This window comes from Corynebacterium sp. TAE3-ERU2 (genome assembly GCF_019209955.1).
Classification (GTDB): domain Bacteria; phylum Actinomycetota; class Actinomycetes; order Mycobacteriales; family Mycobacteriaceae; genus Corynebacterium; species Corynebacterium megadyptis.
The window spans coordinates 576,716-634,386 of record NZ_JAHUTL010000001.1; the positions used below are offsets into that span (position 1 = coordinate 576,716).

53 protein-coding genes and 1 tRNA gene (2 of these 54 running past the window's edge) are annotated in these 57,671 nt (G+C 63.1%); 15 read left to right on the forward strand and 39 right to left on the reverse strand.

Going from position 1 to position 57,671, the window contains the following annotated elements:
* From KRX12_RS02520 to KRX12_RS02530, 3 genes are all read right to left on the reverse strand, one after another.
* On the reverse strand, window positions 1–5,134 hold the 5' portion of the coding sequence (locus KRX12_RS02520) for a type I polyketide synthase (RefSeq protein ID WP_255550054.1). 3,905 nt of this gene lie to the left of the window's left edge; only the first 5,134 of its 9,039 coding nucleotides appear in the window; its start codon is at window positions 5,132–5,134; the stop codon falls past the left edge of the window.
* 211 nt (window positions 5,135–5,345) lie between these two features.
* Window positions 5,346–6,566, reverse strand: coding sequence for an FtsX-like permease family protein (locus KRX12_RS02525; protein WP_218365583.1), 1,221 nt, complete (start codon window positions 6,564–6,566; stop codon window positions 5,346–5,348).
* Window positions 6,550–7,152 carry an ABC transporter ATP-binding protein gene (locus KRX12_RS02530; protein WP_218365584.1) on the reverse strand — a complete coding sequence of 201 codons (603 nt, stop codon included), beginning with the start codon at window positions 7,150–7,152 and terminating at the stop codon, window positions 6,550–6,552. Before KRX12_RS02530 ends, KRX12_RS02525 begins: the two co-directional genes overlap by 17 nt.
* A 111-nt stretch (window positions 7,153–7,263) precedes the next feature.
* On the opposite strand from KRX12_RS02530, the gene KRX12_RS02535 reads away from it, so the two are divergent.
* From KRX12_RS02535 to KRX12_RS02555, 5 genes are all read left to right on the forward strand, one after another.
* Window positions 7,264–8,355 (forward strand): sensor histidine kinase, encoded by a 1,092-nt coding sequence (locus tag KRX12_RS02535; protein WP_218365585.1) that lies wholly within the window; start codon window positions 7,264–7,266, stop codon window positions 8,353–8,355.
* Window positions 8,356–8,359: 4 nt separating this feature from the next.
* The gene (locus KRX12_RS02540) at window positions 8,360–8,992 is read left to right on the forward strand and encodes a response regulator transcription factor (RefSeq protein ID WP_218365586.1); all 633 of its coding nucleotides are present in this window, start codon (window positions 8,360–8,362) and stop codon (window positions 8,990–8,992) included.
* A gap of 145 nt (window positions 8,993–9,137) precedes the next feature.
* Complete coding sequence (locus KRX12_RS02545; RefSeq protein WP_218365587.1) at window positions 9,138–10,544, forward strand: NAD-dependent succinate-semialdehyde dehydrogenase; 1,407 nt, start codon at window positions 9,138–9,140, stop codon at window positions 10,542–10,544.
* 316 nt (window positions 10,545–10,860) lie between these two features.
* Window positions 10,861–11,082, forward strand: coding sequence for a hypothetical protein (locus KRX12_RS02550; protein WP_218365588.1), 222 nt, complete (start codon window positions 10,861–10,863; stop codon window positions 11,080–11,082).
* Between the two features lie 398 nt (window positions 11,083–11,480).
* On the forward strand, window positions 11,481–11,657 hold the full coding sequence (locus KRX12_RS02555; protein ID WP_192796255.1) for a hypothetical protein: 177 nt from the start codon (window positions 11,481–11,483) through the stop codon (window positions 11,655–11,657).
* Window positions 11,658–12,396: 739 nt separating this feature from the next.
* Here the strand turns inward: KRX12_RS02555 and KRX12_RS02560 are convergent.
* Window positions 12,397–12,478, reverse strand: a tRNA-Leu gene (locus KRX12_RS02560).
* A 209-nt stretch (window positions 12,479–12,687) separates the two neighbouring features.
* Between KRX12_RS02560 and KRX12_RS02565 the strand changes: the two genes are divergently transcribed.
* Window positions 12,688–13,056, forward strand: coding sequence for a hypothetical protein (locus tag KRX12_RS02565; protein ID WP_151529867.1), 369 nt, complete (start codon window positions 12,688–12,690; stop codon window positions 13,054–13,056).
* 2 nt (window positions 13,057–13,058) lie between these two features.
* Complete coding sequence (locus tag KRX12_RS02570) at window positions 13,059–13,424, forward strand: DUF3817 domain-containing protein (protein ID WP_151529767.1); 366 nt, start codon at window positions 13,059–13,061, stop codon at window positions 13,422–13,424.
* A gap of 115 nt (window positions 13,425–13,539) precedes the next feature.
* Here KRX12_RS02570 and rdgB read toward each other — a convergent pair whose 3' ends face one another.
* The 9 genes from rdgB to clpS form a co-directional block, all read right to left on the reverse strand.
* Entirely contained in the window at window positions 13,540–14,226 is a 687-nt protein-coding gene (rdgB, locus tag KRX12_RS02575) for an RdgB/HAM1 family non-canonical purine NTP pyrophosphatase (protein ID WP_218365589.1), read from the reverse strand.
* Between the two features lie 25 nt (window positions 14,227–14,251).
* Window positions 14,252–14,983, reverse strand: a complete 732-nt coding sequence (gene rph / locus KRX12_RS02580; protein WP_151529769.1) for a ribonuclease PH — start codon at window positions 14,981–14,983, stop codon at window positions 14,252–14,254.
* A gap of 50 nt (window positions 14,984–15,033) precedes the next feature.
* A complete protein-coding gene (locus tag KRX12_RS02585; protein WP_218364227.1) occupies window positions 15,034–15,801 on the reverse strand; it encodes an MBL fold metallo-hydrolase in 768 nt (255 codons plus the stop codon).
* A gap of 61 nt (window positions 15,802–15,862) precedes the next feature.
* Window positions 15,863–16,735 (reverse strand): glutamate racemase, encoded by an 873-nt coding sequence (gene murI / locus KRX12_RS02590; protein WP_255549161.1) that lies wholly within the window; start codon window positions 16,733–16,735, stop codon window positions 15,863–15,865.
* Between the two features lie 144 nt (window positions 16,736–16,879).
* A complete protein-coding gene (locus KRX12_RS02595) occupies window positions 16,880–17,035 on the reverse strand; it encodes a hypothetical protein (RefSeq protein ID WP_192796112.1) in 156 nt (51 codons plus the stop codon).
* Window positions 17,036–17,204: 169 nt separating this feature from the next.
* The gene (locus KRX12_RS02600) at window positions 17,205–17,915 is read right to left on the reverse strand and encodes a rhomboid family intramembrane serine protease (protein ID WP_218365590.1); all 711 of its coding nucleotides are present in this window, start codon (window positions 17,913–17,915) and stop codon (window positions 17,205–17,207) included.
* 86 nt (window positions 17,916–18,001) lie between these two features.
* Window positions 18,002–18,940: a P1 family peptidase gene (locus tag KRX12_RS02605; RefSeq protein ID WP_370625519.1), complete on the reverse strand. Its 939-nt coding sequence runs from the start codon at window positions 18,938–18,940 to the stop codon at window positions 18,002–18,004.
* 39 nt (window positions 18,941–18,979) lie between these two features.
* On the reverse strand, window positions 18,980–19,519 hold the full coding sequence (locus tag KRX12_RS02610; RefSeq protein WP_218364231.1) for a DUF2017 domain-containing protein: 540 nt from the start codon (window positions 19,517–19,519) through the stop codon (window positions 18,980–18,982).
* A gap of 70 nt (window positions 19,520–19,589) precedes the next feature.
* The gene (clpS, locus tag KRX12_RS02615; RefSeq protein ID WP_151529773.1) at window positions 19,590–19,898 is read right to left on the reverse strand and encodes an ATP-dependent Clp protease adapter ClpS; all 309 of its coding nucleotides are present in this window, start codon (window positions 19,896–19,898) and stop codon (window positions 19,590–19,592) included.
* 132 nt (window positions 19,899–20,030) lie between these two features.
* On the opposite strand from clpS, the gene KRX12_RS02620 reads away from it, so the two are divergent.
* From KRX12_RS02620 to KRX12_RS02630, 3 genes are all read left to right on the forward strand, one after another.
* Window positions 20,031–21,359: a nicotinate phosphoribosyltransferase gene (locus KRX12_RS02620; RefSeq protein WP_218365591.1), complete on the forward strand. Its 1,329-nt coding sequence runs from the start codon at window positions 20,031–20,033 to the stop codon at window positions 21,357–21,359.
* Between the two features lie 99 nt (window positions 21,360–21,458).
* The gene (locus tag KRX12_RS02625) at window positions 21,459–23,471 is read left to right on the forward strand and encodes an ATP-dependent DNA helicase (protein WP_218365592.1); all 2,013 of its coding nucleotides are present in this window, start codon (window positions 21,459–21,461) and stop codon (window positions 23,469–23,471) included.
* On the forward strand, window positions 23,468–24,868 hold the full coding sequence (locus KRX12_RS02630; RefSeq protein WP_218365593.1) for a class I adenylate-forming enzyme family protein: 1,401 nt from the start codon (window positions 23,468–23,470) through the stop codon (window positions 24,866–24,868). Before KRX12_RS02625 ends, KRX12_RS02630 begins: the two co-directional genes overlap by 4 nt.
* Here KRX12_RS02630 and KRX12_RS02635 read toward each other — a convergent pair.
* The 6 genes from KRX12_RS02635 to nrdF form a co-directional block, all read right to left on the reverse strand.
* Window positions 24,865–25,713 carry a YwiC-like family protein gene (locus KRX12_RS02635; RefSeq protein WP_218365594.1) on the reverse strand — a complete coding sequence of 283 codons (849 nt, stop codon included), beginning with the start codon at window positions 25,711–25,713 and terminating at the stop codon, window positions 24,865–24,867. The two genes, KRX12_RS02630 and KRX12_RS02635, sit on opposite strands and share 4 nt — an antisense overlap.
* A gap of 45 nt (window positions 25,714–25,758) precedes the next feature.
* Complete coding sequence (locus tag KRX12_RS02640) at window positions 25,759–26,916, reverse strand: Yip1 family protein (RefSeq protein WP_218365595.1); 1,158 nt, start codon at window positions 26,914–26,916, stop codon at window positions 25,759–25,761.
* A gap of 35 nt (window positions 26,917–26,951) precedes the next feature.
* Window positions 26,952–27,695 carry a peptidyl-tRNA hydrolase gene (locus tag KRX12_RS02645; RefSeq protein WP_218365596.1) on the reverse strand — a complete coding sequence of 248 codons (744 nt, stop codon included), beginning with the start codon at window positions 27,693–27,695 and terminating at the stop codon, window positions 26,952–26,954.
* A 13-nt stretch (window positions 27,696–27,708) separates the two neighbouring features.
* Complete coding sequence (gene serB, locus KRX12_RS02650; RefSeq protein ID WP_255549162.1) at window positions 27,709–28,920, reverse strand: phosphoserine phosphatase SerB; 1,212 nt, start codon at window positions 28,918–28,920, stop codon at window positions 27,709–27,711.
* A 360-nt stretch (window positions 28,921–29,280) separates the two neighbouring features.
* Complete coding sequence (ctaD, locus tag KRX12_RS02655; protein ID WP_218364241.1) at window positions 29,281–30,975, reverse strand: cytochrome c oxidase subunit I; 1,695 nt, start codon at window positions 30,973–30,975, stop codon at window positions 29,281–29,283.
* A 327-nt stretch (window positions 30,976–31,302) separates the two neighbouring features.
* Window positions 31,303–32,316, reverse strand: a complete 1,014-nt coding sequence (nrdF, locus tag KRX12_RS02660) for a class 1b ribonucleoside-diphosphate reductase subunit beta (RefSeq protein ID WP_218365598.1) — start codon at window positions 32,314–32,316, stop codon at window positions 31,303–31,305.
* Between the two features lie 598 nt (window positions 32,317–32,914).
* Here nrdF and KRX12_RS02665 point away from each other — a divergent pair.
* Window positions 32,915–33,409, forward strand: coding sequence for a ferritin (locus KRX12_RS02665; RefSeq protein ID WP_218364243.1), 495 nt, complete (start codon window positions 32,915–32,917; stop codon window positions 33,407–33,409).
* A 193-nt stretch (window positions 33,410–33,602) separates the two neighbouring features.
* Here KRX12_RS02665 and KRX12_RS02670 read toward each other — a convergent pair whose 3' ends face one another.
* Entirely contained in the window at window positions 33,603–34,160 is a 558-nt protein-coding gene (locus KRX12_RS02670; RefSeq protein ID WP_218364244.1) for a gluconokinase, read from the reverse strand.
* Window positions 34,161–35,552 (reverse strand): GntP family permease, encoded by a 1,392-nt coding sequence (locus tag KRX12_RS02675; protein ID WP_218365599.1) that lies wholly within the window; start codon window positions 35,550–35,552, stop codon window positions 34,161–34,163. It abuts the gene before it with no gap.
* 432 nt (window positions 35,553–35,984) lie between these two features.
* Here KRX12_RS02675 and KRX12_RS02680 point away from each other — a divergent pair, with 432 nt between their 5' ends.
* The gene (locus tag KRX12_RS02680) at window positions 35,985–36,971 is read left to right on the forward strand and encodes a sialidase family protein (RefSeq protein ID WP_218365600.1); all 987 of its coding nucleotides are present in this window, start codon (window positions 35,985–35,987) and stop codon (window positions 36,969–36,971) included.
* Between the two features lie 269 nt (window positions 36,972–37,240).
* Here KRX12_RS02680 and KRX12_RS02685 read toward each other — a convergent pair whose 3' ends face one another.
* From KRX12_RS02685 to purD, 15 genes are all read right to left on the reverse strand, one after another.
* Complete coding sequence (locus KRX12_RS02685) at window positions 37,241–37,528, reverse strand: hypothetical protein (protein WP_218364255.1); 288 nt, start codon at window positions 37,526–37,528, stop codon at window positions 37,241–37,243.
* Window positions 37,529–37,674: 146 nt separating this feature from the next.
* A complete protein-coding gene (locus KRX12_RS02690; RefSeq protein ID WP_218365601.1) occupies window positions 37,675–38,154 on the reverse strand; it encodes a glutathione peroxidase in 480 nt (159 codons plus the stop codon).
* A 9-nt stretch (window positions 38,155–38,163) separates the two neighbouring features.
* Window positions 38,164–38,853: a DUF2334 domain-containing protein gene (locus KRX12_RS02695; protein WP_218365602.1), complete on the reverse strand. Its 690-nt coding sequence runs from the start codon at window positions 38,851–38,853 to the stop codon at window positions 38,164–38,166.
* A 60-nt stretch (window positions 38,854–38,913) separates the two neighbouring features.
* Entirely contained in the window at window positions 38,914–39,531 is a 618-nt protein-coding gene (gene bluB / locus KRX12_RS02700; protein WP_218365603.1) for a 5,6-dimethylbenzimidazole synthase, read from the reverse strand.
* 1 nt (window position 39,532) lies between these two features.
* A complete protein-coding gene (locus tag KRX12_RS02705; RefSeq protein ID WP_218365605.1) occupies window positions 39,533–41,638 on the reverse strand; it encodes a S9 family peptidase in 2,106 nt (701 codons plus the stop codon).
* A 145-nt stretch (window positions 41,639–41,783) separates the two neighbouring features.
* Entirely contained in the window at window positions 41,784–41,918 is a 135-nt protein-coding gene (locus KRX12_RS10860) for a hypothetical protein (protein ID WP_255549107.1), read from the reverse strand.
* A 43-nt stretch (window positions 41,919–41,961) separates the two neighbouring features.
* Entirely contained in the window at window positions 41,962–42,750 is a 789-nt protein-coding gene (locus tag KRX12_RS02710) for an ABC transporter ATP-binding protein (protein WP_370625521.1), read from the reverse strand.
* Window positions 42,747–43,895, reverse strand: coding sequence for an iron ABC transporter permease (locus tag KRX12_RS02715; RefSeq protein ID WP_255550020.1), 1,149 nt, complete (start codon window positions 43,893–43,895; stop codon window positions 42,747–42,749). The genes KRX12_RS02710 and KRX12_RS02715 overlap by 4 nt, the downstream gene beginning before the upstream one ends.
* Before the next feature lie 68 nt (window positions 43,896–43,963).
* Window positions 43,964–45,169, reverse strand: coding sequence for an ABC transporter substrate-binding protein (locus KRX12_RS02720; protein WP_218364262.1), 1,206 nt, complete (start codon window positions 45,167–45,169; stop codon window positions 43,964–43,966).
* Between the two features lie 326 nt (window positions 45,170–45,495).
* Window positions 45,496–46,389, reverse strand: a complete 894-nt coding sequence (locus tag KRX12_RS02725) for a phosphoribosylaminoimidazolesuccinocarboxamide synthase (protein WP_151640927.1) — start codon at window positions 46,387–46,389, stop codon at window positions 45,496–45,498.
* 81 nt (window positions 46,390–46,470) lie between these two features.
* Complete coding sequence (purB, locus tag KRX12_RS02730; RefSeq protein WP_218365607.1) at window positions 46,471–47,898, reverse strand: adenylosuccinate lyase; 1,428 nt, start codon at window positions 47,896–47,898, stop codon at window positions 46,471–46,473.
* 84 nt (window positions 47,899–47,982) lie between these two features.
* Window positions 47,983–48,618: a TrkA family potassium uptake protein gene (locus tag KRX12_RS02735; RefSeq protein WP_151529796.1), complete on the reverse strand. Its 636-nt coding sequence runs from the start codon at window positions 48,616–48,618 to the stop codon at window positions 47,983–47,985.
* Window positions 48,611–49,879 carry a TrkH family potassium uptake protein gene (locus KRX12_RS02740; protein ID WP_218365608.1) on the reverse strand — a complete coding sequence of 423 codons (1,269 nt, stop codon included), beginning with the start codon at window positions 49,877–49,879 and terminating at the stop codon, window positions 48,611–48,613. Before KRX12_RS02740 ends, KRX12_RS02735 begins: the two co-directional genes overlap by 8 nt.
* Window positions 49,880–50,088: 209 nt before the next feature.
* Complete coding sequence (locus KRX12_RS02745; RefSeq protein ID WP_218364269.1) at window positions 50,089–50,742, reverse strand: sugar O-acetyltransferase; 654 nt, start codon at window positions 50,740–50,742, stop codon at window positions 50,089–50,091.
* Between the two features lie 112 nt (window positions 50,743–50,854).
* Window positions 50,855–52,144: a phosphoribosylamine--glycine ligase gene (gene purD, locus KRX12_RS02750; protein WP_218365609.1), complete on the reverse strand. Its 1,290-nt coding sequence runs from the start codon at window positions 52,142–52,144 to the stop codon at window positions 50,855–50,857.
* A gap of 89 nt (window positions 52,145–52,233) precedes the next feature.
* Between purD and KRX12_RS02755 the strand changes: the two genes are divergently transcribed.
* Both KRX12_RS02755 and KRX12_RS02760 read left to right on the forward strand, forming a co-directional pair.
* Window positions 52,234–52,656 (forward strand): HIT family protein, encoded by a 423-nt coding sequence (locus KRX12_RS02755; protein ID WP_218364273.1) that lies wholly within the window; start codon window positions 52,234–52,236, stop codon window positions 52,654–52,656.
* Window positions 52,657–52,668: 12 nt separating this feature from the next.
* Window positions 52,669–52,947 carry a 2Fe-2S iron-sulfur cluster binding domain-containing protein gene (locus KRX12_RS02760; protein ID WP_218365610.1) on the forward strand — a complete coding sequence of 93 codons (279 nt, stop codon included), beginning with the start codon at window positions 52,669–52,671 and terminating at the stop codon, window positions 52,945–52,947.
* On the opposite strand, the gene KRX12_RS02765 is transcribed toward KRX12_RS02760, so the two are convergent.
* From KRX12_RS02765 to KRX12_RS02775, 3 genes are all read right to left on the reverse strand, one after another.
* On the reverse strand, window positions 52,944–54,338 hold the full coding sequence (locus KRX12_RS02765; protein ID WP_218365611.1) for a cell wall metabolism sensor histidine kinase WalK: 1,395 nt from the start codon (window positions 54,336–54,338) through the stop codon (window positions 52,944–52,946). The genes KRX12_RS02760 and KRX12_RS02765 overlap by 4 nt on opposite strands.
* A gap of 6 nt (window positions 54,339–54,344) precedes the next feature.
* Window positions 54,345–55,055, reverse strand: coding sequence for a response regulator transcription factor (locus KRX12_RS02770; RefSeq protein ID WP_218364278.1), 711 nt, complete (start codon window positions 55,053–55,055; stop codon window positions 54,345–54,347).
* A 149-nt stretch (window positions 55,056–55,204) separates the two neighbouring features.
* Window positions 55,205–56,953 carry a pyruvate dehydrogenase gene (locus KRX12_RS02775; RefSeq protein ID WP_218364280.1) on the reverse strand — a complete coding sequence of 583 codons (1,749 nt, stop codon included), beginning with the start codon at window positions 56,951–56,953 and terminating at the stop codon, window positions 55,205–55,207.
* A 382-nt stretch (window positions 56,954–57,335) separates the two neighbouring features.
* Here KRX12_RS02775 and KRX12_RS02780 point away from each other — a divergent pair, with 382 nt between their 5' ends.
* Window positions 57,336–57,671 carry the start of an MFS transporter gene (locus KRX12_RS02780; protein ID WP_218365612.1) on the forward strand. 981 nt of this gene lie beyond the right edge of the window, so only the first 336 of its 1,317 coding nucleotides appear in the window; it begins with the start codon at window positions 57,336–57,338; the stop codon falls past the right edge of the window.

The window sequence follows — 57,671 nt, forward strand, 5'->3', positions numbered from 1 at the left end:
CGGGCTCTGCCACCGGCGGGGTGGCCGGGGCCGCGGGTGCGGGCTCGATATCCTCGGCGCTCTCGGCGGGTGCTTCTTCCTCCTCCGGGGCGGCGAAGGAGAAGCTGTCCTCGGCGAAGACGATGCCGCGATCGCGCTCAATATTGAGCACCTCCAGCCCTTCCCCACCGGGGGTCACGGCTGCGGTCTGGGCCATGATGTTGGCCAGGGTGGGCGCGTTGGCCACACCGATCTCCACGAAGCGCTCGACACCGAGCTCCGCGAGCATGAGGTCCTGGGTTTCGATCCAGCGCACTGGGGAGGCGAACTGCCATGCGAGCAGCTCGATCAGGATGGTGCGTGCCACTGCGGCGGTGTTCTCCGCCACCGCGGCGTCGAAACGCTCGAGCAAGCGGTCCAGGATCGGGGAATCCACGACCTCCCGCATGGACTCCACGAACTCCGCGGTGATCGCGAAGGGGCGTGCCACCAAGTTCGGGATATAGCGTCCCACCAGCACCTCGGGGTCGATCTCTGCGGGCAGCAGGCTGTCGAGGTGATCGCGGAAGTCATCCACTCCGTCGCGCAGGACAGAGGAGTGGAAGGGCACGTCGATGCCGGGGATGAGGATGAGCCCGCGGGCACCGGGGGCGCGCTGCTCGGCGGCAGCGGCGAGGGCCTTGAGACCGGCGCGAGTGCCGGCCACGGCGTATTGTTTGCCCTTGAGGTTGTAATTGGCGATTTCGAGGAACTCGCCGGTGCTGCGCGATACCTCGGCCACGAAGTCGGCCACCTGATCTGCTGCCAGACCGAACTTATTGGGGCGCAGGGCGGCGAGACCATAGTTGGACACGCCTCGCTCATCGCGCTCCACCAGCCGGTGCATCGTCAGCCCGCGGGCGTAGACGATTTCCACCACAGATTCCAAGGACAGCGCCCCGGAGTAGGCGGCCAGGGCGTTGTACTCGCCCACGGAGTGACCCGCGAAGTACGCAGTATCGTCGAGCACTCCTGCTTCGCGCATCTGCGCCACCTGTGCCACACCAAGGGTGGCCATGGCCACCTGGGTGAACTGGGTGAGGAAGAGCACGCCGTCGGGGTGGAAGAAGCGTTCTCCGCCCACCACGACCTCGCGGGGGTTGGTGCGCACGATCTCCAGCACGGAGAAGCCCAGCGCAGCGCGGGTATGGGCGTCGGCGCGATCCCATACCTGCTTGGCCTCGCGGGAGGAAGCATAGGCCTCCATGCCCATGCCCTCGTGCTGGATACCTTGGCCAGGGAAGGCGTAGAAGGTGGTCGGTGCTGCCATCACGGCTACTGCGGTGAGCACAGTCTCGCCATTGACGCTGGCGGTGACCTCGCGCACCTCGCCGCGGCCGGGGCGGTTATCCACACCGGTGCGCTCGACCTTGAAGTCCACGGTCTCACCGGGGGCAATAGGCCGCAGCATGGTGGCGGTGAACTCGGTAATGGTGGCCGGCTCGGTACGCACCGCATCGTCGGCATAGGCGCCGGCGGTGACCAGCTCCGCCACGGCGGAGGTCCACATGCCGTGCACGATCACATCATCCAGCCCTGCCAGATGCGCGGCCGTGCTCGAGACGTGGATCGGGTTGCGATCTCCCGATACAGCGGCGAAGGGCAGCATGGATTCCGGTGCCACCACCTGGGCGCGGGTGCGCGCCGAGTGGGTCACGGGGCTGATCGAGGGCAGCGCCGAGGTATTGGTGCGCGCCGTCGCAGGGCCACGGCGGCCACGAATAGCGAAACGCTCGGTCAATGTGGCGCGCACGCGTCCCTCGGCATCGCTGATGGACACGCGCACCACCACGACACGCCCGATATCGGTATCACTGACTTCATCGGCATGGGCGGTGGCGGTCAGCGGCACCCCAATCAGACCCGCAGTGGAGGCCTGCTCGTCCCGCAGGGTGAGGTGGTGCTCAAGGTGAACCAAAGAGAGCATGCCCTCGACCACGCGCTCACCGGGGCGGCCTGGGATCTCGGCGCCGCGCACAGCAGCGAAGATCGCCGGCCAGCAGGCACCCACCAGCACATCGGGGGCGAGAGAATCGCTACCGCCCACGGTGATCTCGCGCAGCGCCGCGCTGGTGAGGTTGTGATAGTCGGCGGCCTTATCGGCATCGATCGTGAACTCGTGGGTGGCAACACCCTCCACCAGCTCAGCCACGGAGCCACCGGCGGCAATCTCGGTGAGGGTGTCCATCGCCTCTTCCGCAGCGCGCTGGGTGACCACCGGGGCGGCCCCATCGACCTGCGGCAGCTCGAGCTTCACGCGCAGCTCGAGGCCCTCGCAGCGGCGCTCGCCGGCGAGGCTGACGACCAGCTCAGCGCTCGTATCGTCGAGCACCTGCAGGCGGGCACCCGTGCGCGGCTCGCGGGCGGAATCCGCCGAGAGAATCTCCCACTCGGCAGCGGGAGCAAGCGCGTGCAGGATGGAGGAGACATTGCGGCCTGCCCAGTAGGTGGTGGGGCTGGAGAGCAGCGTCGACAAGCGCGAAGGGGTGTCTTCGGTAGCTGCCTCGCGATCGCGGGCGGCCTCGACCACGGCAGCGTCGAAACGGCCGAGCAACTCGGCGATGGGCTCATCCTTGATGGTAATGCCGGCCACGGCCACCGGGCCGGGAATGATGCACACTTCATCGGCGCTATAGCGCGGGTCGTGGGCCTGCCACAGCGAATCGGAACGCCACCAGCGGCGGACGTTCTCGTCGATCACGGGCACGAAATTGACCGGCTTACCCGGGGTGCGCAGCTCGGCGATGAACCACTCCACATCCGCAGGGTGGAGGCGGCGGTCGAGATCATAGGCCGCGGCGGCCTCAGCCACGGCGGCGGCCGGATCATCCTCCAGCTCCAGCGGGGAGAGCTGCGAGAGATGCTCGCCATGATCGGCGGGGTTCAGGCGTGCCTCGGTGCGCTGAAGCATGTGCTGGAAGCGGGTGTGCCAGGTCTTATCCACCCAGCCGGAGCCATCCGGGCCGGACAGTTCGAGATAGCGCTCCAGCCAGGTGCGGTAGCTCATCTCCTCCAGATCGCCGAAGTACTTCTTGCAGGTGGCGTTGATGGCGGTGACGATCTCCTCGCGGCGGGCGGCCACGGCCTCGGCATCGCCGGCGACCTCATCGAGCAGGCGCCCGGCGCGGGCGAAGGAATTATCAATCTCGTGAATATCGGCCCCCAGCTGGGAGCGACCGGAGGCCATTCCCCCCTTGGCGGACCCGGCGGGAACCCAATCATTCGGGCCTGCGGTATCCACCAGAGCCTGCTTCACCTGCGGGGAGGTGCAGGCCTCGCGCGCCGCCATGGCAGCGGTGCCGACGAGCACGCCGTCCACCGGCATCGCGACGCGACCATAGGCCTCGGCCCAGCGGCCGGTGATGTAATCCGCGGCGCGCTCGGGAGTACCAATACCGCCGCCGACAACCAGCACGGTATTGGGCTGGCGGCGGATCTGCTCATAGGTATTCAGCAGCAAGTCATCGAGGGACTCCCAGGAGTGGTGACCGCCGGCAACGCCGCCTTCGACGTGCATGATCACCGGCACCTCGGGAACCTCGCGGGCAATGGCCAAGACCTGCTTGATGTGCTTGACCGCGCCCGGCTTGAAGGCCACCCACGGAATGCCCTCGGCACGCAGCTCGTGGATGAGCTGCACGGCTTCCTCGCGCTCCGGGATACCGGCGGTGATCACCACACCATCAATCGGGGCGCCATGGGCGCGGGCCTTGCGCACCAGCTTTTTACCGCCGATGTGCATGCCCCAGAGGTAGGGGTCAAGGAACATGGAGTTGAACTGGGCATTGACTCCCGGCTCGAGCAGCTCGCCCAAACGGGTGAGGTTCTCATCCAGGATCTCCGGGGTGACCTGGCCACCGCCGGCGAGTTCTGCCCAGTAGCCGGCATTCGCGGCGGCAGCAACAATCTCCGGATCCACCGTGGTGGGGGTCATGCCGGCCAAAAGGATCGGCGAGCGCCCGGTCAGCCGCGTGAAGGTGGTTTCAACACGCCGGCCATCGGCGCTGAGGCGCGGGGCGAAGTCGCTGTAGTCCACAGCCTGCGGAATGGCAGCATGCGGGTCAGAGAGCTGGCCCTGCCCCTCGGCGGTGCCGGCGCGCACCACAGCGATGCCGGTGCCGGCGAGTTGCGGCGCCGAGAGCTTCGCCACGCCCTCGCCTGGGCCGATTTCGAGCAACCAGGACACCCCTGCGTCACGCACCCGGCGCAGCTCGCGGGGCCAGTCCACGCTATCGACCAGCACGGCGCGGGCGCAGCGCTCGGCGAGCTGCTCATCCACCTCGAGGCGACGGGCCCAATCGAGAGTGAGCTGAACGGCATCCTCCATGACGGGGTGGTGGAAGCCGGCGGTCACAGCAATGGGGCTGAACGTGGGGCGCAGGGCGGAGCCACCGCGCTCTTTATTCTCCAGCGCCTGCTGCTCCTTCTCGGCGCGGCGGCTCAGACGCTGCTGCACCAGCTCCAACTCGGCGGGGGTGCCCACAATTACCTGCGCATCGGGGCCGTTGTGCAGCCCCACGACGGCCTCGGTGCCGTGCAGCTCCTCTTCCACGATGGAGCGCTCAACACCACCGATGGCGAGCATCGGGCGACGCTCCCCTTCGCTGATCACACCACTGCGCTGGGCGGTGCGGGTAATCGCCGCACCGATGAGCCGAGCGATCACCAGCAGCTCGCTGGCGCGCTCGGGGGTGCGGGCATATTCCACGCCGAGGTGTCCCTGAGAGTGGCCGATGGACAGCTCGGCGCGCTTCCAGGGCACGTCCTGGGCACCCAGCGCATCGAGAGTGGCGATCTGGGCGAGCACAATACCGGGCACAGACACCGCCGCATTGGCGCTATATCCGTGATCCGATCCGGCAGGAACATCATCGAGCCCCGCCCAACGGAAGGGGGTGAAACCGAGGGGGAGCACTCCGGCGAGTTCTTCGTTGAGTTCGCTGAGGCGCTGCTCGGCATCGGCGACGATCCCGCGCAAGCGGGACTCATCAGCCCCGGCTTCGGTGGCCTCGGCGAGGGGACGCAGCCAGTCAAAACCTTGGCCCGAAAAACTTAAGGCGAAGCGCTCGGTCTCTAGCCGATCACTGAGGGTGCGCGGCGCTGCAGTGGGGGACATGTCCTGCTGAGAGGGGGTGGAGTTAGAAGTGATCATGCTATGTCGTCGGCTCTTCTCAAACGTGGGGGAACAGGGTGCTACGCGGGACACACTGCCTTTTGTGATCAAACAGGTATCTCGTGGGAAAATAACCTACCACGTAATCATGAGGATTTCGTCATCTTTATAGTTCTGGCGTGCCCAGCCACCCCGCAGCGGGTATCCGTCGCAGCTAGACGTAGCCGTCCTCGCTAATACATAGATGTATGACCCGCCGAGCGAGCATGATTTTGAGCAGCGTCGTCACCGCCGCCATGACAAGGAACATGACCAGCCACGCCTGCCACCACAGCCCTGTGAAGGGATCCTCCACACCGAGTAGCCCGTTGAGCCGCACCACCACATAGATAGCCATGAGCGCCACCACCGCGGCGGCAGTAATGGTGTGCGCGAGCGCCTCGCCTATTTGAATAGTCAGCGGGGCCCGCGGCGGCGCCCCAGCTAGTCGGAGGGCGCGCACGTCCGCCGCAATGCGATGGCGCATGAGTAAGGAGATAGCGAGTGCCGCCACCACGCTCGGAATGATCGAGGGGCCAAGCAGCACCACGAACACCTCCCACGAGGACACATGCCAGGACCCACTGGCCAGCATCATCGCCCGCATCCCGGAACCAACGACCACGATCAGCCCGCCAAAGATCACCCACGGCACGATCTGCGGGGCGCTGAAACGGCGGCGATTGCGCACATTCGCCCCCGCGATCCCCATGACTCGCGTCCACTGATCCAGCAGCGGCAGCAGCCACGGCATGACCAAGGACACCGCCACGATCAGCCCCATAGACCAGCCGAGAAAAGCATCCGGCTCCATCGTGGCGACTATGGACGGCGTCAGCACCGCCGCCACCACGAGTGCCGCCACCGGGGTTGTCCACCAGGAGGACCGCACCACTACTGGGCGGAAGATGCGCCGCACGGGCCACAGCACCGCCAGCACCGCTGCCGTCGAACAGATAGCCACCGCGCCGATCGCAGAGGTGCCACTGAACACCAGTGGGTCGAGGCTGAGGCCATCCGCCCGCAGCGCCTCTTCGGTTGGGCCGAGCAGCGGCGGCACCAGCACCAGGCCCACGGCGCTCGAGGCGAGTGCCACGACCACCACCTGGCCGAGCACGAATGCCACGATCATCCAGCCCGGCATGCCCACTAAGCGCCAGCTGCGATACACCTCCCAGTGTTCGTCGATAAGCAACCGCATCTGCATCGACACCACCAGCACGATGGAGCACAAGGACATGGCGAGGATCGTCCCTCCCAGCGGTCCGGCATCTCCCCCACCCGCAGTAATCAGGGTCAGGGCGAGCCCGCAGCTCGCAGCGGAGACCACGAGCGTTAATACCACTGCCAGCCACGACACGCGGTTGGCCCACACATCCTTAAGCCACACGCGCATGGTCTGCCTCCATGTCTATGATCCGGTCCGCGGCTGCGGCGGCGGCATGCGAGTGCGTCACCATCACCACGGTGGCCCCCTTGTGCGCAGCGGCCCGCAAATGCTCCAGCACGGTCGTGGCGGTGGCATCATCCAGCGCCCCCGTGGGCTCATCGGCGAAGATGAACGAGGGCGTGGCCAGCAGCGCCCTCGCTATAGCAACGCGCTGCTGCTGCCCGCCGGAGAGCTCCGCGGGCATCTGGTGCTGGCACCCATCTAGTCCGAGATCGTGAAATACTCGATCCGCCTCCGCGCGGGTGCACGGGCGCCCAGAGAACTTCGCTGTGAGCATCGCATTGGTCCGAGCATCAAGCGATTCCAGCAGGTTATAGTCTTGGAACACGAAGGCCCGTTCCGTGCGCTCCGGCGCGTTCACCGTGCCCGAACTGGGCTTATCCAGCCCCGAGAGTAGATTGAGCAAGGTGGACTTACCGCAGCCCGAAGGCCCCATTATGGCCACGAACTCGCCCGGTTCGATCGTGAGGCTCAGATCGCGAAACACGAGGCGGCGACCATACTTCTTGCTGAGGTTCTCTGCTTTCAACATGCCCTCATCACACCGCGCGCACCAGGTGTGCCACGAGGGAGCTGGCTGCCGAATCTATGGTGGAGCTAGCTCCACTTACTCACACGGCTGCAACGCTTAGGCTTATTACTTATGTCAGTTCTGCGTTCGGTCGGCTGGAATATTCTGCTCGCACTCGCGTGCATTCCGGCGCTGGTCGTTACCCTCGTACTGCTGCCGTGGCTGCCGCTTCTCGCCCGCCCGGTGGATGCCTATGGCCGCTATGGCGCACGGATCTTTGCCCGCCCCATTCGCCAGCGCTCGGTATCGCGCTGGTTCGATTGGCGGCAGGTGCTCCATCTTTTTCTGCAGCTCGTGGTGGCTGTTCTCAGCTTGATGCTGTGGACCATGCTGGGCTCGTTCACCGTTTTCGTTGCGATCGCGCCCTTCATGGTGGATACGCTCGAGTTCAATTCCTGGCAGAGCTCGAATCGCGCGGTGAATGTGGCGCTCTGTTTCTCCATTGCCGCGGTGACGCTGGCGCTGCTGCTCGCGCTGAGCTGGTCCATGACCTGGCTCTCGGTGCGGGCCTCCCAACTCACCCTCGCCCCCTCCGTGCGGGAGGTTGAAGCCTCGCGAGCATTGCTTGCCGACGCTTTCTCGGGCGAACGACGCCGCATCGAAAGGGAACTCCACGATGGCCCCCAGCAGCATCTCACTGCGCTGAAACTTAATCTCGCGGCGGCTCGCCTCGCCGCGGATCCCGAGCCAGCGATCCGCAAGGCCGAAGAAAACGCGGCCCAAGCCTTGGCCGCCCTGCGGGCCACGGTGCGCGGCATTGCCCCGCAGGTGCTCTACGATAACGGCCTCGTGGCCGCGGTCGAAGAGCTTCTCGCTCACGCCGGCATTGACACCACGTTGCACACCGACACAGCCGCCGTGCCGCCGCTGGATGAGACCACGGCTTTGCTGGCCTATCACTGCATCAGCGAGGGGCTGACGAACGCCACCCGGCACGGTCACGCCACCCACGCCGATATCGGCATCGACGCCACGGGCTCTGCACTGCACGTGACAGTCCGCGACAATGGCGACGGGCTGAGCGCGGAGTCTCCCACCGCGAGCGCGGGCACGGGGATCATGGGGCTACGGGAGCGCGCCGCTGTGCTCGATGGCACCGTGACACTACGCACCACGGACACTGGGACGCTGCTGCACCTCACGGTGCCCCTACTAAGGAAGTAGCCACATGCATATTCTTCTCGCCGAGGATTCCACGCTGTTGCGCGCGGGTATCGAACAACTCCTGCACACCCTGGGCCATAGCGTGATCGCCGTCGCGGACGCCGACGCGCTGCGGGACCAGGGCCGTAGAGCGGATATCGACCTCGTGATCACGGATGTACGCATGCCGCCGCTGCTGCGCGACGATGGCCTCAAGGCGGCCTCGGAGCTGCGCCGCGAACGCCCGGGGCTGCCGGTGATTGTGCTGAGCCAATATGTGGCCGCCAGCTACCTCGATCAGCTTATGGACGGCGGCGGCTTCGGCTATCTCCTCAAAGAGCGCGTCTCTGAGGTGGAGGAGTTTGTCCGAGCAATCGAGGACGTGGCTGCGGGGAAGACGGTGGTGGATCAGGAAGTGATCGCCACCTTGCTCAATGCCAAACGCAGCGGCATCACCACCCTCACCCCGCGGGAGAAAGATGTGCTCGCGCTCATGGCGCAGGGCCTGAGTAATCGCGATATGGAAAAGACCCTATTTCTTAGCCCCTCGGCGGTGAGCAAGCATGTGGCCAATGTGTTCATGAAACTCGGTTTCCAGCCCGAAGACGAGAACCGCCGCGTTAAGGCCGTGCTCGCGTGGCTGCGCTATACCGGCTAGCTGCCGCACAACGCCGGTCCCCACCTGCCCGCCACCCTTGTGTGGGGCCAGTTATTGAGTGAGCTTAGGCACTGATAGACCGATATCTCTGTGGTGTGCGTCCAGAGCATTGCAGCTACTAGTGGGCAGGACTATACAGGGCGATATGAGTACTTTCGCATTAGAAAACCCGAACACCGGCCGTTCCGAGCAGGAGTTTGACCGCATCACGGATGCTGAGCGGGATGATATTCTCTCCCGCTCCACCGCCGCCTATAGCTCGTGGCGCACCACCTCCATCGAGGAGCGTGTAGCGGTATTGAACGCCACCGCCGATCTTTATGAGGAGCGCATCGATGAGCTGGCCGATCACATCGGTCGGGAGATGGGCAAGCTGACCCGCTGGGCCAAGGCCGAAATCCAGCTTGTGGCCGATATTTACCGCTGGTACGCCGAGCACGCCCACGAGCTGCTCGCCGACGAGTATCTGCCGGCCTCCGGGGCACAGCAGACTGTGGTGAAAAAGGAGCCGCTCGGCCCGCTGCTCGGCGTCATGCCGTGGAACTTCCCCTACTACCAGGTGGCCCGCTTTGCCGCGCCGAACCTGCTGTTGGGCAACACCATCGTACTCAAGCACGCCTCCATCTGCCCGCTATCCTCCCAAGCCTGCCAAGACCTGCTGGAGGAGGCCGGTTTGCCGAAGGATGCCTATATCAACGTCTATGCCTCCGGCTCACAGATGGATGCCTTCGTGGCGGATAAGCGCATCAAGGGCGTCTCCCTCACCGGTTCGGAGGCTGCCGGTTCCGCCGTGGCCACCACCGCCGGCAAGCACTACAAGAAGTCCGTGTTGGAGCTGGGCGGCAATGATCCCTTCATCGTCCTGGATGAGCAGAACCTGGACTGGGTGCTGGAGCAGTTCGTGAAGATCCGCATGTACAACACCGGCCAGGCCTGCAACGCCCCGAAGCGGCTTATTGTGATGGAGGACTTCTACGATCGCACCGTCGAGTTCCTCGAGAAGAAGATCGCGGCGATGACGGTGGGCTCCTATGATGACGAGAACGCCGATATCGGCCCGCTGTCGTCTATCGGTGCCCGTGATGAGATCGTCGAGCGACTCGAGAAGGCGGCCCGCGACGGCATCGCCACGGTGCGTGTCGGTGGCGGCGCCATTGATCGCGACGGCGCCTTCATGGAGCCCACCCTGCTCACCGATGTCGACCCCAACTCGGAGATCGGCTGCAATGAGATCTTCGGCCCCGTCGCCGTCGTGTACAAGGTGGCCAATGTGGACGAGGCCATTGCCCTGGCCAATAACTCCGACTACGGCCTGTCCTCCTCCGTGTGGGGCACAGACCTCGAGCAGGCCTATGCAGTGGCGCAGCAACTCGAGGACGGCATGACCTTCGTCAACGAATCCTCGGTCACCGCCGCCAACCTGCCCTTCGGCGGGATTAACCGCTCCGGTTATGGCCGCGAGCTGGCCCGCTGGGGCGTAGGCGAGTTTGTGAATGAGCACCTCTACCGCGTCAGCGATCAAAGCGACGCCGGCCTCTCCCCTGCCCTCTAGTTTCTCCTAGAGACGCCAACACCCACCTACTGCTGTAGGTGGGTGATTGTGCGCCTGGGGAGACTTGAACTCCCACTGGTCAAGCTGCTGTAGATATTCTCGGCATTCTCCCCGCTGCCGAATGGGGTGGTGCGGAGTGTATCACTCGACGCGTAGTACCCATCGCGAGAATCAGCTCGCTCTATGGGGCCACCCAATCAGCCGACAGTGCCACTAGACGAACCCTCGGAATAGAAATACCGACGGCGCACCATGCAGCTCTTGCTCAGCGCTGAAGAAATCACTAACCGCACGTGATCGACTTTCCTCTCTCGTAATGACGGTCGACCATGACGTTCCTCGGTTCTTTAACGGTGGGGACAAGGAACTCGACGACGTCTCCACCGGCGTCAACGACGAGCTTCATGGCAATCACAGCAGCCTCAATCTGGGCGTGGTTGACAAAGCTCCCACCTCATTCGCCGCCGGTGCAGCCTTGTCTCGGATTACTCAGAGAGCAGTCGAAACGCCTGAGCTAGTAGCCCAGACCGTCCACTAACTGGGGACTAGTGAACTCAGTGACGGTACGAACAACGAGGCTCATCCGAGTTCATAAGGGAGAAGTGAAGCACAGCTACGCGAGGTCAGGCCGCCCTCGATTAAGCAATCAATGAGGTTGAGGGACCGCGTTCGAGAAAAATTACCCCCAGTGTCCCGCCTGCTCCTTAGAGTGATGAGAGACCGGAGTTGTCAAGCGCTGACACCAGTGCTTTCACCGAGAAGGAAACCACCGAATTCTAGGACTAGCAACCACTACGCCCAGTATGCGAGATGTCGCGTACCCAAGAGCAATATGACCACACCAGCGCAGGGGCGATCGTGGCCTTCGGCCACCTTGAGCCCAGCCCCGCGACAAGTAACTAGCCCCCCTCAAATCCAGGAAGTAGAATATGAATCATGAACATGATCCGAACTACCCTCAACGAAATGGGCAGGATCAACATGCAGCAGAGCCACCGAGTGATCCAAGCAGCCCAGGAAGCACGCCTGCGCTCACAGACCCGCACAGCCAGGGCGTTCAACCACGTGGGTGGCAACATCCAGGAGCAAATCAACCGCCGCTCCCAGGGCTAGAACACATCACTGCATCCGCGCTTGTCGGCTTTGAAGGACCTGTTCCCCCTCCTGCCATCATTGAAGAGTACAACCGAATCGCCCCTGGCTCCGGTACACGAATTCTCGATGACGCGCACGCCGATACCGTCTTGGACCGCAAGATCACCCAAGAAGCGTTCACACACACGAAGCGTGAAGCGTGGGTTCGGATAGCGATGGCCGCACTTGTATTACTCCTGTGTGTCATTGGTATCTTCGCTTGTCTAGCACTCTTCGATCCACCCGAATCCTTGGTCGGGGCATCACTCTTCAGTATTGGTGTCGCTGCACCGGTGATCAAAGAGGTGATTAACGGCTATAAGGCACGTCGGGCGCGGGACGCTGATGGGGGAAGATGAGGATTCATGAGCTGTGTGAGTTCGCCATCACCCTTATGGTGGGGAGTGGAGATCAAGACCGCTCGTTCGCGGAGTGGCGTTCCTATTTAGGCAGTAAAGCGGCGGTCCGTGTCCGACTTCTCGGCTATCTACGATCGTGAAGCCTGCGCGGTAGCATGCGTGGGCCTAGCAGTGCATGAGGTCGCAGCGATGTGTGGGCACTCGTCGCAGGTGCTGCTGTCTACTTATGCTCATGTTTTGCTGGGGGCTGGTGACCGTGCTCGGTCTGCGATTGATTCGGCGGGGTGCGGGATTGTTGCGGGATCGCACCCCGATTCGAGTTGTGAAATTGTTCGTCTACCGAGGTAGATGGTGTGTAGTGCGCCTGGGGAGACTTGAACTCCCACGTCCTAAGACACTGGAACCTAAATCCAGCGCGTCTGCCAATTCCGCCACAGGCGCCCGCGCCGCGTACACGGCGCTGCGGGTATTGTATCCAGCGCCTATGGTGATCGCCAACAACACTGTTGGCACGGGGTTTTCGCCACAGGCTACGCACCGCCCCCACAGCGCGGCGTCGTGAAGCATCTTGGGTATCGTAGAGGGGTGTGAGTACTAATCAGGGTGAGCCAAGCACACCACCACAGCCCCGCAAGCGCGCGTCGGTGGGAATGATTGTGTTCGTCGCCCTCGCGGTGGCCGCCACGCTCGGATTGGCCTATTGGCAGTGGACTCGTTTTCAGTCCGGCTCGGGCACGTTCCAAAACTTGGGATATGCCCTGCAGTGGCCTTTTTTCGGCGCGTTTATCGTCTACGCCTACCGGAGCTACCTCAAATACGAGAATGAATTGCTCGAGGACGACCAGGAGGTCTCCCCCGTTGATCGGCGTATCGCCGAACGCGGCGAGATGACCGAGATCGACGAGGACTTCCTTCCCCAGCGTCCGAGCATGGATGTGACGACCTTCAACGCACTCAACGAGCAGCACCGCCGCCGCTCCAGCTCCCCCTCTACCGACACCAACGAAAGCTCTTCCTAACCATGACTTCTTCTTCTCAGTCCCAGCGCCCCGCCCCCACCCCGCAGCGTCAGGCGCGGGTACGCCAAGCCCTCAAGCTCTTCTCTATCGCCGCCTGGGTCACTGGTGTGTGGCTGTTGATCCTCACCACCCGCATGGTTCTTGAATATCTGGTGGGCATCGACATGCCGGAGTGGACCCGCATTATTGGTCAGCTCCACGGACTGTTCTACATGCTCTATCTCATCGCCACCCTGAACCTCGGCGTGAAGGCCCGCTGGGAGCCATTGCGCTGGATCCTCACCGCCCTCGCCGGCACGATCCCCTTCCTCTCCTTTGTGGCTGAGTCCCGCCGCCGCAAGGAAGTCACCGAGGCCTTCCAGCTCTAGCGCAGCACGCTTGACGACGCCGCCCTCCCCCGCGGCAGCGCACCGCCGCACACACGACCGCCGAGCCTGATCACTGTGATCGGACTCGGCGGTGTGGTGTGTGCCTTAGAGCTGTTTAGCTCGAGGTGTCGTCGTCATTGTCCTCGGAGTCCTCGCTGCTGCGGGCCTCCCACTGGGCCACGAGCGAGGAAATCGCCGGAACCAGGGCCTCGAGGGCCTTGCCGCGGTGCGAGAGCGCATCCTTTTCTGCACCGCTCAGCTCGGCGGAGCTGCGGGGGCGCTCATCGGTGCCATCCACGCGCTCATCCTCTTCGGCCGGCACGAAGAGCGGATCGTAGCCGAAGCCGTTCTCGCCCACGGGGTTGCGCAGCAGGCGGCCAGCCCACTCGCCCTTTTCAATGAACTCCTCACCCTCTGGGGTGACGATGGCGCACACCGACACGAAGCTGGCGTCGCGGCGCCCCAGGGGAACGTCTTTCATCTGCTTCAATAGCAGCTCATTATTGGCGTCATCATCGCCCTCACCGGACCATCGGGCAGAGAGCACGCCCGGCATGCCGTTCATTTCCTTCACGCACAAACCGGAATCATCGGCCAGGGTCACCTCGCCGGTGGCCTTGGCCCCGGCGCGGGCTTTGATCAGCGCGTTATCGGCGAAGGTGCGGCCGTCTTCTACCGGTTCCTCATAGCCAAGCAGGTCCTCGGAGGTCACCAGCTCGCAGTTCTCAATGCCTGCGACATCCAAGACACGGCGCAGCTCGACGAGTTTCTTGGGGTTGTGAGTAGCTACATGCAGCAGCATCGCATCACTCCTTTGATCGTCTCTGCTAGGCCTGAAGGGCGTGCTTTTGGGCGTCGATGAGCTCGCGACAGCCCTTCTCCGCCATGTCCAAAATGGCGGTGACTTCCGCGCGGCTGAAGGTGTTGTGCTCGCCGGTTCCTTGGATCTCTACGAACTCGCCGGACTCGGTCATGATCACGTTCATGTCCACATCGGCGCGGGAATCCTCCTCATAGGGCAGATCGAGGCACACGTGGCCATCGATGATGCCCACCGAGACAGCGGCCACGGGCGGCAGCAGCGGGTCACCGCTGAGCACGCCACGCTCGCGCAGCACCGAGATGGCGTCGGCAAGCGCCACATAGGCACCAGTGATCGCGGCGGTGCGGGTACCGCCATCGGCCTGGAGCACATCGCAGTCGATGGAGATCGTGTTCTCGCCCAGCTGGGACAAATCCACAGCGGCACGCAGGGAGCGACCGACGAGGCGGGAGATCTCGTGGGTGCGGCCCTTGACCTTGCCGCGCATGGACTCGCGCGGCATGCGGTCATGGGTGGCGGCGGGAAGCATGGAATATTCGGCGGTGAGCCAGCCTTCGCCGGAATCCCGCTTGAAACGCGGCACCGATTCCTCGATCGAGGCGGTGCACATCACGCGAGTATTGCCGAACTCCACCAGCACACTGCCAGCGGGATTGGTGGTGAAACCACGGGTGATTCGGACCGGACGCATCTCATCGAGGGCGCGCCCATCTGCGCGCTGAAAGCTAGTAGTCATGGGCTTCAGGGTACACCGCGGGCACGCCTTATCCCCTCAGACGTTGGGGCCTAGCCGGTATAGACCTGCCCGGGGGCGCCGACCATGATGGGGCCGTCGAACTCTTCGGCGGCGGCGCGCACCGCGCCCTCCACATCGCCCCACGGCGGAATGTGGATCAGCACCAGCGTCCCTACACCGGCTTCGCGGGCAAAAAGCCCTGCCTCGCGCCCCGAAATATGCAGCCCCTCCGGTTTGCCTTCCGAGGTATAGCCCCAGGTCGCCTCGCAGAAAAAGACATCCGCGCCGCGGGCGCACTCGAGGGTGGAGTTGGTGAAGCTGGTATCGCCGGAATAGGCGAAAACGGTCCCCGTGGCCTCTTCCTCAATGCGCAGGCTATAGGCCTCGATCGGGTGAATGGCCTCAAACGGGGTAATGGTGATGCCCTCGAGATGCTCTGCCTCGCCCAGCCGCCACGGGGCGTAGGCAAAGGTATCCGACATATCGTCTACCCCATCGGTCTCATCTGCGGAGATGCGCCCCAGCCGCAGCTCGCCATCGCTGGGCCCGAAGCACAGATTGCGCCCTTGGGCAGCCAGCTCGGGGTGGAAACGCCGCCACACGAGCAGCGAGGGAAAATCGAGGCAATGATCCGCGTGCAGGTGAGAAAACACCACATGCGCCTCGGAGGGGTTGATCATCTGCATCAGCTGGGCCAGCACACCGGGGCCGATATCCATGATGATGGACTGTCCGCGTTCGCCCTGAAGGAGATATCCCGACGCCGGCCCGCCGGGGCCGCCCATGCTGCCGGTGCATCCAATGATGGTCAACTTCATACCATCACTCTGCCACTAAACCCGCGGTCATGTGGAAAAAGCCGCGGTGGTGTTTGAAAAGTTACAGACCCTGTATGTGTTGGACCTCAGTCACATGCGGGCCGAGGAAGCGCTGCGCGAGCATGGCGAAAATGGCGGGGTCACCAGTGGATTCAAAGGAGCGCTCCACCGCGTGCTCAGGATCCGCCAGCTTATCGCTGTGGCTGAGTACCCGCAGCACATCCTTCGCGGTTTCCTCCGCGCTGGACACCAGCGTCACCTCATCGCCCATGGCCAGCTGGATCACACCAGAGAGCAAGGGATAGTGGGTGCAGCCCAGCACGAGAGTATCGACGCCCGCGGCCTGTAGCGGTGCGAGATAGCCTTCCGCTACCCCCAAAATCTGGCGCCCCGAGGTGATTCCGCGTTCGACAAAGTTCACGAACTGCGGGCAGGGGGTGGCCGTGACCTCCACCTGGGGCGAGGCGGCGAAAAACTCCTGATAGGCCCCCGAGGTGATGGTTCCCTGGGTGCCAATAACACCAATTTTGTTATTGCGCGTGGTCGAGACGGCGCGCCGGACGGCCGGCAGAATCACGCCCACCACGGGAATGTCGTAGCGTTCGCGGGCATCCCGCACAAAAGCGGAGGTGGCGGTGTTGCAGGCGATCACGATCATCTTGCAGCCGCGGCGCACCAGCTCATCGGCGATCCGCTGCGAGTGATCCCGCACCTTCGACAGCGGTTGCGGGCCATAGGGGGCGTTCTTGGTGTCCCCAATGTAGATAATCGATTCATGAGGCAGCTGATCCACGATGGACCGAGCCACGGTGAGCCCGCCCAAGCCGGAATCGAAGATGCCGATGGGGGCATTATTGCTGGTCTGATCCGCCAGCACCCGCTCGTGGCCGAACTCATCCACCACGGTGCGGAAATTCCACGGATTGTCCACCATTAGCTGCTCTGCGCTGTCTCGTTCCTCACTGGTACCCACAGCACGCAAGCCTAGCGAGGCCGGCGCGGGAAGACTAGCAGCGGGCCTGTGAGCGTGGCCCAGAGCGCGCGCTGCGTTATGCAGCTGGCCACCGAGCGCTCGCCGCTACTGCGGTAGCGCCAGCCAGATGCCCGCACCGATACACACCAGCCCTGCCACGGCCAGTACCCAACCCAGCGGCGACTGTGTGCGGCGTCGCACTCCGGCCACGAGGAGAACCACACCCACCACGATGGCGAGAAGCATTACCCAGAAACCCATCATTCCTCCATATCGGCCGTCTTAACCTTGCCTTACTTACTGTATGCGGCTCCCCCCCCTGTCACAACCCCCTCTCGCCGCCGATCATGCTGCGCGGATCATGCTGTGGGGCGCGCACAGAGTGGCGGGCGAAGACGAGAGAGACGAACTGCCGCGCCTGGCGGTGAGGCTAGTAGCCGAGACTGGAGTTCGGCCGAGCGGCGATCTTCTTCACCGGATCGTCGGAGCTAATCACAGCCCCCGCGAGCACACCGCCCAGCGCCCCGCCGAGGTGTGCCTGCCACGACACCGCGGCTTCTGTGGGGATCACGCCCCAGACAAAACCGGAATAGCTAAAGGCCAGCACCACGCCGAGAATGATCTGCCGCAGGGAACGATTGAATACGCCGCGGACGATGAGATAGCTGAGCCAGCCATAGATCACTCCCGAGGCGCCGATGTGGTTGGTGCCGGGATAGCCCAAAAACCATGCTGCAAGCCCGCCGGTGATGGCCGCTATCACTGTGACTTCCCAGAAGGTGCGCCTGCCAGTGACCCCCACCAAAAAGGCAAAGAGCGCTCCCGTCACCGTATTGCCAATGAGGTGATCCAGGTTGGCGTGGAGAAATGACCAGGTGGCGACATGCCATAGCGTGGAGGTATCGCGGGGATGGATGCCGAACCAGGACAGGTTGAGTATGCCCATCTGCTGCACGACGAACACCGCCCAGATCACGAGCACGTAGCCGAGAGCGATCCGCAGGCCGGTGCCAAAACCACCGCGGGAGCGGCGCTGAGGTGGCTGCGCTGGCTGCCGCGGCGCTGGGCTCCACGTTGGGCCGGGCTGAGCGCCGCTGCCATAGGAGGTCGGGTGCGAGTAGTTCGAATAGCCGTGGGGCATGAGGGGGCGACTCTTTCACTCTCGTGCTGCATCGGATTATGTGTGCTCACGATTGTACGCACGCGCCACGGCGGCACCACGTGGGCTCAGCGCAGAATATCGCGGTACGCGCGCATTCCATGTGTGGACTCGGCGGAGGTCACCGCGTCCACAATCGCCGCTGCCACTACATCGGCGGCCGCGGCGGATAGCCGCGTCAACTGCTCGACATCCACTCCGGTGCGCGGGCCTGTCGCCAGGGCAAAAAGCGTGTCCCCGTCGAGGGGAGAGTGGGCGGGGCGCACGGCGCGGGCGATACCATCGTGGCCGGCCAGCGCCAGCCGTGTGGCCTGTGCTTTGGTGAGCGGCGCATCGGTAGCTACCACCCCGATCGTGGTGTTGAGCTTGCTGGCCGGACCGCGCAGGGTGGCATAGACCTCAGAGTCGACGGCGGGGGCGTCCGGATCCCCATAGAGTCGCCCATGCTTATCGACGACATCTCCCACCGGGTTAGCCACGATGCCCGCCGCCACCACGTACTGCCCCACCCGCGTGGAGGATTGACCGAAGCCACCTTTGAGCCGCCCTGCCGCCGCGGCGGTGCCTGCTCCCACTGTGCCCGAGAGTAACTCGGTGCCGCTGAGTGCCCGGTGGGCTGCTATCCACCCGTCGAGTGGCCGCGGCCGCGCCTGCGCAGAACCGACGAGAAGATCGAAGATGACCGCTGCGGGAACGATCGGCACGCGCGGGCCTGCGCTGTCCTCCCCGAGCACGGGGAAACCGAGCGAACGCTCCTCCAAATAGGCCATCACTCCGTCTGCCGCGGCCAGACCAAAGGCCGAACCCCCGCTCAGGCAGACTGCGTGCACGGCTTCCACGGTGTTATGCGGCGCCAGTAGATCGGTTTCGCGGGTGCCGGGGCCGCCGCCGCGCACGTCCACCGCACCGGTGGCGGACTCGGGGGCCACGATCACCGTGACTCCGGTATCACTATCGCTGTAGTGCGCGGCCCGAAGTCCCGCCACATCACACAATCGGCCGGCCACGGCGCTTGTACTCTCCTTGCAGTGGGTGGATGAACAGTCTTAGTTCATATAGGCGTGGAGCAGGGAGTCTTGGACGAATCCCAACCACTCCACCAGTTGATCGCGTTCTTCTTCCGCGCCCTCGTAGTTCCCCATCTCCGAGGACGCAATGTAGAGGCGCAGATCATTCAACCCCGATAGCCAGGCGTGTACCTCGCTATCGTCCACGGTCACGTTCACGCCACCATCGGGGCCGAGGGCGCTATTAATAACTTGCAGGTTGCGTAGTTTGTCTCGGCAAATATCGTTTTCGTGCAAAGAGCGCAGCAGCGAATTATCGCCCTCAAATTCCTCATCGCCCTCGCGCTCAAAATCCGGCAAAAGACGAGCCAACCCAGGATCCTTCGGCGCTTCTTTGTGCCCGCCTGTCATGCCCACGAGCTCTTCAAGCTCATCCTTCGGCGCGGACTGGGCGCGCTGAATCAGCGCCTCCGACACCGTGGCGGTGAGATTTCCCAGCACTTCACGCTCGAGTGGCTCAAACACGGCGGTGTACTTTGGGCTGCGCATCAGCCCTTTCTTGCGCTTGAAGGATTCCATTTCGGCTTTCTTGTTCTCTTAAATTACGAGGCGAACTCGGTTCTCGGCGGCGCGATGACGACGGTGCGGCTTAGCCTGCCTGCTGCATCGTGGCCCACAGGCCCGCCGTGTGCAGTTTCTTCACATCGGCTTCGACTTTGTCTCGTTCACCGGAGGAGACTACGGCCTTACCTTCGGTGTGGACCTGCATCATTAATTCATTGGCGCGTTTCTTGTCGTAGCCCAATACCGTGTGGAAGATATAGGAGACGTAGCTCATCAGATTCACGGGATCGTCCCAGCAGATGCACAGCCACGGCAAATTCTCGCTGGTGGTGACATCCACATCGATCGCTTCGTCGAGCTCAGGCGTAGCCATCGGCGCCGAGGGGGTACTCATTGCATCCATACTCCATAGGGTAGTCATAAAGCAGCGTCCACGGGACTTCTCTGCCTGAGCAGCTGCTGAGCTGCGGCCAAGGAGACGACGTCGATAAGCGAGAAACGCTGCACGAACGCGTATGGTAAAGGCATGGTAGAACACGAGAACCTGAAAAGTCTGTCCTCGGCGCTGCTCACCGACATGTATGAATTGACCATGCTGGAAGCCGCCATCAAGGACGGCTCGGTGAATCGGCAATGCACGTTTGAAGTTTTCTCTCGCCGCCTGCCCAGCGAGCGCCGCTATGGCGTGGTCGCCGGTACACCCCGGGTGCTGGATGCCGTGACCAATTTCGTGTTTTCCGAAGCGCAGCTCGACAGCCTCGACTTCCTCAGTGCCGAGACTCTCGACTATCTGCGCAACTATCATTTCTCCGGCGAGATCGACGGCTACCACGAGGGATCGCTGTATTTTCCCTACTCGCCTGTGCTCACGGTGCGCGGCACCTTTGGTGAATGCGTGATCCTAGAGACGGTCATTCTCTCCATCCTCAACGCGGACTCCGCGGTGGCCTCTGCCGCCGCGCGCATGGTCACCGCCGCCGATGGCCGACCGATCCTCGAGATGGGCTCCCGCCGCACCCACGAATACGCGGCCGTCACCGCCACCCGCGCCGCGTATCTGGCCGGCTTCTACGCCACCTCAAACCTAGAGGCCTCCCACCGCTACGGGGTGCCCGCCTCCGGCACCGCCGCGCACGCCTGGACGCTGCTGCACGTGGACGAGAACGGCCAGCCGGATGAAGAGGCGGCCTTCCGCTCGCAAGTGGCCGCCCAAGGCGTCGGCACCACCCTGCTAGTGGATACCTTCGACATCACTAAGGGCGTAGAAACCGCCCTCGCCGTGGCCGGGCCGCAGCTCGGCGGAGTGCGCATTGATTCCGGCGATCTCGGCATGCTCACCAGGCGGGTGCGGGACCAGCTCGATGCTGCCGGCGCCAGCGACACCAAGATCGTGGTGTCCTCCGATTTGGATGAATTCGCCATCGCCGGCCTGCGCGGCGATCCCGTGGACGTTTTCGGCGTGGGCACCTCGGTGGTCACCGGCTCCGGCGCCCCCACCGCAGGTCTGGTGTACAAACTCGTAGAAGTCGACGGCCACCCGGTATCCAAGCGTTCCTCCAATAAGCGCTCCCACGGCGGCACCAAGCGTGCCATCCGTACCCGGCGCGCCACCGGCACCGCCGTGGAGGAGATCATCTACCCCTTCGACCACGACACTCCCGCCACCGGACGCCTCGAGCACGTGGAGCTGACACAGCCGCTGATGCGCGGCGGCGCCATCGTGGATGGCCTGCCTACGCTGAAGCAGTCCCGGGAACATCTGGCCCGAGAAATCGAGTCGCTGCCGTGGGAGGGTCTGGCGCTCTCGCGGGGAGAACCCGCGGTGAATACCCGCTTCTACGGCTTCGAGAACTAGGCGCGCACCACCGGCCGCGCCGGACCACTGCGGGCGCGGCGGGGTTCTCGGGTGAGCTGACTCTCCACCCCGCATGGGGCGCTCATTACTATGAGCGTTATGAGTTCCCCCGACAGCACCGCCTCGCCCACGGACGATGTCAGTGGCCTGCTCAGCACCGCCGTCGAGCACCTCGGCGGGGCACGCCGCGAGGGACAGGAAAAGATGGCCCACGCGGTCAGTTCTGCTCTCTTTCGCCAGCGGCATCTAGCCGTCCAAGCCGGCACCGGCACCGGCAAATCCTTGGCCTATCTGGTGCCGGCCTTTCGCTATGCACACGAGACCGATACCACCGTCATCGTCTCCACCGCCACGATCGCCCTGCAGCGGCAGCTCGTGGGCCGCGATCTGCCGGCGCTCGTCGAGGGCCTGCGCCCCCAGCTGCAGCGGGATCCCACCTTCGCCATCCTGAAAGGCCGCAATAATTACCTCTGTCTGAACAAGCTCAATGCCGAGGACCCCTCCCTGCCGATGGGCGAGGCCGAGGAGCAGCCCACCGAGCTCTCGGAGCTCGGCCAGCAGGTGCGCCGCATCACCGAGTGGGCGAATGAGACCGAGACCGGTGACCGCGATGATCTCGACATCGGGGTTAGCGACCGAGTGTGGAATCTGATGAGTGTGAGCTCAAAAGACTGCATGGGCGCGGCCACCTGCCCCTTCGGCGAGGATTGCTTTGCCGAGCAGGCCCGCCACCACGCCTCCGATGTGGATGTGGTGGTGACCAACCACGCCCTCTTAGCCATTGATGCGCTCTCCGATGTGGATATCCTCCCCGAGCATGATGCGGTGATCATCGACGAGGCTCACGAACTCGATGGGCGTATCACCGCGGTCTCCACGAACTCGTTGTCCTCGACCGCCCTGAAGCTCACCGCCACCCGCGCCGCCAAGGTGGGGGTGGATGGCAAGGAAGAGAAACTCACCGAGCTCGCCGAAGAATGGGACCGCACCCTGGAGGCCGAGGACGCAGGGCGCTGGTTAGAGATCAGCGAGGAGGCGTCGGGAATGCTGCTGAGCGTGCGCAAGCAGTGCCGCAGCATGCTCTCCTCTCTCGACGGCGGCGAGCTGGGGGAAGATCAGGAGGCTGCGGCCGAGCGTCGTTCGCTGGGCAATCACGTGAGCGAGCTGGTGCATGCCATCGACCGCATCATGGAGGTCTTTGACACCGATAATCCCGCCCAGCAGCAGGATGTGGTGTGGCTCGATCGCCCCTATGCCTCCTCCCCGGAGGCCGCCGGGTTCTCCTCCAGCTCCCGGCGCGATTCGCTGAACGTGGCCCCGCTCTCGGTGGCGCCGCTGCTGGCGCAGAAGCTATTTGCCACCTCCACGGTTGTGCTCACCTCCGCCACCTTGGCGCTGGGCGGCAACTTCAATGCGATGGCAGCCTCCTGGGGGCTGAAGCAGGGAAGCTGGGACAGCCTAGATGCGGGCACTCCCTTCGATACCCGCTCCTCGGGCATTCTCTACTGCGCCACCCATCTGCCCGCCCCGGGCCGCGACGGCCTATCGCCGCAGACGCTCGAGGAGATGCGCGAGCTCATCATGGCTGCCGGCGGCCGCACCCTGGGGTTGTTCTCCTCGCGGCGGGCCGCCCGTGAAGCGGCCGAGAAGCTGCGCCCGGTGCTGCCCTTCGACATTTTGCTGCAGGGCGATGACTCCATTGGGGCCCTGGTATCCGAGTTCGCCAAACACGAAAACACGTGTCTTTTTGGCACTCTCACCCTGTGGCAGGGTGTCGATGTGCCGGGGCGGTCGCTCTCGCTGGTGATGATTGATCGGCTTCCTTTCCCCCGCCCCGATGATCCGCTCTTGCAGGCCCGTAAGGAGGCCGCCGACGCCGAACACCGCAATGGCTTTATGGAGGTCGCGGCCACCCACGCCGCCCTTTTGCTCGCCCAGGGCGCGGGCCGGCTTCTGCGTTCGGTCACCGACCGCGGTGTGGTGGCCGTGCTGGATCAACGCCTTGTGACCAAACGCTATGGCTCTTTCCTGCGGCGTTCGCTGCCGCCGATGTGGGAAACCGCCGATCCGACGGTGGTGCGCGGGGCGCTGCAGAGGCTGGTGCGTTCATGAATCTTGCAGCATTGCTTTTCGACGCCACCCTCCCCTCTCATACCGCCGTGGTGGATCCCGACCGCAGTATCAGCTACCCGCAACTGCGCGCGGATATTCTCGACCTTGCCGGCGCGCTGCATAGCAGCGGTATCCGGGCGGGGGATGTGGTGGGCATCCAGCTGCCGAATGGGATCGACTTTGCCCGGAGCTTCTTCGCCGTTCTCGCCGCCGGGGCTGTAGCTACCCCTCTGGGCACCCATCTCTCGGAGAAGGATACCGCCGCCCAGCTGCGGGAGGCGGGGGCACAGCTGGCGCTACGCAGCGGCGCTGATATCACCGCTGTACTGGAGCAGCCACACACAGCCCTGGCCGATTTCGCCGCCGCACGCGAGCAGGATCTCGCCTGCCTGCCGTTTTCCTCGGGCACGACGGGGGCGCCGAAGGCCGTGGAGCTCACTCACGGCAACCTGTGCGCTAATGTGCTGCAATTCGCTGAGCGGGTGGGCATCACCGCGGGCGAGACCTGCTTGTCGATGCTGCCGCTGAGCCATATCTATGGGCTCACGGCGCTACTCACCGTGCCGCTGTACTGCCGTGCCCGCGTGGTCACCGCCCCTTTTTCCGCAACGGAATTCCTGCGCAACCACGAGCGCTGGCAGGTGAACACCACCTTCATCGCCCCTCCCCTAGCGCGACTATTCGCACAACACCCCTTAGTAGACGAGATTGATTTCTCCCACTGCACCCAGATGATCAGTGGCGCGGCCTCATTGCCGTCCACCATGGCGCGCGCCGCCATGCAGCGCACGGGAGTGCCGATCCGCCAAGGCTATGGCCTCACCGAGGCCTCGCCGGTGACGCACCTTAGCGTGGCGGAATCGCCGTTGAACTCTATCGGCCCGCCGCTGCGCAATACTCAGCAGCGCATCGTTGATCCGCTGAGCCTGCAGGAGCGTGGCCCCGGCGAGGTCGGCGAGCTATGGGTTGCCGGGCCGCAGGTGATGCGCGGCTATTCCGGGGCGGGCCCCGATTCTTATGGGGCGCTCGTCGATGGCTGGCTGCGCACCGGAGATATGGCCTATGCCAATGATCGCGGTGAGGTGTTCATCGTGGACCGCTGGAAAGACATCATTAAATCCCATGGCTTCCAGGTCTCGCCGGTGAAACTCGAGGAGATCGTCCTTAGCTGCCCTGGGGTCCTCGACTGCGCCGTGGTCTCCGGTGTCGGAGACGATGGCGAGGAGATGCCCGTGGCCTGTGTGGTGGCCGATGATTCAGGCGTGGAGGCAGCAGCGCTCATGCGCTTTGTGGCCGAGCGCGTCGCCCCTTTTGAACGGATCCGGCAGGTGCGCTTCGTGGAATCCATTCCCCGCTCGGCGGCGGGCAAGACGCTGCGGCGGGTACTGCGCTCTTAAACTGGCAGCAGTATCGCCACGGTGACGAGGAGTGTCCACAGGCTTTCCCAGCGGCCCACCTTCTTGGCGCTCAGAGGGGCCTCGCCCTCGGCGATGCGGCGGTTGTTGATTGTGGGCAGCACGGCTGCTCGCACCACCAGCAGGCAGAACACGATAGCCGTGAACCACGATGCCTCACCGGCGAAGAACAATCCCACCGCCACCACAGCAGCGGCAACATGCATGCCCAGCGAGATCGCCAGCATGCGGCGGCTGCCGCGATCGCGGATCAGCGTTTTCACCAGGGGCACCGTGCCAGCGAAATACAGGGCCAGCAATAGGGTGGTGATCCACACACCGCGGTCGAGCTGATCGGTGATGGCGCACGCCACGGCAACCAAGAGGCTCGAGGCCACCACCGTCGACAGCCCCGAGGCCAAGGAGCGGCCGCGTTTATTCCATGCCTCCCACACGGCGATAGCCACGAGCGGGCCGAAGAGCAGCGCGAAGGCAATGAGTTGGGGCTGGAACACCAGCACTATCAGGGACGCGAGCGCTGAAATCGCCCCATAGACATACATGGGAGTGGCGTATTGCGCGCGTCGATCACCGCGGGTGGCGGTGCGGACCTTGAGAAAGAGGCCGGCGGCGAAGAAACAAAAGTATCCGCTCAACCATGCGATGGCGAGCGGAATATGCAAGGGATGCACCCCCGCGAGGAACACACCAATGAGGAAGGGAAGAATCACCATCACCCAAGCGCCGTGCTGATCTGGCACCCAGGCTCGATTGCGCTTGGGCCGTGGTGTGCGGCGCCGCGGTGCGGCGTCCGCGCGGGCGGAGGACTGTGATGATGAAGTATTCACAGGCCTTAGTGTAGGCGACGCTGTGCTAAGCCCACACTGTGATATTTATCCCTGCGGCCGGGGATCCTCCCCGTCGTTGGGGTCTTTGAAGCGCATCTCACGCTTCTCCGGCGGCTCTGGCCACTCCGAGGTTCCCTCCGGGTGCTGGTACTCAGATCCCGAGTGCGCCCCCGGCTGCGCGGTGGGCTCGGGCGAGCTATAGCCCTGCCAGCTGCTCGGCCCCGAGCCAGTAGCGCCGTCGTTGTACTGGGAGTAATCCTCCTGCGGCTGCTGGTAGCCCTGCTGGGGATACTGCTGCGGGTACTGCTGGTAGCCGCCCTGCGGATAGTCCTGCTGCGGATAGCCATCCTGGCCGGGCTGGCCATAGGTCGGATAGGCCCCGCCATTGTGCTGGTAGTAGCCCTGCGGCTGCGTCGCGTTGGTGGCGACGCCAGCATAGGGGGAGCTGGGATCAGCGAACAGCCCCGCCGGGCCGCGCGACTGCTCGTAGAGCACGGTCATGAATACGGCAATAAACGGACTGGTGACCACGGTGGCCACAAGCAACCAGTTGCCGACCATGCTCACGAGAATCACGAGCAGCAGTGCCAAGAGCACCACGCCGACGTTTTTGCTCACAACATCCTTGGAGCGTTTGATCGCGCCCCAGACACCCAGCTCGGGTTCACGCAGATACGCGATCTGGGAGAAGCACAACAACACGCCCACGACGATGCCCGGAATGAAAAGCAAGACCAGACCAATCAGGGTGAACAGTCCTACGAGAAGGCCGATGCCGAGGAAGCCCAGGAAACGATCAACCCGGAAGAACTCCTTAAAGGACAGCTTGCCTTCGCGGAGCGCATCGCTGGAGGTGCGGTACAGGAAGAAGCTCGAGAGGAAGGTCAGCACCATAAACAGCAGCAGGAACAGGATCATACTGCTGATCTCTGAGCCCGTGAGCTCTTCGGTGGCGCCCGCACCCGTGACAAAGGATGTCAGGCCGAGTTGGCCTACTGCGATGGCTGTGGAGAGGACGGTGAACAGCAGATTGCCCAACACCAAGGGAACCCAGTTCTGGGCAAATACTTTCCACGAGATGGTCAGCGCGCTGCTCAAGTCTGGGGAACCGAGGGGCTGGCTTCCTCCAGGCTGGCCGTAACCGTTGTACGCGTTAAAGTTCGGATCCGGCTGTCCGCCATAAGGATTCTGGGGGTAGGTCATGCCACAACGGTAGCGCATGCGCTACAAGAACTGCACTAGTCGCAACGGTAGATAGCGGCGGCAGTTACAGATCCCGGCGCCACCTCTGTAAACCCTGCATCGGCCACCTCGACGGCACCGGGCTGGGCGCAGAACTCGCGGAAGTGCGGCCGGGACAGTTCACGGACCTGCAGCTCGAAACCCGTGCGCGCCCACGTCCAGGCGTCCTCCACAGGTAGCGCCGCGGCCAACAGCATGGAGGCGTGCCCTACTTGCGCAGTTTGCTTGCCGACGCTCATCTGCAAATCACGATCCACTGCTATCAGGGGCACATCCCGCAGCGGCGGCTCCTCCTCCACCGGCGGGAGATCAGTTCCACCAATCTGTAGTTTCGCGATCATCGGATCGGTGTCTGCGATCGCCGAGGGTACGCAGGCCCGTGCTTCGGCGCCGTTGACGCTGCACGTCACCCCGGGTACTTCTTGGGCGCGGCGCCAGTGGATATTCCGGGCGCGGCGCGATACCTTGCGGATCCGGGCGCCGTACCAGCCCGCGAGCCCCGCGGCGTAGGCGGTATCGCCGCCGGCGCGTTCGTCGAGGCAGCACGCCACGACGGCCATTGCTGCCGCCGCAGACAGACTCAACCGATCCGGTCGCTCATTCTTGGGCATGTGCAGCACGATCGGCATCGCCTGCACCGTGGAGGGATCGGCGGGATCCTCGCGATGAGGCGGACGGGGCTCGTTGAGAGCCGAGAGACGCGCATGGGCCGCGCGGAAGCTATCGGGAATATCGCTCATGCGGATGAAAGTACTAGCTGTGCGTGGGCAGCGGCACGCGGCGGAACGTGCCCTCTGCGAGGTCCTCGGAATCGATCTCTTCGCGCGAAATGCCGAGGATGTGCAGGATCTCATCCATATACGGGTGGTTCACGCTGGTATCGGCGATCTCCTTGAGCGCCGGCTTGGCGTTGAAGGCAATACCGAGACCGGCAGCAGAGAGCATGTCGATATCGTTGGCGCCATCGCCCACGGCCACGGTCTGGTGCATCTGCAGCCCAGCGTCGGCGGCGAACTCCGACAGCAAGCGCGCCTTGGCAGCGCGGTCGACGATCTCCCCGATCACCTTGCCGGTGAGTTTCCCGTCCTTGATCTCGAGGGTATTGGCGCGCACATAATCCAGATCGAGATCCGCGGCGAGGTTCTCCAGCACCTGGATGAAGCCGCCGGAGACCACTGCGGCCCGATAGCCCATGCGCTTGAGGGTGCGGATGGTGGTGCGGGCGCCCGGGGTGAGCTGAATATCGCGGGCCACCTCGTCGATGATGGACGCGTCCAAGCCCTCGAGCACGGCGACGCGCTCGCGCAGCGACTCCTCGAAGTCCAACTCGCCGCGCATTGCCCGATCGGTGACGTCCTTGACCTCGGCCTCTTTGCCCGCGTGGGCAGCGAGCATCTCGATGACCTCGCCGGTGATGAGGGTGGAATCGCAGTCGAAGCAGATGAGTCGCTTGGAGCGGCGCTGTAGCCCCGCCCGTTCGATCGCGATATCAATGCCCAAGGAGGCGGTGAGTTCCGCGAGAGCCTTGCGCAGGCTGACACCGCCGCCGGGCTCGGGGTTGGCCACGCTGACGAGCAGCTCGATGCCGGTGACGGGATAGTCGGACAGTCCCCTAATGGTGTCGATATTCGCGCCGTAGTCCGCCAAGGTTTGGCCGATGGCCGAGATGTGCTGCGCCGTCACTGGGGAGCCGAGCACCACGACCGCGTGGGTAGACATCGGGCGGGTAGGCGAGAGTTCATCGCTGACTTCCACGGTGATCTGCATCCCGTAGGCGCGCATGGTCTCGGTGAGGCCCACGCGCAGCATTTCTTCATTGTCCACATTGAAGCCGACGAGTGCGGCCAGTGATAGGCGGCCGCGGAACTGGGACTGCTCGACGTCCAGGAGCTGCACGCGGTGGGCGGCAAGCACGCGGAAGAAGGCGGCGGTCACTCCAGAACGGTCGGGACCCGTGACAGTCATGACGGCGGGTGTGAGCCCCTCCCGAAGGGTGGTGGAAATATCGCTGGTGGTGCTGGTGGCAAGCGCCGAGGTGATCACGGTAGTTGCTGTCCTTCGAGATGTCGATGCCCCTCCCGAGGCGCTTTAGGCGCGTGGAAGGCGGGCTAATGGCTCTGACAAATTCCTCACGCTACCCGCTTGCACGGTGTTTTCCTGAAGTTATGCCGCGTGAAGCCGCCTTTTTAGGCCCATACGGGGGCGAATGGCTGTGGTGCACAACGCACAAAAGGCGCTACCGCCCGGCCACCTTGGAGGTGGATCCAGACGGTAACGCCTTAGTCGAGGAGGTTTCTAGGAGGTTGTATCCCTCGAACGCGGTGCCTAGTGGCGGCCGACGTGTGCTTCCTTGCGCATGCGCTCAACCATGTGCGGGTAGTGCAGCTCGAACGCGGGGCGCTCGGAGCGGATACGCGGCAGCGAGGTGAAGTTGTGGCCGGGGGGCGGGCAGGAGGTTGCCCACTCCAGGGAGTTGCCATAACCCCAGGGATCGTCGACGGTGACGATCTCGCCGTAGCGCCAGGACTTGAACACGTTCCAGATGAACGGGATCACGGACAGGCCCAGGACGAAGGAGAACACCGTGGAGATCTGGTTCAGGGTGGTCCAGCCATCGGACTCAAGGTAGTCGGCGTAACGACGCGGCATACCCATGTTGCCCAGCCAGTGCTGAACCAGGAAGGTGCCGTGGAAGCCGATGAAGGTGAGCCAGAAGTGGATCTTGCCCAGGCCCTCGCTCAGCATACGACCGGTCATCTTCGGGAACCAGAAGTACACACCAGCGCAGGATGCGAACACGATGGTACCGAAGAGGGTGTAGTGGAAGTGAGCGATGAGGAAGTAGGACTCAGAGATGTGGAAGTCCAGCGGCGGGGAGGCCAGCATAATGCCGGTCAGACCACCGAAGAGGAAGGTCACCAGGAAGCCCATGGTCCAGATCATCGGGGTCTCCCACGAGATGTGACCGCGCCACATCGTGCCCACCCAGTTGAAGAACTTCACGCCGGTCGGAACCGAGATGAGGAACGTCATGAAGGAGAAGAAGGGCAGCAGGATGGCACCGGTGACGAACATGTGGTGGGCCCACACAGCCATGGACAGGGCGCCGATGGAGAGGGTCGCGAAGACCAGGCCAACGTAGCCGAACATGGGCTTGCGGGAGAATACCGGCACGATCTCGGAGACGATACCGAAGAACGGCAGTGCCAGCACGTAGACCTCAGGGTGGCCGAAGAACCAGAACAGGTGCTGCCAGAGCAGAGCGCCGCCGTTACCCGGAGCGTAGATGTGGCCGCCCAGCTTGCGATCATAAAGAACGCCCAGAGCAGCTGCAGTCAGCAGCGGGAAGATCAGCAGTGCGATCACCGAGGTAACGAAGATGTTCCAGGTGAAGATCGGCATACGGAACATGGTCATACCTGGGGCGCGGAGGCACAGGATGGTGGTGAGCATGTTGATAGCCGAGGCAATGGTACCGACACCGGTGGCGCCCACACCCACGATCCAGAAGTCCGAGCCGATGCCCGGGGAGTGGATGGCGTCATTCAACGGCGAGTACATGGTCCAGCCGAAGTCCGCAGCACCACCAGGGGTGAGGAATCCAGCGAGCATAACGAGACCACCGACGGTGGTGATCCAGAAACCGAAGGCATTCAGGCGCGGGAAGGCAACGTCCGGCGCACCGATTTGCAGCGGCATGACGTAGTTAGCAAAGCCCCACACGACGGGGGTGCCGTACAGCAGCAGCATCACCGTGCCGTGCATGGTGAACAGCTGGTTGAACTGCTCATTCGACAGCATCTGAAGGCCAGGCTCAAAGAGCTCTGTGCGGATAAGCAGTGCCATCAAACCGCCGACAAAGAAGTAGGTGAAGGACACGATGATGTACATGATGCCCAAGACCTTGTGGTCGGTGGTGGTTAGCATCCGCCAGGCCAGATTACCCTTGCGAGCGTGACCTGTAGGCGCAGGCCGCGTGGGCGCGACCGGTTGGTCGACCCGTGGCGCTACAGCGGTCATAATTTCCTCCTGACTAGGTGGCGTTGAGAGATAAACCCCCACCGCCGACGTTCATACACTCCGTATCTTAAGGGAAGTATAAGTTTTTCTGCCAGTCCTCCTAGGATCTGGACTTGCCCCTACCTTAGCGGCTACCACCACTTTTAGAAACCAGAATGGGGTTTCCGCTGCACCGATCGCCGCTCTACCTAAGAAAATGCTTAGGGATGGTGACGTCGAACACATTTTTTGTGGAGAGGCTACACCTAAAGGGGGGTTAGCTCGGCCGATAGGTGCGCGTCGATAAGCATGGCACTGATCGACGCGCCCGAGCAAGCCTCCTGAGACTTAGAAGTCCCAGTCGTCGTCCGTGGTGGATTCGGCGGTGCCGATCACATAGGACGAGCCGGAGCCGGAGAAGAAGTCGTGGTTCTCATCGGCGTTCGGCGAGAGCGCGGAGAGAATAGCCGGCGACACTCGCGTCTCATCGGCCGGGAAGAGCCCCTCATAGCCAAGATTATTCAGCGCCTTATTGGCGTTGTAGCGCAGGAAGCGCTTGGCATCTTCGGTCCAGCCGAGATCATCGTAGAGATCCTCGGTGTACTCGATCTCGTTTTCATAGAGGTCATAGAGGAAGTCGAAGGTGTACTCCTTCAGCTCCGCACGCTCCGCCTCAGTGATCGCTTCCAGATTGCGCTGATACTTATAGCCAATGTAGTAGCCATGCACAGCCTCGTCGCGAATGATGAGGCGGATGACATCGGCAGTGTTGGTCAGCTTGCCGTGGCTGGACCAATACATCGGCAGATAGAAGCCCGAATAGAAGAGGAAGGACTCCAGCAACGTGGAGGCCACCTTCTTCCGCCGCGGATCATCACCCTTGTAGTAGTCCAAGATGAGGTGGGCCTTCTTCTGGAGGTTCTCGTTTTCCTCGGACCAGCGGAAGGCATCGTTGATTTCCGCAGTGGACGAGAGCGTCATGAAGATAGAGGAGTAGCTCTTCGCATGCACCGACTCCATGAAGGCAATATTGGTGTACACCGCCTCCTCATGCGGGGTGATCGCATCGGGGATCAGCGCCACGGCACCCACGGTGCCCTGGATCGTATCCAGCATGGTGAGACCGGTGAACACGCGCATGGTTGCACGCTGCTCCAGCTCATTGAGCGTGCTCCAGCTCTTGATGTCATTTGACAGCGGCACCTTCTCCGGCAACCAGAAGTTACCAGTGAGGCGATCCCACACCTCTAGGTCCTTCTCGTCGGGAATGGTGTTCCAGTCAATAGCTTGCACCGGAGTGGCGCGGCCAGGTTCCCCCGAGGTGATATGCACGGGAGTCTGGGCTTCAGGATGAACCGCCATGGTTTCTTTCCCTTCTTATCTAGCAACGTCGCGCCTCTGCGCGACATGTGGGCGCACACGCCGTGCCGACCGCCTCAATACATAGAGAGCGTGGACACGACGGTGCGCATGGAGGACATACAACAATCGGTGCTATAGCCATGGGGACGATCGTGCGCCCCACAATCAGAGCACCTAGCTTAACCCCCGCACGCCCCTCTTGCACTACCGCTGCGCGCCCATGCGCCCCCTCCCCCAGCGCCGGTTTCGGTCCGGCGCAGGACACTGCCTATCAACGATATCGACACCCCATACCCCGCTCCTGCCGCCGGACTACCCCCGTTCGGTGAGAGAGCAAGGCTCACCTTCTTCGCCGCCCGCCGACATATAGATTCATGTGAATACCGACATAGAGAAATACACAAACAATATTAACGACCCCCGATCGTCCGGCAATTAAAGGATTTAATAAATGTTTTATTAACGTTCATCACTGCGTTGGGCGCGCTTATATTAGGCTTTACTAACCGCGAACATGCAGGTAAACCATACTTTATAAATCTGGGGAAGCGAGCAGTGAATTAAACATTAGTGGGTGGATGGTGCTACTATTTGAAGCATGACAACTTTTCCACAAGAACTCGCAAAGAAATTCAACGATCAGACCACGGCCGAGATTGAAGCCTCGATGATCTACCTCCAGCTCTCCTACGAGCTCGAGAACAAGGGCCTCACTGGTATGGCTGCCTGGATGCGTAACCACTCCGTCGAGGAGATGGGCCACGCCGAGCGCTTCTCGAACCACCTGCTCAACCGCGGTGTTGTTCCCCAGATCAACACCGTCAGCGTCCCGGAGATGAAGGTCGTCCAGCCCATCGACGCCTTCAAGCTGGCTCTCGAGCACGAGAAGAAGGTTTCGGAAATGATCCGCGATCTCGTTCGTGCCGCCGACGAGGCCTCTGACTTCGACTCCCGCCCGATGCTCAACTGGTTCCTCGACGAGCAGATCGAGGAGGAGGCCACCGTCTCCGAGATCATCGATCGCCTCGCAGTGGCCGGCGAGGACGGCGCAGGCATCCTGCGCGTCGACGCCGAGCTGAACTCCGAGGGCTAAATCTCTCACCTCACCGCCGCGTTCCCGCACAGTCGGGGCGCGGCGGTTCGCGTTATCTGGCGCCACCGGCACAGCAGACGCTTATCGACGCCGACCTCAAGGCATAGAACAACCCCCGTCTCAGCAGCAGCTGGGAATCGGGGGTTGTTGTGTGTCTCTCGGCCACCGCCTTGGGCGGGCAGCGGCTCGCGCGCTAGGGCGTGGCCTCGGGCGAGTGCTCGGCGATACTGCGCAGTGCCGAGGCTTGTGTTTGCTCCAAGCTGCCGTTATTGGACACCTCTTCGCCGAACTCATCGTCGTCGAGGTCTTCGAGGGTAGCCAGTTGGGAGTCGAGGAGGCTGGCCGGCATGAAGTGCCCAGCGCGGGCATTCATGCGTTCGGCGGTGATCGCCTTGGAGGCCACGAGGTGTAAGAAGAACACACCCTCGGCCCCGGCCGCGAGAATGTCTCGGTAGGAGCGCTTCAACGCGGAACAGGCGAGCACTGTGGTCACGCCGTCTTTATCCTGATCGGCGATCCACTGGCGCAGATTCTCCAGCCATGGCCAGCGGTCCTCGTCAGTGAGCGGGATACCCGCTGCCATCTTGGCCTTATTGGCCTGCGGGTGGAAGCTATCCGCATCGGCGAATACCGCCCCGAGTTCCGCGGCGAGATACTCCCCCACCACCGATTTTCCGGTGCCCGAGACACCCATGCACACGATGTGACGCACGGTGGGGGTTGAGGTCGTGCCGCTAGCCTGAGCTGTCATTTAAAGTAGCGCTCCAATCTGGAACAGAATGTAGGAGAAGGCAAAGCCCACGATACCGATGAGCGTCTGGTTCACCGTCCAGGTCTTGAGCGTGGTGGCCACGTCCATACCCATGAGGCGGCCCACCAGCCAGAAGCCGGAGTCATTGACGTGCGAGGCAAAGACGGAACCGGCGGCGGTAGCCATCACGATGGTACCCAGCTGCCATTCGTTATAGCCGGCTGCGGCAACCGCTGGGGCCATGAGTGCGGCGGCGGTCGTAAGAGCCACAGTGGCCGAGCCCTGCGCCACGCGCAGCACGACGGCGACGAGGAAGCAGGCGAGAATCACGGGAATACCGATGCCTTCCATGGAGCTGGCCACAGCATCACCAATGCCGGAGGTGCGCAGCACACCGCCGAACATGCCGCCGGCGCCGGTGATGAGCACCACCGAGCAAATCGGGCCGAGTGCACCATCGAGGGACTTCTCCATGGCGCTGCGGTCGAGCCCGCGGCGCGTACCCAACACATAGGCGGCGATAAGGGTGGCGATCAGCAGGGCAATAGCGGTATTACCAAAGAAGGAGCCGATGCTTACGAGGGACGAATCTGCGTCGATCCAGCCTTCGGCTACCGCCATGGAGGTGCCGGTGTTAAGGAAGATGAGCAGTGGCGGGATGGCCAGCAGGGCCACGACGGAACCCGCAGAGGCCGGCTTGGCCGGCTGATCGTGATCCAGGGGACCACCGGTGAGCAGCTCCGGCACGGGGAGGTTGCACTTCGGGCCCAAGACCTTCGCGAGGACATAACCGGTGATGTACCACAGGGGGAACACCATGATGAGGCCAACGAGCAGGGTGACGCCCACATCGGCGTTGTAGAACTCTGCGGCAGCGATCGGACCCGGGTGCGGCGGCATGAACACGTGCATCACGGAGAAGGCGCCCACGGCGGGCAGGCCGTAGAGCAGAATCGGGCCACCAAGGCGACGAGCCACGGCAAAGACCACGGGCAGCATGACCATCAAACCGGCGTCGAAGAAGATGGGGAAGCCGATAAACAGCGACGCCACACCGAGCGCGAAGGGCGCTTTGTCTTCACCGAAGCGCCGGATGAGTACATCAGCCAGGGATTGAGCACCGCCGGATGTTTCCACCAGCCGGCCCAGCATGGCTCCAAGCCCCACCAGTAGCGCCACACTTCCTAATGTGGAGCCGAATCCGGAGACCATCACCCCAGGAATCTCGGCCACGGGGATACCAGTGGCGAGTGCGGTGACGGCAGAAATCAGAATGAGCACCAAAAATGCGTGCAGTTTCAGCCCGATGATGAGAAAGAGAATGAGCGCGATGGCACCCGCGGCAATACCGAGCAATGGCCCGGCCCCGAGTGTTTGTTCCCACGTTTCCATAGAAATCCTTTTCAGCTATGGTCCCGCCCCTGAATCCACGATGGCGGATATGAGAGCAGGAATGTCGGGTGCGTGTGATTAATCCACGAACGCACAGAAAAGAGGTCTATATCTCTTTTATCACCCGCTATGAACAACCAGACAACGCCTCCCCTTAAAGAGGGGTAATAAGTGCCAATAACCCAACATTCAACCCCATCTATTTAGCGTTTTCGCAGCTCAGTGCCCCCTTATTTCTATCCTTGGGAAAAGCTATGTGCCCCGTTCATCGACCCAGACGGCTCGCTGACCCCAGCACGTTCGCCCCCAAGGGCAGTGTCCTGCATTTTCTCGGCAATAAACCGGCAGTAATGTTCTTGGACTACAGAAAAGAGGGAAGTATCACAGGCGCCAGAGTGATATTCGGCTTCACAGCGCGCTCATAATGAAACGGTGATTCGTTCTCGTCGCATCCTCTCTCCTACCGCCGATGGAGAGGTTCGGATTCCGGCCCTCGTGCGCCATAACGACACCCTGTATTGCTTCTTTGATCAACGCCCCCGTCCCCCACACGGCGTTGGCTCGGACTTCAATGGCGAAGTAATGGCCTCGGATCTGCCTAATCCCAATCGGCTGGCATATCTCGTCCGCGGCCCCGCCGAGCAGTGGTCCGCACCCCGCGCACTACAGGGCGGACCGGCACTATCCAGCGATGCCTGTGTGGCTTCGAGCCAGGGCCGGTTGACGGTAGCCTATGCCTCGGTCAGTGGCCCCGTGTCCTATATTTCCTCCACGCGGCATGGCCCGCGCCTCGAGCCGTGGGTGGCCAGCGGCCCCTCCCCCGAAGAACTGGTACACCGTCGCCTTGACGAGCTGTACGAGCGCTGGGAGGCCGATGCCCTCTTCGCCACCTCGGGCTCTACTATCACGTGGGAAGGTGCAGCACTGCTGCCCTATGTCGTGCGGCAGGGTGAACGCACCCATATCCGTATCGCGCATGTGGTCGGCACGGACGTTCGCGCCTGTTCCGAACCGATTGCGCATCCTGAGCTCAATCTGGACGAAACCAGCCTCTCAATCTATCGGGGGTGCATTGTGCTCAACGCCCGCGTGCAGGGCTTCGAAGGGCGCGGCGCAGGACGACGCTGTTGGGCAACAAGCGAGGATGGCCTGCACTTTAGCCCAGTAGAGGTGCGCGAGCTGGAGGATCCCGGCTGCAATGGCACCCAGCTCGGGCCGTGGCTACTGCACCCGAGCGATAGCCAGCAGCGCCGTGCCGGCGCGCTAAGCAACATGATCGATGGCAGCACTCTCCCGCTCATCACCGGCAGTTTCGGCTATAGCGACGCCCTCCGAGTGGACGAGCGACTGCTGGTGGTTTTCGAAAGCGACGGCTGTCTCGCAGAGCTCTACACCCCGCCGCTCGCCGAGTGGGAATAAGCAGCACACCACGGCCGTGGCGCGTGTTCTCGTGCAGGCGGTCTAGCCGTGTCGGGTGAACTGCGGGTTGGGCTGGGGCGGACACCCTTCCGCGATACACACTCCTCTCCCGCCATCGTGCGAGGCCCCTAGCACCCCACCGCAACACCAAGCCTGAACTGCGCATATACAGCAAAAACCGGCCCCTACCCGTGGTAGGTGCCGGTTAAAGCGTGTACGTAAACTAGCGATTCAACGTGGGGTTTTGAGGCCCCTCGTCGGAACGATGCTTAGTGATCGTCCCAGTGGTCGCCATGCTTGGCGTGGCGGTGACCATCGTGGATGTAATCCACGTGATCGCCGTGCTCCACAGCCTCGTGGCCACAGCCCTCGCCGTGCTCGTGATCGTGATCCTCGTGGACGGTGTGAGCATCCTGCTCGCACTCGACCCACTGGCCATCGACCTTGCGGTGGATGTGGCCGTCGTGGGCATAGTCGGTGTGATCACCGTGAGTGAAGGCGGTGTGTCCGCAGTCCTGGCCGTGCTCGTGGTCGTGGTTCTCGTGTACGTGAGTCATCTTTAAACACGCCTTTCTTTCAATCAGATCCTTAAGGGATCGCCCCCGACTGGGAGCGATCAGTTTCCCGGTGGGAAACTCTCTTAGCTCTCATCTTTTCACTAAGGCCCCGTTATTGCAAATCCGCTGGTAGAAAAGGTCCGCATCTATATGGGAAGGATCTCTTCGAGTGCCGCAATGAGATCGTCGTCATAGGGTTCGGTTTTGGGGCCGAAACGGCCGCTGACCTCGCCGGAGTCATCCACGAGGAACTTCTCGAAGTTCCAGGAGATGTCCTCTCCCCCGGTCTTTTCCTTCAGGTGTGCAAAGAGCGGATGCGCGTCCTCACCGTTCACATCGGCCTTGGCGAGCATCGGAAACTCCACTCCGAAGTCCTGGCGCACGAACTCGGCGATCTCGGCATCACTGCCCGGCTCTTGCTCCCCAAATTGATTGCAGGGCATGCCGATCACATAGAAGCCACGCATCATGTACTCCTCGAAGAGCTCCTGCAGCTCCTCGTATTGTTCGGTGAGCCCGCACTCGGAGGCGGTGTTCACAATCAGTAGGGCGTGGCCCGCCCAGGTGCCCATGGTGGTCTTTTTGCCATCGATCGTGGTCACGGGAATGTCATAAAAAGTGCTCATGCTCCCAGCCTACGCACCGGAACGATCGAGGATACTGCGATAGGTGTGTGGCTCGGCACCATAGCCGGTGGCGGCGTCAATGGCATGGAAAAAGTCGCGTTCCGCCCCAGGCGTCGCCAGCGAGCGGGCGGAGATAGACAACCGGACCGTATTGCTGCGGGCGGCACCGCGGCGGGCGGCCTTGACGATGCTGCTGCGCCACCACGAAACGCTGCCATAGCCTTCACCCACAGAAAGATTGCGGGTACGCACGAAGCGGCCGGTGTGAAAGTCGTAGATACCTTTGGTGGAGGCGCCACCGCGAAACCCCAGCTCGGGCAGCACCTGCAGCGTGCCGGTGGACATGCGCCAGCGGGGCGGGGCAAAGAGGTCGAGCGCGAAACCGACATCGTCCATCAGCCGCAGCGCGCCACGGAGCCGCAGCCGCGCTTCGTGGGCGGGCAGCGTGGCGAACTCGGTGCGGCGGCCCTGCACCGAGGCGTCAAAGCCGTTGAGCATGAGGGCATGGCCCTGCTCGGCGCAGTCGCGCAGCCACTCTTGGGTGGCGCGATCGCGCTTCAGCCGCCACTCCTCGATCCGCGGCGCCACCAGAATGGACACCGGCAGATCCCGGCACTGACACCGCTCCACGAACGCGGCCGCATCATCAATGGTGCTAGCGAAAACCGAGGTGAGTGAAACCAGCAGCGTGGGATGCATAGCGCGATTATCGCACCCCAGCGCCGCGCCCGCAGCGCGAGCAGCCCTAGGTTCAGGCCGCTAGGACAGGCGCTCCTGGTGAACGGCGTCGTCGAGGCTGCGGCCGTGGTTCCAACCGAAACGCACCAAATCCGGCACCTCCTCAAGGTGGCTCACCGGCCCCACGCACAGCCAGGCCACAGGGCGCTGGCTGCCTGTACAGCCCACGAAGTCGGCCAGGAAGTCCTCCTCGTAGAAGCTCACCCAGCCCATGCCCAGCCCCAGCGCGGTCGCAGCGAGCCACATATTCTCAATGGCGAGGGTGACGCTCATCAACCCAGTCTCATCGATGGTGTGGCGACCCAAAATATGCGGCCCACCCCGCTCTGGATCATAGGTCACCACAATCCCGGTACCGGACTCGCGAATCCCCTCGATCTTGATGGGGTTGAATACCTCTTTGCGCTCTGCCGGCAGCGAGTCCGCGAAGGCGCGGCGCCGTTCGGCCACGTGCGCGGCGAAGTCCTCGAGACGGGCCGTATCCTGCACCACCACAAAGTCCCAAGGCTGGGAGTTGCCCACCGAGGGGGCCGCATGGCCGGCGTGGAGGATGCGGCGCAGGGAGTCGGCGTCGATACGCTCGCCGGTGTATTCGGCCCGCACATCGCGGCGCCGGGAGATGGCGTCGAAAAGCTCCATGCTAGGCTGCCCCCGCCTGGTCGAGCACCCAGGCGTATTCGAAGGCGGTCTGCTTCCACTTGTCGTAGCGGCCGGAGACACCGCCATGACCAGCAACCATCTCGGTCTTGAGCAGGAACTGGCCGCCGGTGGCGGTAGCGCGCAGCTTCGCGATCCACTTCGCCGGCTCCACGTAGAGCACGCGAGTGTCATTGAGCGAGGTGATCGCCATGATATTGGGATAGTTCTGGGCGCACACATTCTCGTAGGGGGCGTAGGTGGCGATGTAGTCATAGACCTTCGCATCGTGCAAAGGATCGCCCCACTCCTCCCACTCGGTCACGGTGAGCGGCAACTCCGGCATGAGAATGGAGGTCAGCGGATCCACAAAGGGCACAATCGCCTGGATCGCGGCGAACTTCTCGGGGGCGAGATTAGCCACCGCGCCCATGAGCAGCCCGCCCGCGGAGCCGCCCTGGGCCACCAGCTGCTGCGAGGTGGTCATGCCGGAATCCAGCAGGTAGTCGGCGCAGGCGATGAAGTCGGTGAAGGTATTCATCTTCTTCAGCATCTTGCCCTCGTCATACCAGGCGCGGCCCATCTCGCCGCCGCCGCGAATATGGGCGATGGCGATCACCATGCCCCGATCCATCAGCGATAGCGCGGAAACGGAAAAGCCCGGCTCATTGGACATCTCATAGGAGCCATAGCCGTAGAGCATGGTCGGATGGGGCTGGGAGAGGTCCAGATCGGCGCGACGAATCAGCGAGATCGGGATGCGCGAGCCATCGCTGGCGGTGGCCCATTCCCGCGTCGCGGTGTAGTCATCGCGCTCATAGCCGCCGAGCACCTCCTGCTCCTTGCGCACGATGCGCTCGCCGGTGGCCACCACATAGTCCAGCACCTGGGTGGGTGTGGTGTAGGAGCTATAGCCCATGCGCAGGACCGGGGCGTGCCACAGCGCATTGGAGCCGAACCCGGCGGAGTAGAGCTCCTCATCGAACTCGATCGGCGCGAAACTCCCGAAGTCGGCGCCGTCCAGGGCCATGATGGCCAGCCGCGCCAGCCCCGCGCTGCGGTAGCTGAGAATCAGCTGCTCAGCGAAGCAGTCCACGCCCTCGAGGCGCACGTCCTCGCGGTGCGGCAGCAGCTCGTGGAGGTCCTCCACCGTGTTCAGCTCACCCACGCGGGCCCAGCCCAGCGCGAAATTGGGGCCGGTGGCGTTGTGCAGCACCAGCCAGCGGTCCTCGCCGCCCACCACGGCGTGATCTACCCCGTACTCGACGCCGGAGGTGCGGGGCATGACGCATTCGAAGTCGCCGGTGGGATCAGACATCGGGCACACCCACTGCTCGGAGGTGAGCTTGGAGGAGTCGTCGATCACCAGATACTTATTGGAGCGCGTTTTCCCGATGCTCACCCAGAACTTCTCGTCCGGTTCGTGGAAGATGCGCACATCTGCGGCGGCGTCGGTGCCGATCTCGTGACGCCACACTGAGTCGGGGCGCCAGGCCTCATCGACGCGGGTGTAGAAAATATAGCGCTCATCCTCGGAGAACAACGCCCCGTAGAAGGTGTCGGCGATACGGTCCGGGAGCAGCTCGCCCGTGCTGAGGTCCTTGATCACGAGCTCGAATCGCTCATCGCCGCTGGTATCGGTGGAATAGGCCACATAGCGCCCAGAGCGGGTGGCGACCATCGCCCCGAGGGAGAAAAACTCATGGCCCTCGGCGAGGGCGTCCATGTCCAGCACTACTTCCTCGCGCGGATGCGGGCTATCTGGGTGGATCTCCGGCGGGGTCCAGGAATCGTCCTCCACGGGGATGCGGCAGGAGCGCCCATAGGACTTGCATTCTTCGGTGCGCCCGAAATACCAGTACTTCTCCGTGCGCGAGGGCACGGACATATCGGTTTGCTTGATGCGGGAGGAGATCTCGGAGAAAATCGCCTCGCGCAGCGGTGCTAGGTGCGCGGTTTCCTGCTCGGTATAGGCGTTTTCCGCGTTGAGATACTCGATTGTCTCGGGGGCAGTTTTCTCCCGCATCCATTCATAGTTGTCCACAAAGCTGCGGCCATGGTGGGTGCGGGTGATCGGTCGGATATCAGCGACAGGGGGCTGTACGGTCATAACCCCACATTCTACAAATGAGGCCCAGTCCCCTTCCCCGCCGGTGACTGCCGAGGCTTATCGACGCTACCCTGCTGCCCCCGTCCCGCCCTGTCCGCACGCTAGCGGGCCGGCGGGGACGCTGTTGAGCGCTGTTGAGCGCTGTTTAGCGTCGGGAGAGATTCTCGTCGAGTTTCTTCTCAACCGAGTTGAGCTTCGTGGCCATCCAGTAGAGCCCGTAGAGCACCGCGATGAACAGAAGCAGGGTTAGAGCTATGAGCAAAATTTCGGTGATTCCCATGACTTTCCTCTCTTCGGTCGTGGTGTCTCCGACTATAGATGGGTTATAGATGCGGTGCACGGTGACCGTGCTCGAGCGCGTGTAGCGGCTGCACCATCCGCATCCCGCCACGCTCGAATACCTCGGCATGCACCCCGTAGACGTTCTGGATGAGTTCTGGGGTGAGCACCTCATCGGGGGCGCCATCGGCGTGCAGCTCGCCTTGTTGCATCACGACTAGGCGGTCTGAGTAGCGGGCAGCAAGGTTAATATCGTGAATCGCCAGCAGGCCGATGGCGTTGTGCTCGCGCACCCACTCCCGCACGAGATCCAGCAAAAAGAGCTGTCGGTGCAGATCAAGGGCGCTCGTGGGCTCATCGAGCACCAATACATCTGGGCAAGTCACCAAGGCTTGGGCCACGGCCACCAGCTGCCGCTGGCCGCCGGAGAGCTCGCCGAGATAGCTGTGCGCCAGATCCGCGATACCCAACCGCTCCATGGTGGCGGCGGCCGCTTCCTCCGGCTTGCCGGTGGTGGTGCTCGCCCGGCGCGCCGCGATGAGCACCGTCTCGAAGGCGTGAAGCGCCGCGGTGCTGGGCAAATCCTGGGGTACATAGCCCACGTGCCGGCGCAGGCTGGCACCTTGGAAGCGTTCCGCGCCCGTATCGAGCACCACGGTCCCGCGGTGTTTATTCACCCCGGAAATCGCTTTGAGCAGTGTGGACTTGCCGGCGGCATTGGGGCCGAGCAGAGCGGTGAGCTCTCCAGCGTGCAGCGGCTCGCAATCGAAACCGGGGACGATCACGCTGCGGCCATAGCGCACCGATACGTGGTTGAGATTCAGGGTGGTCACCACAGGTTCCTCCTCTTGGTCACGATAAGGGTGATAAAGAAGGGCACGCCCACCAGGGCGGTGATGATGCCGATGGGCACGGCCACACCTGGGATGATGAGCATGCTCACCGCGTGCGATACCGAGAGCATCACCGCACCCGCGGCGGCGGAGGCGGGGATGAAGTAGCGCTGGTCCTCGCCCACGAGCATGCGGGCGATATGCGGGCCCACCAGGCCGACGAAGCCGATGATTCCGGAGAAGGCCACAGCGGTGGCGGCCATGAGGGAGCACAGCACCAGCACACCCACGCGGAGGCGTTGGACGTTCACGCCCATTGCCTGGGCGCGGGCGTCGCCAAGCTTTAATGCGGTGAGTCGCCAAGACAGCAGGACGAAGATGGGGATGCTGATGACCACCACAATGGCGAGCACCAGGTTGCCGGCCCAGGTGGCGCGGGTCATTGAGCCCATGGACCAGAAGACGATCTGCTGCAGGGCCTCGGTAGAGGCGCGGTATTGGATGAGCGCCAGCAGGGCTTGGAAGAGGAAGACGAGGCCGATGCCGAGCAGGATCATGGTTTCGGCGCTGGCGCCACGCCAGATAGAGGCGCCGACGATCACGAAGGTGGCGATCATCGCCGATACCCACGCCACCATGGCGAGGTTGAACTGGGGTTGATCGATGATCACCCAGCCCAGCACGATGGTGGCGGCACCGCCGAAGGCTGCGGCGGCGGAGATACCAAGGGTAAAGGGCTCGGCCAGCGGATTGCCCAGAATGGTTTGCATTTGCGCACCAGCCACCGAGAGCACGATGCCCACCAGCAACGCCATCACCGACATCGGCAGGCGCAGGCTATAGAGCACCGTATGGTCTTGGCTATTCAGCGAGCCGGGGTTGATGAGGCCGAGCACCACTCCGCGCGCGCCCAAGTTGGTGGGCCCGACCACGGTGGCGGCGATAAAGCCGATAATGGCCACGGCCACGAGAAGGGCGATAATCAGCCAGCGCTTGACGGTGGTGGCGCGGTGCTGCCGCACCAGCTGGGCCGTTACCTCCGTGCTGGCAAAGGTGGTGGGGCGGGCGGACGCATCCTTATTCTCTGCGTCGGCGGCGGTGTTCGTGGGTGGTGTCGTGCTGGAATCTTGCACGCGTGAGGTCATGAATAATGTCCCTGAGTACACCGCGGCGCAGCCGTGAGCCGACTGCGCCGCGAAAAGTGGGTAGATGCCTACTTGTTGTGCTTGACGAAGAATACTCCCGATGCCTCGAAGGGCAGGTAGTCCTCGTGGGCCTGCTTCCAGTGGGCCTCTACGTCCTCATCCTTGAAGAGGTCTGGGTGCAGCCATGCAGCGAACTGCTCCAGGGCGAGGAAGTTCATCGGCGAATCATAGAACTGGTGCCACACGCCGTAGAGGTGTCCCTCCTTCGGGGCCTCCAGCTGGTCGAAGCCATTGGTGGCGAGCAGACCAGCGAGGGTCTCCTGAGCCTTTTCCTCGGTGGCGAAATAGCCGAGCTCCACGTGCGGAATAGCCTGCTTGGTGGCATCATCCTTGGATCCGGTGACGTCGGCGCCCCAGGAACCGCCGGTGGCGATGATCGCCTCCGGTGCCTCGGCGATCACCTTTTCTGCGGTGATATCGCCGGACTCGGTGTCGAGGATCTCATCGCCGAGGTTCTTGCCGCCGGCGACGTTGATGAACTCGCCCAGGTTGGACTTGGACACGGTGGCGCAGCAGTCCTTCAGACCAGCGGCGCGCCACAGCAGAGTGGTGGGACGGTCCTCATCGGGGATGTCCTTGGTCTTCTCCTCGAGGCGATCGATGGTGTCCTGCCAGTCCTTGTTGAACTTCTCGGCCGCATCCTCGCGATCGAAGAGCTCACCCAAGGCGGCCACGGACTTGGTGGTGTTCTCCAGCGGGTGCTGGCGGAAGTCGGTGACAATGTATTTGATGCCGGCCTGATCGAGCTTGTCCAGCATGCCGGTGGTGGAGACCGCGTCATAGTGATCAGCGGTCATCACCAGCGCGTCCGGCTCGAAGGAGAGCAGATTCTCCACAGTGACATCGCCCTTGGCCATATTGCCGATCTCGGGCAGCTCGTTGACCTCGGGCACGGACTCCTCGAGGCGCTTCTTGAAGGAGGGAGCGCCCTTAGTCAGGTCGCTACCGATCGCCACCACGTGGTCGATCGGGTCCTCATTATTCAAAATCGAGGTAGCGAAGAGGGCACGGCCCTCGCCGAGGATCACCCGCTCCGGCTGCTCGTCGAAGGTGACGGTCCGACCCTTCACGTCGGTGACAGTCACCGCCGAGTCCTCGGGGGTGGTGCTGTCCTTCTCCGCCTCCGCGTCGGCGCCGTTTCCTCCGGCGCAGGCGCTCAGCGCGAGGCTAGCGGTTGCGATTAGACCGAGTGCCACACTACGCACACGTCTCATAAAGTTCCTCCTGCAGGTACTTGTGTGAACGCAACGCTTGTCGCACTCGCGCACTACGCGGGCCCGTCCTGCCCTGCGCCACCAGCTAAAGGCCACGCTCAGCAAAGATAAAATCAGCAACGCTGCGTTCCATTTGATAGAACTTGTGAATGCTAACATAGGCTTAGCTAAATTGGCTAGGTGTGCTCGGTGACTCTTCCATCACACCGGCTAGTGAACTGCAAGAACACACAAGCCGAGAGTGCAGAACACTCTCGGCTTGTGGTGAAAAATACTTAGGCTAGGCTACACAGAGCACCATGGCCGTGACGGGGATGGGAACGCTGCTATACGCAGGTGCCAATCCACTCGGAGAACTTCTTGCCCGATACCCGCTCATAGGCGTCGATATAGCGCTCCCGGGTGGCCTCCACCACGGAGCCGGGCAAGGCCGGCGGCGGGGTGTGATCCGACTTCTTCCACCCCGACTTCGGGCCGGTGAGCCAGTTGCGCACATACTGCTTATCGAAGCTGGGCTGAACCGCGCCCTCCTTGTACCCGTCCTTCGGCCAATAGCGGGAGGAATCGGGGGTGAGCACCTCATCGGCGAGCACGAGGGTGCCGTCTTCGTCCACGCCGAATTCCAGCTTGGTGTCCGCCAGAATCAGCCCGCGCTCTTCGGCGAGTGCCGCAGCGGTGCGGTAGATGGAAAGAGTGGCCTTGCGCAGCTGATCGGCGCGCTTCTCGCCGAGCTTCTCCACTACTCGCTCGAAGGAGACGTTCTCATCGTGATCGCCCAACTCCGCCTTCGTGGCCGGGGTGAAGATCGGCTCCGGCAGCTTGGAGGCCTCACGCAGGCCGTCGGGCAGCTCGATACCGCAGACGGTGCCGTGCTCCTGATACTCGGCAAAACCCGAGCCGGTGAGATAGCCGCGGGCCACGCACTCGAAAGGCAGCATCTTCAGCTTCTTGCACAGAACGGCGCGGCCGAGCACCTCCTCCGGGATTCGCTCATCGTCGATGGGGCCGGCGAGGTGATTGGGCACATCGAGAATGTCGAAGAAGTGCATACTCATGGCGGTGAGCACGCGCCCCTTGTCCGGGATTTCGGTGTCCAAGATGTAGTCGAAAGCGGAGATGCGATCGGAGACCACCATGAGCAGGGTCTCCTCATCGACCTCGTAGATCTCACGGACCTTGCCTGCGGAGACGTGGTCATACGATGAAAGTTCTGGACGCATGATTAAGCAGTGTAGACCTCTCACCCCACGGGTGCACACCTTATGCTCAGGTTTGTTCTGCCCCGCAGGCAAGGCGGGGTTTTAGACGATTTCTCCTGGGGTGTAGTTCACTGCCTCCGGGTACTGATTGGCCAGCTCTTGGACGTGGTTGAGTACCCGCTCCACCTGCGATTCGGCCTCGCCGATGAAGGCGTGACGGTCAGCCAGGGCGGCGTTGAGCTCCTCTTCGCTCAAAGGCAGGCGCTCATCGGCGGCCAAGCGCTCGATCAGATCCTGCTCGGCGCCATTTTCGCGCATATTCAGCGCCACCGCCACGGCATTTTCCTTAATCACCTCGTGGGCCTGTTCGCGGCCCACCCCGGCGCGCACGGCGGCCATGAGAATGCGGGTGGTGGCGAGGAAGGGCAGGTAGCGATCCAGCTCGCGCTCGATCATGGCGGGGAACACCCCGAACTCGTCGAGGACGGTGAGGAAGGTTTCAAACATGCCGTCGATGGCGAAGAATGCATCGGGCAGGGCGACGCGGCGAACCACCGAGCAGAACACATCGCCTTCATTCCACTGCTGGCCGGCGAGATCGGCCACCATGGTGAGATAGCCGCGCAGCACCACCTGCAGGCCGCAGACGCGCTCACAGGAGCGAGCGTTCATCTTGTGCGGCATCGCCGAGGAGCCCACCTGGCCTTCCTTGAAGCCTTCGGTGACTACCTCATTGCCCGCCATGAGACGGATCGTGGTGGCCAGCGAGGAGGGGCCGGCGCCCAGCTGCACCAGCGCGGAGAGCACCTCGAAATCGAGGGAGCGGGGATAGACTTGGCCGACGGAATCGAAGGTGCGGCTGAAGCCGAGGTGATCGGCGATGCTGCGCTCGAGGGCGGCCAGCTTCATGGGATCGCCACCCATGAGATCCAGCATGTCTTGGGCGGTGCCCATCGGGCCCTTGATGCCGCGCAGTGGATACTCCTCCAGCTGGTGTTCGATGCGCTGCACCGCCACGAGCATCTCGTCTGCGGCGGAGGCGAAACGCTTGCCCAAGGTGGTGGCCTGGGCGGCCACATTGTGGGAACGACCAGCCATCACCAGTGCCTTGTTCTCTGCGGCCAGCCGGGCCACGCGGCTGAGCACGGCCACGGATTTATTGCGAATGAGCTCAAGCGAGGAGTGCAGCTGCAGCTGCTCGACATTCTCGGTGAGATCGCGGCTGGTCATGCCCTTGTGGATGTGCTCATAGCCGGCGAGGGCGTTGAACTCCTCGATGCGGGCCTTCACATCGTGGCGGGTGATCCGCTCGCGGGCGGCGATCGAATCGAGGTCGATCTGCTCCACTACCTCTTCATAGGCGGTGATGGCCTCGGCGGGGATGTCCACTCCCAGCTCGGCCTGGGCGCGCATCACGGCGATCCACAGGCGGCGTTCCGTGATGATCTTGTATTCGGGGCTCCAAATCTGCGCCAGTGCGGGCGAGGCATAGCGGGAAGCAAGGACATTAGAGATGCGTGGTGTCGACATAGTGGCTATTATCGCACGCCGCGCTCTCGGGGCGCGGGCATTCGCTTATCGACGCTCTCCTGCTGCCCCACGAGTGGGCGGGAGTTAGCGGCGCCGCTCGCAGAAACGCTCCAGGGTTTTCACCGGGCCGGCGGCAATGAGAATGTCATCGGGGCCGATAACATCGTCTGGCACGGTGGGCCGGAAGCTACGCCCGGAGCGCTTGAGGGCCACAATATCCGGTTCGGCTTCGGCGACTTGGTGCCCGTGCAGCCAGCGCGGCGCGGCGAGCTTGACCATGGCATAGTCCACGTCGAACTCGATATAGTCCTCGGCGTGGCCGGAGATCACATGCGCCAAACGCTTGCCGGTGGAAAACCCAGGGCGAATGAGGTTATTGACGCCCATCGAGCGCAGGATCGTGGCATGCGCCTTGGAGTCCGCTTTGGCCCACACCCCCGTGACTCCGAGCTCCTTGAGGTTATTCACCGTCAGCAGCGAGGCCGACATGTCCTCGCCGATGCCCACGATCACGTGTTCCGCATCGAGCACCCCGAGCTGTTTGAGGGCCTCGATATCGGTGGCGTCGGCGATCACGCTGTGGGTGAGTTTTTCCGCCTCTTTGAGGGCGCGTTCGGAAATGTCCACGCCCACCACGTCCACTCCGGAGGCAACCAGCTCCTCGCCGAGAGCGAGGCCGAAGCGCCCCAGACCGAGAATGACAACTCTTTGCTTAGCCAATGAAGGGCCTTTCTTTGGGATAGGACAGATGGCTGCGTTTTTGGGAGGCGAGCGCGGCCACCACGGTAATGGGGCCGATCCTGCCCGCGAACATCAACACGATAAGGATCAGCTGGGCCGCCGGCGGCAGTGCATCCGTGATGCCGAGGGAGAGTCCCGTCGTCGAGAATGCGCTAATGACTTCGAACGTCACCTTCTCCATGCCCAGCTCCGGCGCCAGCATGGTCACCCCAAGGGTAGCGCCAACGATGAGGGTCAGCGACATCATGATCACCGCCAGCGCCTGGCGCACGGTGGCATTGGGAATACGCTTGCGGCGAATATCCACCTCTTCGCGGCCGCGTACCTCGGCCAGCACCACCACGAGCAGAACGGCCACCGTGGTGATGCGAACACCACCGGCAGTGCCGCCGGAGCCGCCGCCGATGGCCATGAGCACCTCGGTGAGAACGATATAGCCCGGGTGGATGGTTTCCATGTCGATGGCATTAAAACCGGCGGTACGGGTGGTTGCCGAGTGGAAGAAGGACAGCAGCCACGAGGTGTCTTCGAACATGCGCGCACCGAGGGTGCCCACGAGGAGCAGGATGATGGTGCCCCAGACGGTGAACCAGCCAGACAGCGATTTCATCGCGCGGGAGGGGGCGGCCACAATATAGAACCCCACACCGCCGACGATGATCGCCGCCGCCACGGGCAGCAGGATCAGGGCATCATTGGCATAAGGGATGAGGGAGTCGCTGTGCAGCGCAAAGCCGGCGTTATTGAACGCCGAGACGGCGTGGAATCCGCCCTGCCACACGGCCTGGCCGGGAGCGAAGTCATAGCCCTTGGCAAAACGTGCGGCGAGCAGGATCGCGGTGAGAAGCTCCATGGTCAAAGAGATTCCGACGATCGTGAGCACCGCTTTTTTCACATCACCCAGATGCGAGACCCGCCCTTCGGCGGTGGTCGTGATGCTGGATGTGAGACCCACTTTGCCTAGGGCCAGCCAGCTCACCAGCACGGTCAAGGTCATAATGCCTAAACCACCCAGCTGGATCAGCACCATGATGATGGCCTGTCCGGTGTGGGAGAAGTAGCTGGCGGTATCCACCACAATCAAACCGGTCAGACACACCGCCGAGGTGGCGGTGAACAGAGAGGTAATGAAGTCATAGCTCTGCCCTGGCGCATGGGCCACGGGCAGACTCAGTAGCGCGGTACCGATGGCGATGAGGATGAGGAAGCCTCCCGCCACGAGGAACGCAGGTCGTTTCATGGAGCGCTAGTATATGCCTCTCTTAGGTTCATAGGTAGTTACACAGGCGTGTTCATTCTTACACCCGTTTCGCACACTTTTCGCTGCGCACACCCCATGACCACGACGCACACCCGCCCGCCACCGAGTACTGCTCTCGGCGACGGGCGGGTGCGACACAGTGCGGGGCGGTGAACTTTTCTGCGCTGCACTGCGGGGAGGCTGCGCCGCTAGGCGTCGCCCTCCCCCAAATCGAAGGGGATGCCTGCGGGAAGCTCATCCCGTTCAGCATTGGCGCCGGGGTTGACTCCCTTCGTCACCTGCACGGGGTTGCCGGAGGCGATGGAGTGGGCCGGCACATCGCGGTCCACCACGGAACCAGCAGCGATCACCGACTTACGGCCAATGGTCACACCTGGCAGCACGGTGACGCCAGGGCCAATCCACACATCGTCTTCGACCGTAATGGGCTTGGCAATTTTCCAGCCATAGGAGCGCATCTCCGCATCGTGCACCGGCGGCATGGCGGTGTAGAGCTGGCAACCGGGGGAGATATTCACGCGCTCCCCGATCTTGACCTCGGCGGAATCGAGGATCGTCACATTGGCCTGGATGCGGCTGCCCTTACCGATGGAGGTGTGCACGCCGTATTGGATATAGATCGGCGATTCCACCTCGGTGTCCTCGGTATCGAAGTGGCCGAGCAGATCGAGCAGCAGATCCTGCTGACGAATCTCATCGGTGGTGTTGTTGAAGTCACGCAGGGTGCGGGCCGCGGTACGACGGGCCTCTGCGGGCTCCTTGGACTTCGGCAGATACCATTCGCCGCTGCGCATCTGCTCCAGCGTGGAGTAGGTCTCGGGATCAAAACTGTTTTCGCTCATGGATCCATTGTGCACTACTCCACACTTAAGATGAAGGGCTTGTTGGATCACAAGGGGTAGACGGCCCCCGTTTGGGTGGCAGGGCGCTGGGCGCCCTGCCAGTCCTGCAGCGCTAGATGCTGATCTCGCCGCGCTGCGCCTTTAGAGCGATATCGCTGCGATAAAAACCGCCCTCGAGCTCGAGGGACTCGATCAGCTCATAGGCCTTAGCCCGGGCGTCTTCCACATCAGTGCCCCGCGCCACTGCGTTGAGTACGCGCCCGCCATTGGCCACGAACTCGCCTGCCTCCGTACGCTTCGTGCCGGCGTGCAGTACATAGGAATCCCCCTCATAATCCGCGGCGCCGAGGCCATGGATCACATCGCCCTTCTGCGGTGAGGCGGGATAGCCAGCGGCGGCGAGAACCACGGTCAGAGCCGCTCCCTCGTGCCACTCAAGCGGCGGCAGCTCCGCCAGACGCCCCTGCGCGGTCGCGGCCAGCACCCCGGCGAGCGGGGTTTTGAGCAGCGCCAGCACGGCCTGGGTTTCGGGATCGCCGAAGCGGCAATTGAACTCCACCACGGCAGGTCCCGCACTCCCCCACGCCAGGCCCGCATAGAGCAGACCCGAATAGGGGCAGCCGCGGGCCACCATCTCGCGGGCTACGGGCTCGCACACCTCATCGACGATGCGCTGGACGGCATCCTCCGGCAGCCAGGGCAAGGGGGCGTAGGCGCCCATGCCGCCGGTATTGGGGCCCTCATCATTATCGAAGGCGCGCTTGTGATCCTGGGCCGGCAGCAGCGGCACCACGGTCTCGCCATCGACAAAGCAGAAGAGTGAGACTTCGGGGCCGTCGAGGAAGGATTCCACCAGCACCGGATTGCCGGAGTCCAGCACCGAGCGGGCATGAGCCGCCGCCTCGGCGCGGTCACTGGTGACCACCACTCCCTTGCCGCCGGCCAAGCCATCGTCCTTAACCACGTACTGCGGGCCGTACTCGTCCAGCACAGCCTCGATGTCCTCGCTCGACTCGATACGAGTGGCCGTCGCCGTGGCCACCCCCGCGGCGTTCATCACATCCTTGGCGAAGGCCTTGGAGCCCTCGATCATCGCGGCCTCCTTCGAGGGGCCGAACACGGCGATACCCGCCTCGCGCAGGGCATCACCCACCCCGGCCACCAGCGGGATCTCCGGGCCCACCACCACGAGATCGGCCTGCAACCCGGTGGCGAGTGCGGTGATCTGCGCGCCATCCTCCACGTCGATGGCGGCGCCCTCCCATTCGGGATGACACACCGCCAGATCCGTCATGCCATCGCCACCAGGAGCGATGTGCAGATCCGTGACGGAGTCGTCTTTACTCAGTGCCAGCAGCAGGGCGTGTTCGCGGGCGCCCGACCCGATAACCAAGATGCGCATGGTTCTTAGTGTAGCGACCGCACACACACGCAACCCCCCGCCTCGTGTGGCGCCACATTCGCGTGGCGAACTCGTCTAGCCTTGAATATATGAGCAGCATTTTCACGAAAATCATTTCCGGAGAACTTCCCGCCCGTTTCGTCTACCGCGATGACCGCGTGGTCGCTTTTCTTGATATTCGGCCCCTCACCTATGGCCACACCCTCGTGGTCCCGGTGACCGAGGTGGATAAGTGGACTGACTTGCCCCAGCCCGAGCTGCGTTCTCTCACTGAGCTAGCCCAGCAGGTGGGCCGCGCCCAGATCGAAGCCTTCGGCTGCGAGCGCGCCGGCACCGTGATCGCCGGTTTCGATGTGCCCCACACCCACATTCACGTCTTCCCCGCCAACGCGATGAGCGATTTCAACTTCAGCAATGCCATCGCCGAGCCCGAGGAGGCCAAACTGGACGAGGCCGCCGCCAAGCTACGCGCGGTGCTCGACACTGACGACAACGGCTACCCCAACCGCTAAGGGGACGCGGCCATGGCACATACCACCGTCGAGCTCGACGGCGAGGACTACAGTTTCGACTGGCCCGCCGACACCACGTTGTTGAGCGCCATGCTCGACGCCGGCATCCCAGCACCCCACTCCTGCACGATGGGTCAATGCGGGGCCTGCCAATGCACGCTCGAAGGCGGGGAATCGCACATGGAGAATAATGCCGTGCTCGATGACTATGACGTGGCCGATGATCAGCGTCTCGCCTGCCAAACCAAACGCGACTCCGAAGGTCCCTACGAGGTCAGCTATCTCTTCTAGGCGTCGGGATCAGGGGTGCGGGGCAGGCGCACGCTAAAGACAGCGCCGCGCCCCTCGGCGGTGTCGAGGCTGATCTGCCCCTGGTGAGCGTCGACAAGCGAAGAAACGATCGCCAAACCGAGCCCGCTGCCGCCCGAGGCGCGGGAACGAGAGGTATCGGCGCGATAAAAACGCTCGAATACATGCTGGGCGTCGTGCTCATTCATCCCTGGGCCACAATCGGCCACACTGATCTCCACCTGCTCGGGGGTGGACTGCACCCGCACCGTGATGGGTTCGGCGCCGTGAGCACGGGCATTATTGAGCAGATTCACCAGTACCTGCCGGATCTTATCGGCATCCACCGTCGCCCGCGCGGGGCTTGGGGCTTCCACGGTGATATCCGCGTCACGATACTCGGCAACCACCCGCTGGCACAGCTCCACCACGTCCGTGTCCTGCAGGTTTAAGGTCATGCCCTCCGCCCGGGCGAGGGCCAGCAGCCCCTCCACCAGCTCGCTCATGCGGTCGGCCTCTTCCCGCACCTTCGCCACGACCCGATCCGGATCATTCATCGCCCCCGATTGATAGAGCTCCGCATAGCCGCGCACGCTGGTCAGCGGGGTGCGCAGCTCATGCGAGGCATCGCCAACGAAGCGACGCATCTGCTCTTCCTTGTCCTGGGCGGCGGTGAGCGAGGACTGCAACTGCTCCAGCATGGTGTTCATCGCGGCACCCACCTTGCCCACCTCCGTGGAGTGCGAGGTGTACTGCACGCGCCGATCAAGATCACCGCCGGTGATGGCTTCTGCGGTATCGGCCACATTGCGCAGCGGCTGCAAAGAACGATGCACCACCACCGCGGCGATACCGGCCGCCGCCAGCAGCACCATCAGGCCAATACCCCATTGCGCGGTGCGCAGATTCCGCAGCAGCCGCTCCTCGTCCGCCACCGAGCGCGCCACCACCGTGATGCTGCGATTATCGCCGATCGCCACCACCCGCCACTTCGACTCATCCGCCGAACCGGGCGAGGCGCCCACGGTAAAGGGGCCCTCCCCGATGCGCACCATGGACAAATCGGGGGAGGAATTCGAATCGTTATAGCGCACCGAGGTGCCATCGCTAAAGATCTGCTCCACATAGAAGCTCGAGGGCGGCCGGGGCTGGGTGGATTGGGAGGAATAGAGCTCGCTATTACGGGCCCAGCCGCTCGCGGCACCCACCAGCTGGCCATCGACCTCGTTATAGGCAAAATTCCGCATGATCGAATTCACCGCGGTGGCGCTGGCGATCATGCCTACCCCCATGATGGCGACCACAATGAGCACCACAGACACCCGCAAGGGCAGGCGCTGGGGACGACGCCACCTGCGGGGCTGATTCTCCTCGGCGGAATAGGCGGAAGCCATGGGCTATTAATCCTTCGGAACGCGCAAAATATAGCCGACGCCGCGGACAGTGTGGATCAAGTGCGGCTCGGTGGTATCGAGTTTGCGGCGCAGATAGGAGATATAGGATTCCACCACATTGCCATCGCCGCCGAAATCGTAGTTCCACACGGCGTCGAGGATCTGAGCCTTCGACAGCACGATCTCGGCATTGTCCATGAGATAGTGCAGCACGTTGTACTCGGTGGGAGAAAGCTCCACGACCTCGCCGGCTTTGCGCACCTCGTGGGTGTTATCGTCCAGCTCGAGATCGGCGTAGCGCAGCACCGGCCGCTGCCCGGCGCGCCCGCCAGGCTCGGCGGGCTGGCTGCTCTGGGCGCGGCGCAGGATTACCCGCAGCCGCGTGACCACCTCCTCCAAGGAGAAGGGCTTGGTCACATAATCATCGGCGCCGAGGGTCAGCCCACGGATCTTATCCGGCACCTCATCCTTCGCGGTGAGAAAGAGCACCGGGGCGTCATTGCCGTGGGCGCGGATAGTCGATAGCAGCTCGAAGCCGTCCATATGCGGCATCATCACATCAAGGATGAAGGCATCCACCTGCTCGGTTTTGAGCTTCTCCAGCGCTGCCGGCCCGGAGTAGGCGGTGACCACGGTGAAGCCCTGGAACTTCAGCGATACGTCGAGCAATTCGACGATGTTCGGTTCATCGTCTACAACCATCACTGTCACACTCATGGCTTCTATTCTGCCCTAGCCTTTCACCCTGGTTGAAGTGGAGGATGCCGCTGGGGTGGCCGGGGCTACACTCGAGGCCCACCGGCCCCTGCCCTGCGGCGCGAGAAAGCAGGGGCGCGGGGCCGGGGCGGCGAGGTGTTGAGAGGCGCTTAGAGGTGCTTGACGCTGGGGCCGATATTGCGCAGGTTGGCGCGAGCCAAGTTCACCATGCGGCCCACGCCGCCGCCGAAGACGGTACGGGTAGCGGCCTTGGAGAAGCCCAAGAGCATCTCCATGGTGATGTTCGGCGGGATGGACAGCGCATTCGGATCGGTGACCACATCGATGAGCACGGGGCCGTCATAGGCCAGGGCCTCGGCCAGCTTGGGCTGCACATCCTGTGGATCTTCGATGCGCACGTGCTTGATGCCGATGGCCTCGGCGATCGCGGCATAGTTCACGCCCTCATGGTCGGTATCGCTTTCCGGCAGGCCCTGCACGAGCATCTCCAGCTTGACCATGCCGAGGGAGGAGTTATTAAACACCACCGTCTTGATCGGCAGGTTGTGCAGCTTCACGGTCAGCAGCTCGCCCATGAGCATGCCGAGGCCGCCATCGCCGGACATGGAGATCACCTGGCGCTCGCGGTTGGCGGCCTGGGCGCCGAGGGCCTGCGGCAAGGCGTTGGCCATGGTGCCGTGACGGAAAGAGCCGAGCAGCGTGCGCTCCCCCGTGGGGTTGTTGATGTAGCGGGCGGCCCACACATTGCACATACCGGTGTCCACGGTGAACACGGCATCGTCATCGGCCAGCTCGTCGAGGACATCGGCCACGTACTCGGGGTGAATGGGCTTCAGTTTTTCCACGCCCGTGGTGTAGGCATCCACGATGTCATTGAGCTTGGTGTAGTGCTCCTTGAGCATCTTGTCGAGGAAGCTGCGATCCTTCTTTTCCTCCACATGCTCCAGGATATTTTCGATGGTGGCCTTCACATCGCCCACCACCGGGTAGTGCACCGTGGTGCGCCGGCCAATGTTTTCGCCCTTGATATCCACCTGGGCCACGTTCTTCTTCGGCAGGAAGTCATCGTAAGGGAAGTCGGTGCCCAGGAGGATGAGCAGATCGGCCTTATCGCAGGCATCGTGGCAGGCGCCGTAGCCCAGCAGACCAGACATGCCCACGTCATAGTTATTGCCGTGCTGGATAAACATTTTTCCGCCGAGGGCGTGGCCGATCGGAGCCTTCACCTTTTCCGCGAGGGCAAATACCTCCTCGCGGGCGTCGGCGCAGCCGGCACCGCAGAACAGCGTCACCGTATCGGCCTCATTAATGGCCTCCACGAGGCGAGCGGCGTCCGTGGGGTTCGGATACACCACGGGGCGCTTGGAGGTGACCGCGGAGTCCAGCCAGCGCGTGTCCTCTACCTCTTCGGTGGAGATATCGCCGGGAATAATCAGCACAGACACACCCTTGCCGGCCAAGGTGGACTGCACGGCGTGATGCGTAATGCGGGCACCCTGATCGCCGCTGAAGACGGTCTCGCAGTAACCGGAGGCCTGGCGGAAAATCTCGGCCGGCTTGGTCTCTTGGAAAAAGTTGGACCCGATCTGGGCCGCTGGGATGTGCGAGGCCAAAGCCAGCACCTTCGCCCCATTGCGGTGGGCATCCATGAGTCCCTGAATGAAGTGGGTATTACCCGGGCCGCAGGAGGCGGCGCACACGGCGAGCTCACCAGTAACGAGGGATTCGGCCCCGGCAGCAAACGCTGCGGCCTCCTCATTGCGTACGTGCACCCATTCAATGCTGGACGAGGATACGGCGTCCACGATGGGGTTCAAGCTATCGCCGACGATGCCATACATGCGCTTGACACCGAGATCTTCCAAGTATTTCACCAATACCTGTGCGTATGAAGCCATGACTATTCTCCTTAAAGGTTTCTGTGCGGGGATTATTGGGGGCCGCTGAGCGTGCAGCGCAGCTGCAGTAGGGCCTCCACCCCGCTCTACTGTGCCCCTTTCCCGCGCCCCGCGCTAGGGCCCCGCCCGCGCCCAGCGGGGCCGCCGGCCCAGATTCTCGGCTGTGTGCTGGTTTTTTATTCCCCGCCGTGCCGCTGATCACACATCCGAGCAGCAGGCGGGCTGCGGCGGCGCGGTGGTCTGCGCACTGGTGAGGGGCCGCGCAGTAGAGGGCGCTTGTTATTCTGAGCCTTGGCACTCACTTAGTACTGGAAAGCTATCTGTTTTCGCGGAATGAGTGAAAGCCCCCGGCACCTAATTTTTCGTAGAGGACACACGCATCATGGGCACTCGCCGCACCACATCGCGCACCGATTCCACCACTGTATTCTGTTGGGGGCTGTGGGACTGGGGCTCCGCCGCCTTCAACGCTGTACTCGTCACCTTCATCTTCGGGGTGTATCTCACCGACTCGGTGGGCCAGACGCTCAGCGGCTCCACCCCAGCATCGTCCTATTTGGGCTGGGCGATCGCGCTCGCCGGAGTGGCCATTGCCCTGCTGGCCCCCATTGTGGGGCGCCGAAACGATGTGCGCGGCACGCGTCGACGCGCTCTGCTGGTGTGGTCGGCCGTGACAGTGGCGCTCATGGCCAGCTTGGCTTTAATCCGCAATGATCAC

Coding starts and splice junctions, on each gene's coding strand:
- rph (WP_151529769.1), bottom strand. CDS start 14,983: ATGACTACTAGCTTTCAGCGCGCAGATGGGCGCGCCCTCGATGAGATG.
- murI (WP_255549161.1), bottom strand. CDS start 16,735: ATGGTGGACAATCCGTGGAATTTCCGCACCGTGGTGGATGAGTTCGGC.
- ctaD (WP_218364241.1), bottom strand. CDS start 30,975: ATGACCGCTGTAGCGCCACGGGTCGACCAACCGGTCGCGCCCACGCGG.
- clpS (WP_151529773.1), bottom strand. CDS start 19,898: ATGAGTACCCCCTCGGCGCCGATGGCTACGCCTGAGCTCGACGAAGCG.
- purB (WP_218365607.1), bottom strand. CDS start 47,898: ATGTCGACACCACGCATCTCTAATGTCCTTGCTTCCCGCTATGCCTCG.
- KRX12_RS02625 (WP_218365592.1), top strand. CDS start 21,459: ATGAGTTCCCCCGACAGCACCGCCTCGCCCACGGACGATGTCAGTGGC.
- KRX12_RS02765 (WP_218365611.1), bottom strand. CDS start 54,338: ATGGCTTCCGCCTATTCCGCCGAGGAGAATCAGCCCCGCAGGTGGCGT.
- KRX12_RS02565 (WP_151529867.1), top strand. CDS start 12,688: ATGATTGTGTTCGTCGCCCTCGCGGTGGCCGCCACGCTCGGATTGGCC.
- bluB (WP_218365603.1), bottom strand. CDS start 39,531: ATGGAGCTTTTCGACGCCATCTCCCGGCGCCGCGATGTGCGGGCCGAA.
- KRX12_RS02630 (WP_218365593.1), top strand. CDS start 23,468: ATGAATCTTGCAGCATTGCTTTTCGACGCCACCCTCCCCTCTCATACC.
- KRX12_RS02665 (WP_218364243.1), top strand. CDS start 32,915: ATGACAACTTTTCCACAAGAACTCGCAAAGAAATTCAACGATCAGACC.
- KRX12_RS02640 (WP_218365595.1), bottom strand. CDS start 26,916: ATGACCTACCCCCAGAATCCTTATGGCGGACAGCCGGATCCGAACTTT.
- KRX12_RS02740 (WP_218365608.1), bottom strand. CDS start 49,879: ATGAAACGACCTGCGTTCCTCGTGGCGGGAGGCTTCCTCATCCTCATC.
- KRX12_RS02715 (WP_255550020.1), bottom strand. CDS start 43,895: ATGACCTCACGCGTGCAAGATTCCAGCACGACACCACCCACGAACACC.
- KRX12_RS02600 (WP_218365590.1), bottom strand. CDS start 17,915: ATGCCCCACGGCTATTCGAACTACTCGCACCCGACCTCCTATGGCAGC.
- KRX12_RS02550 (WP_218365588.1), top strand. CDS start 10,861: ATGACGGTCGACCATGACGTTCCTCGGTTCTTTAACGGTGGGGACAAG.
- KRX12_RS02555 (WP_192796255.1), top strand. CDS start 11,481: ATGAACATGATCCGAACTACCCTCAACGAAATGGGCAGGATCAACATG.
- KRX12_RS02585 (WP_218364227.1), bottom strand. CDS start 15,801: ATGAAGTTGACCATCATTGGATGCACCGGCAGCATGGGCGGCCCCGGC.
- KRX12_RS02645 (WP_218365596.1), bottom strand. CDS start 27,695: ATGAGCGATATTCCCGATAGCTTCCGCGCGGCCCATGCGCGTCTCTCG.
- KRX12_RS02530 (WP_218365584.1), bottom strand. CDS start 7,152: ATGTTGAAAGCAGAGAACCTCAGCAAGAAGTATGGTCGCCGCCTCGTG.
- nrdF (WP_218365598.1), bottom strand. CDS start 32,316: ATGGCGGTTCATCCTGAAGCCCAGACTCCCGTGCATATCACCTCGGGG.
- KRX12_RS02670 (WP_218364244.1), bottom strand. CDS start 34,160: ATGACAGCTCAGGCTAGCGGCACGACCTCAACCCCCACCGTGCGTCAC.
- KRX12_RS10860 (WP_255549107.1), bottom strand. CDS start 41,918: ATGGGAATCACCGAAATTTTGCTCATAGCTCTAACCCTGCTTCTGTTC.
- KRX12_RS02610 (WP_218364231.1), bottom strand. CDS start 19,519: ATGGAATCCTTCAAGCGCAAGAAAGGGCTGATGCGCAGCCCAAAGTAC.
- KRX12_RS02545 (WP_218365587.1), top strand. CDS start 9,138: ATGAGTACTTTCGCATTAGAAAACCCGAACACCGGCCGTTCCGAGCAG.
- KRX12_RS02760 (WP_218365610.1), top strand. CDS start 52,669: ATGGCACATACCACCGTCGAGCTCGACGGCGAGGACTACAGTTTCGAC.
- KRX12_RS02775 (WP_218364280.1), bottom strand. CDS start 56,953: ATGGCTTCATACGCACAGGTATTGGTGAAATACTTGGAAGATCTCGGT.
- KRX12_RS02540 (WP_218365586.1), top strand. CDS start 8,360: ATGCATATTCTTCTCGCCGAGGATTCCACGCTGTTGCGCGCGGGTATC.
- KRX12_RS02685 (WP_218364255.1), bottom strand. CDS start 37,528: ATGACTCACGTACACGAGAACCACGACCACGAGCACGGCCAGGACTGC.
- KRX12_RS02675 (WP_218365599.1), bottom strand. CDS start 35,552: ATGGAAACGTGGGAACAAACACTCGGGGCCGGGCCATTGCTCGGTATT.
- KRX12_RS02525 (WP_218365583.1), bottom strand. CDS start 6,566: ATGCGCGTGTGGCTTAAGGATGTGTGGGCCAACCGCGTGTCGTGGCTG.
- KRX12_RS02745 (WP_218364269.1), bottom strand. CDS start 50,742: ATGAGCGAAAACAGTTTTGATCCCGAGACCTACTCCACGCTGGAGCAG.
- KRX12_RS02620 (WP_218365591.1), top strand. CDS start 20,031: ATGGTAGAACACGAGAACCTGAAAAGTCTGTCCTCGGCGCTGCTCACC.
- KRX12_RS02725 (WP_151640927.1), bottom strand. CDS start 46,389: ATGCGTCCAGAACTTTCATCGTATGACCACGTCTCCGCAGGCAAGGTC.
- KRX12_RS02755 (WP_218364273.1), top strand. CDS start 52,234: ATGAGCAGCATTTTCACGAAAATCATTTCCGGAGAACTTCCCGCCCGT.
- purD (WP_218365609.1), bottom strand. CDS start 52,144: ATGCGCATCTTGGTTATCGGGTCGGGCGCCCGCGAACACGCCCTGCTG.
- KRX12_RS02570 (WP_151529767.1), top strand. CDS start 13,059: ATGACTTCTTCTTCTCAGTCCCAGCGCCCCGCCCCCACCCCGCAGCGT.
- KRX12_RS02695 (WP_218365602.1), bottom strand. CDS start 38,853: ATGCATCCCACGCTGCTGGTTTCACTCACCTCGGTTTTCGCTAGCACC.
- KRX12_RS02595 (WP_192796112.1), bottom strand. CDS start 17,035: ATGGGTTTCTGGGTAATGCTTCTCGCCATCGTGGTGGGTGTGGTTCTC.
- serB (WP_255549162.1), bottom strand. CDS start 28,920: ATGACTGTCACGGGTCCCGACCGTTCTGGAGTGACCGCCGCCTTCTTC.
- rdgB (WP_218365589.1), bottom strand. CDS start 14,226: ATGCTGCTGCATGTAGCTACTCACAACCCCAAGAAACTCGTCGAGCTG.
- KRX12_RS02705 (WP_218365605.1), bottom strand. CDS start 41,638: ATGACCGTACAGCCCCCTGTCGCTGATATCCGACCGATCACCCGCACC.
- KRX12_RS02690 (WP_218365601.1), bottom strand. CDS start 38,154: ATGAGCACTTTTTATGACATTCCCGTGACCACGATCGATGGCAAAAAG.
- KRX12_RS02535 (WP_218365585.1), top strand. CDS start 7,264: ATGTCAGTTCTGCGTTCGGTCGGCTGGAATATTCTGCTCGCACTCGCG.
- KRX12_RS02720 (WP_218364262.1), bottom strand. CDS start 45,169: ATGAGACGTGTGCGTAGTGTGGCACTCGGTCTAATCGCAACCGCTAGC.
- KRX12_RS02770 (WP_218364278.1), bottom strand. CDS start 55,055: ATGAGTGTGACAGTGATGGTTGTAGACGATGAACCGAACATCGTCGAA.